General features: G+C 63.1%; 51 protein-coding genes and 1 other RNA gene (1 of these 52 running past the window's edge). 19 read left to right on the top strand and 33 right to left on the bottom strand.

Annotation, left to right across the window (positions count from 1 at the left end):
• From carB to dapB, 3 genes are all read right to left on the bottom strand, one after another.
• Positions 1-1,951: the 5' portion of a carbamoyl-phosphate synthase large subunit gene (gene carB / locus DOM32_RS09870; RefSeq protein ID WP_071230946.1), read on the bottom strand. It extends 1,283 nt beyond the left edge of the window; only the first 1,951 of its 3,234 coding nucleotides appear in the window; the start codon lies at positions 1,949-1,951; its stop codon lies beyond the left edge, outside the window.
• Positions 1,952-2,031: 80 nt separating this feature from the next.
• Positions 2,032-3,186, bottom strand: a complete 1,155-nt coding sequence (gene carA, locus DOM32_RS09865) for a glutamine-hydrolyzing carbamoyl-phosphate synthase small subunit (RefSeq protein ID WP_110633924.1) — start codon at positions 3,184-3,186, stop codon at positions 2,032-2,034.
• A 324-nt stretch (positions 3,187-3,510) separates the two neighbouring features.
• Positions 3,511-4,320 carry a 4-hydroxy-tetrahydrodipicolinate reductase gene (gene dapB, locus DOM32_RS09860; protein WP_110633922.1) on the bottom strand — a complete coding sequence of 270 codons (810 nt, stop codon included), beginning with the start codon at positions 4,318-4,320 and terminating at the stop codon, positions 3,511-3,513.
• Positions 4,321-4,458: 138 nt separating this feature from the next.
• On the opposite strand from dapB, the gene DOM32_RS09855 reads away from it, so the two are divergent.
• On the top strand, positions 4,459-5,475 hold the full coding sequence (locus DOM32_RS09855) for an esterase-like activity of phytase family protein (RefSeq protein WP_110633919.1): 1,017 nt from the start codon (positions 4,459-4,461) through the stop codon (positions 5,473-5,475).
• A gap of 165 nt (positions 5,476-5,640) precedes the next feature.
• Here the strand turns inward: DOM32_RS09855 and dnaJ are convergent, their stop codons facing one another.
• The 3 genes from dnaJ to grpE form a co-directional block, all read right to left on the bottom strand.
• Positions 5,641-6,783: a molecular chaperone DnaJ gene (gene dnaJ, locus DOM32_RS09850; protein ID WP_071230955.1), complete on the bottom strand. Its 1,143-nt coding sequence runs from the start codon at positions 6,781-6,783 to the stop codon at positions 5,641-5,643.
• A gap of 95 nt (positions 6,784-6,878) precedes the next feature.
• Complete coding sequence (gene dnaK, locus DOM32_RS09845) at positions 6,879-8,819, bottom strand: molecular chaperone DnaK (protein ID WP_071230956.1); 1,941 nt, start codon at positions 8,817-8,819, stop codon at positions 6,879-6,881.
• A 168-nt stretch (positions 8,820-8,987) separates the two neighbouring features.
• Positions 8,988-9,620, bottom strand: coding sequence for a nucleotide exchange factor GrpE (grpE, locus tag DOM32_RS09840; RefSeq protein ID WP_071230957.1), 633 nt, complete (start codon positions 9,618-9,620; stop codon positions 8,988-8,990).
• A 231-nt stretch (positions 9,621-9,851) separates the two neighbouring features.
• Here grpE and recN point away from each other — a divergent pair, with 231 nt between their 5' ends.
• Complete coding sequence (gene recN / locus DOM32_RS09835) at positions 9,852-11,525, top strand: DNA repair protein RecN (RefSeq protein WP_110633915.1); 1,674 nt, start codon at positions 9,852-9,854, stop codon at positions 11,523-11,525.
• 154 nt (positions 11,526-11,679) lie between these two features.
• Here the strand turns inward: recN and fur are convergent, their stop codons facing one another.
• Positions 11,680-12,129, bottom strand: a complete 450-nt coding sequence (gene fur / locus DOM32_RS09830) for a ferric iron uptake transcriptional regulator (RefSeq protein ID WP_071230959.1) — start codon at positions 12,127-12,129, stop codon at positions 11,680-11,682.
• A 72-nt stretch (positions 12,130-12,201) separates the two neighbouring features.
• Between fur and DOM32_RS09825 the strand changes: the two genes are divergently transcribed.
• Positions 12,202-12,624, top strand: coding sequence for an outer membrane protein assembly factor BamE (locus tag DOM32_RS09825; protein WP_110633912.1), 423 nt, complete (start codon positions 12,202-12,204; stop codon positions 12,622-12,624).
• 32 nt (positions 12,625-12,656) lie between these two features.
• On the opposite strand, the gene DOM32_RS09820 is transcribed toward DOM32_RS09825, so the two are convergent.
• Positions 12,657-12,953: an RnfH family protein gene (locus DOM32_RS09820; RefSeq protein WP_110633909.1), complete on the bottom strand. Its 297-nt coding sequence runs from the start codon at positions 12,951-12,953 to the stop codon at positions 12,657-12,659.
• Between the two features lie 11 nt (positions 12,954-12,964).
• Positions 12,965-13,399, bottom strand: coding sequence for a type II toxin-antitoxin system RatA family toxin (locus DOM32_RS09815; RefSeq protein WP_110633906.1), 435 nt, complete (start codon positions 13,397-13,399; stop codon positions 12,965-12,967).
• 221 nt (positions 13,400-13,620) lie between these two features.
• Here DOM32_RS09815 and smpB point away from each other — a divergent pair, with 221 nt between their 5' ends.
• A complete protein-coding gene (gene smpB / locus DOM32_RS09810) occupies positions 13,621-14,100 on the top strand; it encodes an SsrA-binding protein SmpB (protein ID WP_071230963.1) in 480 nt (159 codons plus the stop codon).
• 83 nt (positions 14,101-14,183) lie between these two features.
• Positions 14,184-14,563, top strand: a transfer-messenger RNA (tmRNA) gene (gene ssrA, locus DOM32_RS09805).
• 395 nt (positions 14,564-14,958) lie between these two features.
• On the opposite strand, the gene DOM32_RS09795 is transcribed toward ssrA, so the two are convergent.
• Entirely contained in the window at positions 14,959-16,728 is a 1,770-nt protein-coding gene (locus DOM32_RS09795) for an alginate O-acetyltransferase AlgX-related protein (protein WP_157957064.1), read from the bottom strand.
• Between the two features lie 546 nt (positions 16,729-17,274).
• Here DOM32_RS09795 and DOM32_RS09790 point away from each other — a divergent pair.
• Entirely contained in the window at positions 17,275-19,794 is a 2,520-nt protein-coding gene (locus DOM32_RS09790) for a mechanosensitive ion channel domain-containing protein (protein ID WP_244179875.1), read from the top strand.
• A 66-nt stretch (positions 19,795-19,860) separates the two neighbouring features.
• Here DOM32_RS09790 and DOM32_RS09785 read toward each other — a convergent pair whose 3' ends face one another.
• The 5 genes from DOM32_RS09785 to hemC all read right to left on the bottom strand — a co-directional run bounded on the left by DOM32_RS09785 (position 19,861) and on the right by hemC (position 25,425).
• On the bottom strand, positions 19,861-20,778 hold the full coding sequence (locus tag DOM32_RS09785; RefSeq protein ID WP_157957063.1) for an ROK family protein: 918 nt from the start codon (positions 20,776-20,778) through the stop codon (positions 19,861-19,863).
• Between the two features lie 123 nt (positions 20,779-20,901).
• Positions 20,902-22,125 carry a heme biosynthesis HemY N-terminal domain-containing protein gene (locus DOM32_RS09780; protein ID WP_110633896.1) on the bottom strand — a complete coding sequence of 408 codons (1,224 nt, stop codon included), beginning with the start codon at positions 22,123-22,125 and terminating at the stop codon, positions 20,902-20,904.
• Positions 22,122-23,681 (bottom strand): uroporphyrinogen-III C-methyltransferase, encoded by a 1,560-nt coding sequence (locus DOM32_RS09775; protein ID WP_110633893.1) that lies wholly within the window; start codon positions 23,679-23,681, stop codon positions 22,122-22,124. Before DOM32_RS09775 ends, DOM32_RS09780 begins: the two co-directional genes overlap by 4 nt.
• Entirely contained in the window at positions 23,678-24,475 is a 798-nt protein-coding gene (locus tag DOM32_RS09770) for a uroporphyrinogen-III synthase (RefSeq protein ID WP_110633891.1), read from the bottom strand. The genes DOM32_RS09775 and DOM32_RS09770 overlap by 4 nt, the downstream gene beginning before the upstream one ends.
• Entirely contained in the window at positions 24,475-25,425 is a 951-nt protein-coding gene (gene hemC, locus DOM32_RS09765; RefSeq protein ID WP_110633888.1) for a hydroxymethylbilane synthase, read from the bottom strand. Before hemC ends, DOM32_RS09770 begins: the two co-directional genes overlap by 1 nt.
• Positions 25,426-25,801: 376 nt before the next feature.
• On the opposite strand from hemC, the gene argH reads away from it, so the two are divergent.
• The 7 genes from argH to DOM32_RS09730 all read left to right on the top strand — a co-directional run bounded on the left by argH (position 25,802) and on the right by DOM32_RS09730 (position 32,086).
• Positions 25,802-27,214 (top strand): argininosuccinate lyase, encoded by a 1,413-nt coding sequence (argH, locus tag DOM32_RS09760; protein ID WP_110633886.1) that lies wholly within the window; start codon positions 25,802-25,804, stop codon positions 27,212-27,214.
• Positions 27,204-27,509 (top strand): LPS translocon maturation chaperone LptM, encoded by a 306-nt coding sequence (gene lptM, locus DOM32_RS18380; RefSeq protein ID WP_208625357.1) that lies wholly within the window; start codon positions 27,204-27,206, stop codon positions 27,507-27,509. The genes argH and lptM overlap by 11 nt, the downstream gene beginning before the upstream one ends.
• Complete coding sequence (gene lysA, locus DOM32_RS09750; RefSeq protein ID WP_244179874.1) at positions 27,506-28,768, top strand: diaminopimelate decarboxylase; 1,263 nt, start codon at positions 27,506-27,508, stop codon at positions 28,766-28,768. The genes lptM and lysA overlap by 4 nt, the downstream gene beginning before the upstream one ends.
• A complete protein-coding gene (dapF, locus tag DOM32_RS09745; protein ID WP_110633884.1) occupies positions 28,768-29,604 on the top strand; it encodes a diaminopimelate epimerase in 837 nt (278 codons plus the stop codon). Before lysA ends, dapF begins: the two co-directional genes overlap by 1 nt.
• A gap of 96 nt (positions 29,605-29,700) precedes the next feature.
• Positions 29,701-30,441 carry a DUF484 family protein gene (locus DOM32_RS09740; protein ID WP_110633881.1) on the top strand — a complete coding sequence of 247 codons (741 nt, stop codon included), beginning with the start codon at positions 29,701-29,703 and terminating at the stop codon, positions 30,439-30,441.
• The gene (locus DOM32_RS09735; RefSeq protein ID WP_244179873.1) at positions 30,425-31,339 is read left to right on the top strand and encodes a tyrosine recombinase XerC; all 915 of its coding nucleotides are present in this window, start codon (positions 30,425-30,427) and stop codon (positions 31,337-31,339) included. The genes DOM32_RS09740 and DOM32_RS09735 overlap by 17 nt, the downstream gene beginning before the upstream one ends.
• Before the next feature lie 12 nt (positions 31,340-31,351).
• Positions 31,352-32,086, top strand: coding sequence for an HAD family hydrolase (locus tag DOM32_RS09730; RefSeq protein ID WP_110633875.1), 735 nt, complete (start codon positions 31,352-31,354; stop codon positions 32,084-32,086).
• Between the two features lie 357 nt (positions 32,087-32,443).
• Here the strand turns inward: DOM32_RS09730 and yihA are convergent, their stop codons facing one another.
• Positions 32,444-33,061, bottom strand: a complete 618-nt coding sequence (gene yihA / locus DOM32_RS09725; RefSeq protein ID WP_110633872.1) for a ribosome biogenesis GTP-binding protein YihA/YsxC — start codon at positions 33,059-33,061, stop codon at positions 32,444-32,446.
• 336 nt (positions 33,062-33,397) lie between these two features.
• On the opposite strand from yihA, the gene DOM32_RS09720 reads away from it, so the two are divergent.
• A complete protein-coding gene (locus tag DOM32_RS09720; protein WP_110633869.1) occupies positions 33,398-34,036 on the top strand; it encodes a thiol:disulfide interchange protein DsbA/DsbL in 639 nt (212 codons plus the stop codon).
• A gap of 4 nt (positions 34,037-34,040) precedes the next feature.
• Positions 34,041-34,862, top strand: coding sequence for an endonuclease/exonuclease/phosphatase family protein (locus tag DOM32_RS09715; RefSeq protein WP_110633866.1), 822 nt, complete (start codon positions 34,041-34,043; stop codon positions 34,860-34,862).
• An 83-nt stretch (positions 34,863-34,945) separates the two neighbouring features.
• Here the strand turns inward: DOM32_RS09715 and nuoN are convergent, their stop codons facing one another.
• From nuoN to DOM32_RS09650, 13 genes are all read right to left on the bottom strand, one after another.
• Entirely contained in the window at positions 34,946-36,403 is a 1,458-nt protein-coding gene (gene nuoN, locus DOM32_RS09710; protein ID WP_244179872.1) for an NADH-quinone oxidoreductase subunit NuoN, read from the bottom strand.
• Positions 36,400-37,926, bottom strand: a complete 1,527-nt coding sequence (gene nuoM, locus DOM32_RS09705) for an NADH-quinone oxidoreductase subunit M (RefSeq protein WP_110633860.1) — start codon at positions 37,924-37,926, stop codon at positions 36,400-36,402. Before nuoM ends, nuoN begins: the two co-directional genes overlap by 4 nt.
• Positions 37,927-38,018: 92 nt before the next feature.
• The gene (gene nuoL, locus DOM32_RS09700) at positions 38,019-39,869 is read right to left on the bottom strand and encodes an NADH-quinone oxidoreductase subunit L (protein ID WP_110633857.1); all 1,851 of its coding nucleotides are present in this window, start codon (positions 39,867-39,869) and stop codon (positions 38,019-38,021) included.
• Positions 39,866-40,174, bottom strand: a complete 309-nt coding sequence (gene nuoK / locus DOM32_RS09695; RefSeq protein ID WP_110633855.1) for an NADH-quinone oxidoreductase subunit NuoK — start codon at positions 40,172-40,174, stop codon at positions 39,866-39,868. The genes nuoL and nuoK overlap by 4 nt, the downstream gene beginning before the upstream one ends.
• On the bottom strand, positions 40,171-40,794 hold the full coding sequence (gene nuoJ, locus DOM32_RS09690) for an NADH-quinone oxidoreductase subunit J (protein ID WP_110633852.1): 624 nt from the start codon (positions 40,792-40,794) through the stop codon (positions 40,171-40,173). Before nuoJ ends, nuoK begins: the two co-directional genes overlap by 4 nt.
• 76 nt (positions 40,795-40,870) lie before the next feature.
• On the bottom strand, positions 40,871-41,419 hold the full coding sequence (gene nuoI, locus DOM32_RS09685; protein WP_071230996.1) for an NADH-quinone oxidoreductase subunit NuoI: 549 nt from the start codon (positions 41,417-41,419) through the stop codon (positions 40,871-40,873).
• Between the two features lie 12 nt (positions 41,420-41,431).
• Positions 41,432-42,415 carry an NADH-quinone oxidoreductase subunit NuoH gene (gene nuoH / locus DOM32_RS09680; RefSeq protein ID WP_071230997.1) on the bottom strand — a complete coding sequence of 328 codons (984 nt, stop codon included), beginning with the start codon at positions 42,413-42,415 and terminating at the stop codon, positions 41,432-41,434.
• Positions 42,412-45,186 carry an NADH-quinone oxidoreductase subunit NuoG gene (gene nuoG, locus DOM32_RS09675; RefSeq protein WP_110633849.1) on the bottom strand — a complete coding sequence of 925 codons (2,775 nt, stop codon included), beginning with the start codon at positions 45,184-45,186 and terminating at the stop codon, positions 42,412-42,414. Before nuoG ends, nuoH begins: the two co-directional genes overlap by 4 nt.
• Before the next feature lie 15 nt (positions 45,187-45,201).
• The gene (nuoF, locus tag DOM32_RS09670; protein ID WP_110633846.1) at positions 45,202-46,542 is read right to left on the bottom strand and encodes an NADH-quinone oxidoreductase subunit NuoF; all 1,341 of its coding nucleotides are present in this window, start codon (positions 46,540-46,542) and stop codon (positions 45,202-45,204) included.
• 31 nt (positions 46,543-46,573) lie between these two features.
• A complete protein-coding gene (nuoE, locus tag DOM32_RS09665) occupies positions 46,574-47,092 on the bottom strand; it encodes an NADH-quinone oxidoreductase subunit NuoE (RefSeq protein ID WP_071231000.1) in 519 nt (172 codons plus the stop codon).
• A 21-nt stretch (positions 47,093-47,113) separates the two neighbouring features.
• Positions 47,114-48,880: an NADH-quinone oxidoreductase subunit C/D gene (nuoC, locus tag DOM32_RS09660; RefSeq protein WP_110633843.1), complete on the bottom strand. Its 1,767-nt coding sequence runs from the start codon at positions 48,878-48,880 to the stop codon at positions 47,114-47,116.
• Between the two features lie 135 nt (positions 48,881-49,015).
• Positions 49,016-49,693, bottom strand: coding sequence for a NuoB/complex I 20 kDa subunit family protein (locus DOM32_RS09655; protein ID WP_071231002.1), 678 nt, complete (start codon positions 49,691-49,693; stop codon positions 49,016-49,018).
• A gap of 134 nt (positions 49,694-49,827) precedes the next feature.
• Positions 49,828-50,283: an NADH-quinone oxidoreductase subunit A gene (locus tag DOM32_RS09650; protein WP_071231003.1), complete on the bottom strand. Its 456-nt coding sequence runs from the start codon at positions 50,281-50,283 to the stop codon at positions 49,828-49,830.
• 274 nt (positions 50,284-50,557) lie between these two features.
• Here DOM32_RS09650 and thiD point away from each other — a divergent pair, with 274 nt between their 5' ends.
• Both thiD and DOM32_RS09640 read left to right on the top strand, forming a co-directional pair.
• The gene (gene thiD, locus DOM32_RS09645; protein ID WP_110633841.1) at positions 50,558-51,379 is read left to right on the top strand and encodes a bifunctional hydroxymethylpyrimidine kinase/phosphomethylpyrimidine kinase; all 822 of its coding nucleotides are present in this window, start codon (positions 50,558-50,560) and stop codon (positions 51,377-51,379) included.
• Positions 51,380-51,526: 147 nt separating this feature from the next.
• On the top strand, positions 51,527-52,768 hold the full coding sequence (locus tag DOM32_RS09640) for a cation:proton antiporter (protein ID WP_071231005.1): 1,242 nt from the start codon (positions 51,527-51,529) through the stop codon (positions 52,766-52,768).
• Positions 52,769-52,781: 13 nt separating this feature from the next.
• On the opposite strand, the gene ehuA is transcribed toward DOM32_RS09640, so the two are convergent.
• The 4 genes from ehuA to ehuB form a co-directional block, all read right to left on the bottom strand.
• Positions 52,782-53,579: an ectoine/hydroxyectoine ABC transporter ATP-binding protein EhuA gene (gene ehuA / locus DOM32_RS09635; protein ID WP_110633838.1), complete on the bottom strand. Its 798-nt coding sequence runs from the start codon at positions 53,577-53,579 to the stop codon at positions 52,782-52,784.
• Entirely contained in the window at positions 53,576-54,268 is a 693-nt protein-coding gene (ehuD, locus tag DOM32_RS09630) for an ectoine/hydroxyectoine ABC transporter permease subunit EhuD (protein WP_110633835.1), read from the bottom strand. The genes ehuA and ehuD overlap by 4 nt, the downstream gene beginning before the upstream one ends.
• Positions 54,269-54,271: 3 nt before the next feature.
• Positions 54,272-54,943: an ectoine/hydroxyectoine ABC transporter permease subunit EhuC gene (gene ehuC, locus DOM32_RS09625; RefSeq protein WP_110633833.1), complete on the bottom strand. Its 672-nt coding sequence runs from the start codon at positions 54,941-54,943 to the stop codon at positions 54,272-54,274.
• Between the two features lie 139 nt (positions 54,944-55,082).
• Positions 55,083-55,967, bottom strand: coding sequence for an ectoine/hydroxyectoine ABC transporter substrate-binding protein EhuB (ehuB, locus tag DOM32_RS09620; protein ID WP_110633830.1), 885 nt, complete (start codon positions 55,965-55,967; stop codon positions 55,083-55,085).
• 479 nt (positions 55,968-56,446) lie between these two features.
• Between ehuB and dtd the strand changes: the two genes are divergently transcribed.
• Together dtd and DOM32_RS09610 are read left to right on the top strand one after the other, a co-directional pair.
• Entirely contained in the window at positions 56,447-56,884 is a 438-nt protein-coding gene (gene dtd, locus DOM32_RS09615) for a D-aminoacyl-tRNA deacylase (RefSeq protein WP_110633827.1), read from the top strand.
• A gap of 99 nt (positions 56,885-56,983) precedes the next feature.
• A partial coding sequence (locus DOM32_RS09610; protein ID WP_167400662.1) for an SDR family NAD(P)-dependent oxidoreductase occupies positions 56,984-57,671 on the top strand: 688 nt, incomplete at its 3' end.

The following is a 57,671-nucleotide window of genomic DNA, read 5'->3' as shown; positions in this document are numbered from 1 at the left end:
GTGCCAGCTTCAGCGGGGTCTGGCCGCCGAACTGCACGATCACCCCGACCGGCTTCTCCTTGTCGGCGATTTCCAGCACGTCTTCCAGCGTGACCGGCTCGAAGTAGAGGCGATCCGAGGTGTCGTAGTCGGTGGAGACGGTCTCCGGGTTGCAGTTGACCATGATGGTCTCGTAGCCGTCTTCGCGCATGGCCAGCGCCGCATGCACGCAGCAGTAGTCGAACTCGATCCCCTGGCCGATACGGTTGGGACCGCCGCCGAGCACCATGATCTTCTGACGATCGCTGACTTCCGCCTCGCACTCCTCCTCGTAGGTGGAGTACATGTAGGCGGTATCGGAGGCGAACTCCGCCGCGCAGGTGTCGACCCGCTTGTAGACCGGGCGAATGTCGAGCTGCTGACGCCGCTGGCGGAACTCGCTCTCGGAGACGCCCAGCAGCGATGCCAAACGCGCGTCGGAAAAGCCCTTGCGCTTGAGACGGTAGAGATCGTCGGCGCTCAAGTCGTGCAGCGAGCGCTTGGCGACGGCCGCCTCGGCCAGCACCAGATCCTCGAGCTGGACCAGGAACCAGCGATCGATATTGGTGAGCGCGAAGACCTCGTCGACGCTCATGCCGCTGCGCATGGCGTCGGCGATATAGAAGATCCGGTCGGCACCGGCAGCCTGCAGCTCGCCCTTGATCAGCGCCATGTTCTCGGCGTTGAAGTCGGTAACCTTCGGATCGAGCCCGTCGACACCGATTTCCAGGCCACGCAGCGCCTTGTGCATCGACTCCTGGAAGGTCCGCCCGATCGCCATCACCTCGCCGACCGACTTCATCTGCGTGGTCAGGCGGTCGTTGGCCTGAGGGAACTTCTCGAAGGTGAAGCGCGGGATCTTGGTGACGACGTAGTCGATCGACGGCTCGAAGGAGGCCGGCGTGGCGCCGCCGGTGATGTCGTTCTGAAGTTCGTCCAGGGTATAGCCCACCGCCAGCTTGGCGGCGATCTTGGCGATCGGAAAGCCGGTCGCCTTGGAAGCCAGTGCCGAGGAGCGCGACACGCGCGGGTTCATCTCGATCACGACCATGCGCCCGGTGTCCGGATCGACGCCAAACTGGACATTGGAGCCACCGGTCTCGACGCCGATCTCGCGCAGCACCGCAAGGGATGCGTTGCGCATGATCTGGTACTCCTTGTCGGTCAGCGTCTGCGCTGGCGCGACAGTGATGGAGTCTCCGGTATGCACGCCCATCGGGTCGAAGTTCTCGATCGCACAGACGATGATGCAGTTGTCGTTCCTGTCGCGAACGACCTCCATCTCGTACTCTTTCCAACCCAGCAGCGACTCGTCGATCAGCAGCTCATGGTTGTTGGAAAGCTCGAAGCCGCGACCGCAGATTTCCTCGAACTCTTCCTTGTTGTAGGCCACGCCACCACCGGAACCGCCCATGGTATACGAGGGGCGAATGATCACCGGGAAGCCGAGCGAAGCCTGGATTTCCCACGCCTCGTCCATGGTATGGGCGACCTTGGCCTTGGGACACTCGAGGCCGATGTTCTTCATCGCCTTGTCGAACAGATCGCGATCTTCGGCCTTGTTGATGGCATCGGCATTGGCGCCGATCATCTCCACGCCGTACTTCTCGAGCACGCCATGCTTGTCGAGCTCCAGCGCACAGTTGAGCGCGGTCTGCCCGCCCATGGTCGGCAGAATCGCCGACGGGCGTTCCTTCTCGATGATCTGCTCCACCGCCTGCCAGGTGATCGGCTCGATGTAGGTGGCATCGGCCATCACCGGATCGGTCATGATGGTCGCCGGATTGGAGTTGACCAGGATGACGCGGTAGCCCTCTTCACGCAGTGCCTTGCAGGCCTGGGCCCCGGAGTAGTCGAATTCGCACGCCTGCCCGATAACGATGGGGCCGGCGCCGATGATCAGAATGCTGTCGAGATCCGTACGTTTTGGCATGCGCTAACACTCGTCGAAAATGAGGGTGTCGGCGGCTGGCGCCGACCCGATAAACTGAATTCCAAACCGCTGCTGGTGACTCAAGCGGCTTGCTGACGACGCTGCATCATCGTCACGAAACGATCGAACAGCGGCGAGACATCCTGAGGCCCCGGGCTTGCTTCCGGATGGCCCTGGAAGCTGAACGCCGGACGATCGGTCAGTTCGATGCCCTGCAGCGTGCCGTCGAACAGCGAACGATGAATGGCGCGCACGTTGTCGGGCAGACTGGTCTCGTCCACCGCGAAACCATGGTTCTGACTGGTGATCATCACGTGCCCGCTATCGAGATCCTGGACCGGATGGTTGGCGCCATGGTGACCGTGGTTCATCTTCACCGTCCTGGCGCCGGCAGCCAGCGCCAGCAGCTGATGGCCCAGGCAGATACCGAAGACCGGGATATCCGTCTCGAGCACTTCCCGGATCGCGCTGATCGCGTAGTCGCAGGGCTCGGGGTCGCCCGGGCCGTTGGCCAGGAAGACGCCATCCGGGTTCATCGCCAGCACCTCGCTGGCCGGCGTCTGGGCCGGCACCACCGTCAGGCGGCAGCCGCGAGAGGCGAGCATGCGCAGGATGTTGTGCTTGATCCCGTAGTCATAGGCGACCACGTGATAAGGCCGCTCACCGTTGGCGGTGTCGGCGTAACCCTGGCCCAGCGTCCATTCGCCTTCGGTCCATTCATAGGTGGACTCGCACGAGACTTCCTTGGCCAGGTCCATCCCCTTGAGACCCGGGAAGTCGTGGGCCGCCGCCAGCGCCCGCTCGACGGCATCATCGCCCCGGGCGGCATCACCGGCCAGAATCGCACCATTCAGCGACCCCTTGTTGCGCAGAATGCGCGTCAGGCGGCGGGTATCGATGTCGGCGATGCCGATGACGTTCTGCGCGGTCAGATACTCGGAAAGCGACGTCGTGCTGCGGAAATTGCTGGCGATCAGCGGCAGGTCCCGGATCACCAAACCGGCCGCACAGATGCGATCCGATTCGACGTCCTCGAGATTGACGCCAGTATTACCGATATGCGGGTAGGTCAACGTAACGATCTGGCGGGTGTAGGAGGGATCGGTGAGGATTTCCTGATAACCGGTCATGGCGGTATTGAAGACCACCTCCCCGCTGGTTTGCCCATCAGCTCCGATCGCAGTACCGTAAAACACACTGCCGTCTTCGAGAGCCAGTATCGCGGGTCTGTTCAAGGCAACATCCTCCTTAACTGGTCATCAACACATTACGTCGAGGTCTAGCATCACGCCCCTGCTTCGTGCATTGGCCGAGCGAGCCGCCGCAAGGTCGTAAAAAAGCGGGACGAAATCCGGAAAAACCGGTTTCATCCCGCTTATTGTCCGACTGCTGCATCATCTGCGGCGAATCTCTATTGCCTACGGCTCTGGCCCGGCCAAATTGATGAAATGATACCGGAAACCAACGCCCGGCTCCAGTACCGAGCGCAATTCGACCCAATGATGCCTTGAACGGCGCTTCCCGGCGCCCGCATGTCCGCGTTCAGCATTTAGACAACGCTACGCTTTCAACCCCAGCACGTCCTGCATGTCGTAACGACCAGCGCTTCGCTCGGCCAACCAGACCGCCGCCCGCACGGCGCCCTTGCCAAAGGTCAGACGGCTCGAGGCCTTGTGGGTAATTTCGATGCGCTCACCTTCTGCGGCAAACAGCACCGTGTGCTCGCCGACAATATCGCCACCGCGCACCGTGGCAAAGCCGATCTCCTTGGGATCTCGCGCCCCTACCTGTCCGACGCGCTGGAACACGCCGTGGGTCTTCAGGTCCCGGCCCAGCGGCTCGGCCACCGCCTCGCCCAGCATCAGCGCCGTGCCCGAAGGCGCATCCACCTTGTGACGATGGTGCGCCTCGATGACTTCGATATCGTAGCCGGCATCCCCAAGCGCCCTGGCAGCGGTCTTGAGCAGGTTCACCGTCAGGTTGATGCCCGTACTCATGTTGGCCGCGAACACCACCGGGAGACGGTCGGCATAGCTGTCCAGCGTCTTCAGTTGCGCTTCGTCGAGCCCCGTCGTACCGATCACGATCGCCTTGCCGTTGTCGGCGCACCAGGCTAGGTTGGCTAGGGTCAACTGGGGAGTCGAGAAATCGATCAGCACATCGAAATCGTCGCGCACCTCGTCGAGCGAGCCATGCAGCGTCACGTCGAGCTTGCCCAGCCCGGCCATTTCACCGGCATCGCACCCGAGGAGCGAACTATCGGGGCGTACGATCGCCGCTCCCAGCTCGGCGGTTTCGTCCTTGTGCGTCGCCTCGAGCAAAATCCGGCCCATGCGACCGGCCGCTCCCATGATGGCTATCCGCGTCATGCTTCCTCCCGTTACCTTCATTTGGCGCAGCCTGGCTACGCTGGTGATCGTCAGTGGCAACAGTATATCAGCCGACGTCTTACCGCCGGCACGGGCTACACTGGGTGACGTCGACGACCTCGGGGGAGCCACCAGCCCATGCCGCCTCGCTTCTTTTCTGTTCTGCTACCCATCACCGTGGCGTGGCTCACCGGCTGCAGTGCCACGCCCCATCGCACGGCCATCGCCCCGGCGGACCTGCTGGCGAGTACGCCGAACATCGAGTGGTGCGGCACGCTATCCTTGCCCGGCGAATGGCAGGATGGCACACCGGTGGGCGGGCTTTCCGGTCTCGGCTGGGACGAAGACGAGGCGATGCTGTTCCTGATCTCGGACCGTGGCTGGCTGCATCGCGCCCGGCTGACGTTCGATGGCAGTGGCGAGCTCCGTGATTACGAACCGCTGGATACCTACCCGCTGCGCGGCGAGGACGGCGCCATTCTGGCAAGCGCCGAGAGCGACGCCGAGGCACTGACGCTGGAAAACGCGAACGACGGCGTCCGCGGCAACACCCAACTGGTGATCGGTTTCGAGGGCGTCATGACGGACAATGGCGAAGGCGGCGCCCGCTGGCAACGCTTCCTGCCTTCGGGTATCGCCAGCGCACCGGCGAATCGTCCCGAGGGGTTGTCGGGAATCCAAGCCAATGGCGGACTGGAGGCAATTGCGTTGCTGCCCGGGCATGGGTTAGTGGGCGGCATCGAAAATCCACCCGACGACTGGCCCGAGAAGGTAACCCGGCTCTTTACCCTCGACGACCGGCAGGCGTGGCGCTATCCGTTGGCAGATAACGCCAACAGCGCCTTGACCGCAATGGAAAGCCTGGGTGGTGACTTGCTGACTCTGGAGCGCGCCTATACGCCGCCGGCATCGATCGTGATCCGGCTGCGGCGCGCCCATCTCGATGACGATGGCGGCGTCGAGGTCAGCGAACTGGCCAGACTCTCCAGCAGCAACGGCTGGTCGGTGGACAACTTCGAAGGCCTGACCCATATCGGCGAACATCGCTATCTGATGGTCAGCGATGATAACTTCAGCCTGAGGCAGCGCACCCTGCTGACCTGCTTTGCCGTGAAAGACATCGACCCCAAGCTCAATGATTCTCGAGCCGGATAGACAGCCTTCGCCGCAGACCTGGCGTTACCGCGCCAGAACGCACTAGTAGAGCAACCTCGTAAAATCGTGACTTACGCCGGCAGGCAGCGAAAGCTTCCGATAAGCAAAAAGCCTCACCCGATTGGTCGGATGAGGCCTTTCAGGCTAGCTAGCGCGCACGCTTTTTTACGGTTTCATATCCTCGAAGAAGCGCTTCACGCCGTCGAACCAGCCCTCTTTCTTGGGCGAGTGGCGGCTGGCGCTACCCAGGCTGTCCTGGAACTTGCGCAGCAGATCTTTCTGCTCTTCGTTGAGATTGACCGGAGTCTCGGTCACCACCTTGCAGAGCAGATCGCCGGCCGGGCCGCCGCGCACGGGCTTGACGCCCTTGCCGCGTAGCCGGAACAGCTTGCCGGTCTGGGTTTCGGGCGGGATCTTGAGTTTGACCCGGCCTTCCAGCGTCGGCACTTCCAGTTCGCCACCCAGCGCCGCGTCGACGAAGTTGATCGGCACTTCGCAGTGCAGGTGTCGGCCGTCGCGCTCGAAGATCGGGTGCGCCTTGATCTCGACCTGGACGTAGAGATCGCCCGCAGGTCCACCGTTGAGCCCGGATTCGCCCTCGGCGTTGAGCCGAATGCGGTCGCCGGTATCGACCCCCGCCGGAATCTTCACCGACAGCGTGCGCGTCTCGCGGACGCGGCCTTCGCCATGACACTTGCGGCACGGCACCTTGATGCTCTGGCCGCTGCCATGACAGGTCGGACAGGTCTGCTGCACGGCAAAGAAACCCTGCTGCATCCGTACCTGGCCCTGGCCGTGGCAGGTCGGGCAGGTCTCCTTGCTGGAACCCGGTTCGGCGCCGCTGCCGTCGCAGTGCCCGCACTCGACGTGGCGCGGCACACGGATATCGACAGTCGTGCCGAACACCGCGTTCTCGAGATCGAGTTCGAGGTTGTAGCGAAGGTCGCTGCCGCGCTGCGGCGCGTTCGGATTGCGACGCCCACCGCCGCCACCGAAGATATCGCCGAACACGTCGCCGAAGATATCGCTGAAGCCACCAGCGCCGGCACCGCCGAAGCCTCCGCCGAACCCGCCGCCTTGGCCGTCGACGCCGGCATGACCGAACTGATCATAGGCCGCGCGCTTCTGGTCATCGGAGAGCACTTCGTAGGCATCGGAGACCTCGCGAAACTTCTCCGCTGCCTGCTGGTCGTCCGGATTGCGGTCCGGGTGGTACTTCTGCGCCAGCCGACGATAGGCCTTCTTGATGTCCTTGCCGTCGGCGCTCTTGTCGACGCCCAATACTTCGTAATAGTCACGTTGGGACATTACTGAGTCCGCCTCCGTGTCGGCGCCGTGCAAACAGCAACGCGGGAGTTCTGGCTCCCGCGCTACTGCCGATCACACGGCGTCAGACGTCGTGGTTATTGCTTTTTCTGATCGTCGTTGACTTCTTCGAACTCGGCGTCAACCACGTCATCCTCTTTCTTGCCGCTGGACTGGGCATCGTCGCCAGGCTGTCCGGCCTGCGCGCCAGCACCTTCGCCCTGCTCGGCGTACATCTTCTGAGCCAGATTGCCGGAGGCTTCGGTCAAGGCATCCAGCTTGGCCTGGATGGCATCCTTGTCGTCGCCCTTGAGCGCTTCCTCGAGCTCGCTGATTGCGGTCTCGATCTTGCTCTTCTCCTCGGCATCGACCTTGTCACCGGCTTCTTCGAGCGTCTTGCGCGACGCATGGATCATGCCGTCGGCCTGGTTGCGCAGTTGGACCAGCTCTTCGAACTTCTTGTCCTCGGCTTCGTGCGCTTCGGCATCCTTGACCATCTGGTCGATCTCTTCGTCCGAGAGACCGCCGGAGGACTTGATCACGATCGACTGTTCCTTGCCGGTCGCCTTGTCCTTGGCCGTGATGTGGAGGATACCGTTGGCGTCCAGGTCGAACGCGACCTCGATCTGCGGCACGCCGCGCGGCGCCGGCGGAATGTCGGCCAGATCGAAACGACCCAGCGACTTGTTCTGCGCCGCCTGCTTGCGCTCGCCCTGCAGCGCGTGAATGGTCACGGCCGTCTGGTTGTCCTCGGCGGTCGAGAACGTTTGCGTCTTCTTGGTCGGGATCGTGGTGTTCTTCTCGATCAGCGGGGTCATCACGCCGCCCAGCGTCTCGATACCCAGCGTCAACGGCGTGACGTCGAGCAGCAGCACGTCCTTCACGTCACCGCCGAGCACGCCACCCTGAATCGCGGCGCCCATGGCCACGGCTTCGTCCGGGTTGACGTCCTTGCGCGCTTCCTTGCCGAAGAATTCCGCGACTTTCTGCTGAACCAGCGGCATGCGGGTCTGACCACCGACCAGGATCACGTCGTGGATCTCGCTGTTGGAGAGACCAGCGTCTTCCATGGCGGTCTTACAGGGCCCGAGCGAACGCTGAACCAGATCTTCGACCAGCGATTCCAGCTTGGCACGCGTCACCTTGATCGCCAGGTGCTTGGGACCGGTGTTGTCAGCCGTGATGTACGGCAGGTTGACTTCGGTCTGCTGTGCAGAGGAGAGCTCGATCTTGGCCTTCTCGGCAGCTTCCTTCAGGCGCTGCATGGCCAGGCTGTCGCCGGACAGATCGATACCGGAGTCGCTCTTGAACTGCTGCACCAGATAGTCGATCAGCTTGAGGTCGAAGTCTTCGCCGCCGAGGAAGGTGTCGCCGTTGGTCGCCAGTACTTCGAACTGCTTCTCGCCGTCGACATCGGCCACCTCGATGATCGAGATATCGAAAGTACCGCCACCCAGGTCGTAGACCGCGATGGTACGATCACCGGTGGAGCGATCCATGCCGTAGGCCAGCGCGGCAGCCGTCGGCTCGTTGATGATGCGCTTGACCTCGAGACCGGCGATACGGCCCGCGTCCTTGGTCGCCTGGCGCTGAGAATCGTTGAAGTAGGCCGGAACGGTGATGACCGCCTCGGTCACTTCCTCGCCGAGATAGTCTTCGGCGGTCTTCTTCATCTTCTTCAGCACTTCGGCGCTGACCTGCGGCGGCGCCAGCTTGTTGTCGTTGACCTTGACCCAGGCATCGCCGTTATCGGCTTCGACGATCTCGTAAGGCACCATCTTGATGTCTTTCTGGACGACGTCGTCCTTGAACTTGCGGCCAACCAGACGCTTGATGGCGTAGAGCGTATTTTTGGGGTTAGTGACCGCCTGACGCTTGGCCGCCTGACCGACCAGCGTTTCGCCGTCTTCGGTGTAAGCGATGATGGAAGGCGTCGTGCGGCCGCCTTCGGCGTTTTCGATCACGCGGGTCTTGTCACCATCGAGTACGGCGACACAGGAGTTGGTCGTACCCAGGTCAATGCCAATGATGCGTCCCATAATTCCTCACCTCATAACTATTCGTTGACGACTGAATTCGTTTTGATGACGGCGCTTTGCTGCGCGATTGACTGCTATGTGGGGGCTGCTAAGCGCCTTTCAAGTCCTTGCTCGGCGATTCCGATATGGCATCGCCTCGCACCGATGGCAGCTCTCCGACCTGTTGTCTCAGCCTGCTGCTTTGCTGACCACCACCATCGCCGGCCGGATCAATCGACCGTTCAGGGTGTATCCCTTCTGCATGACGTCCATCACGGTATTGGGTTCCAGTTCCGGATTGGGAACCATGGTCATGGCTTCGTGGAACTGCGGATCGAACGGCTCGCCCTGGGGATCGAGCTGCTCGACACCGAACTTGCTCAGCGCATCGAGCTGCATCCTGAGCGTCATGGAGACGCCTTCGCGGTGCGTTTCGTCGACCTCCTGCATGCTTTCCAGCCCTTTCTCCAGGCTGTCGACGACCGGGAGCAGTTCCTTGACGAACTTCTCAAGCGCGAACTTCTTTGCCTTGTCGGCGTCCTGCTCTGCTCGACGGCGAGCGTTCTGGGCCTCGGCAGCGGCGCGCATCGACTGATCCTTGGCCTCCGCCAGCGCCTGCTCGAGCTCCTCGACTCTGGCCGCCAGCACTTCGGCTTCGGGATTGGCCTGGCCTTCGATGTCATCCGCCTCGTGCTCGAGCGATTCCGCGAACTGCTCCAGGTCACCGTCCAATGCCTCATTGGTGGTCTGCTGTTGCGGTTCACCGTCGCGTTCGGCGCGCTCGAGTTCTTCGTCTACGGGATTCTGCGGATCTCTAGCCATGAGTCTCTCCTGGCAAGGTGTTGTGACAATTGTTCGACAAGCGTGATTCGGCAAGCGTCGGAGTTGTCTGCCTATATGGGGCTATCGATTCAGATCTCAAGCGCCGACCGCATAGCGGATCACAGGAGCCATTGAAGGGGTTTTTGGACTACTGTATAAACAACCAGACCGTCAGTGATCACACCTCAACAACCAGACACCGTATGGCCGCCATCGACCTTGGGAGGCAGCATGCTGATCCAACTCGCCATTCGTGACTTCGCTATCGTCGACGCTCTGGACCTGGAGTTTCAGGCCGGCATGACCGCCATCACCGGCGAGACTGGCGCCGGCAAATCGATCCTGCTCGGGGCGCTGGGGCTTTGCCTGGGAGAGCGCGCCGACGCCGGCGGCGTTCGCCATGGTGCCGACCGTGCCGATCTGAGCGCCCGCTTCGATATCACCGCGCGGGAAGACGCCAAGGCCTGGCTGGCGGCGCGGGAGCTCGCCACGGACGACTGCCTGCTGCGACGCGTCGTCACCGCCAGCGGACGCTCCAAGGCGTGGATCAACGGCCAGCCCTGTACCATCGCGGATCTGCGCGAACTCGGCGAATGCCTGATCGACGTGCATAGCCAGCATGCGCACCAAGCGCTGCTCAATGAGGACACTCACCGCCGCCTGCTCGACGATGCGGCAGGTCACAACAAGGCGGTGGCCGAGCTCGGCGAGCTGCACCGTCAATGGCACGCATTGCGCCGACAGTATCGCGAGCGTAGCGAGAACGACGAGGAACGTCAGGCCAAGCGCCAGTTGCTGCGCTATCAGGTCGAGGAGCTCGATCAGCTCGATCTGCAGGCCGACGAGCTGGGGAGCCTGGAACAGGAGCAGGAGACGCTGGCGCATCTCGAGGAGAGCCTGCGCGAGGCGCAGTTCGCCGCCGACAGCTGCGATCACGACGAGAGCGGCGCGTTGACTCTCTTGTCCCAGGCGACCCAGCGGCTATCCCGGGTGCCTGGCAGCGACCGTGGCAGCCTGTCCGAGGCCCTGGTGATGCTGAACGATGCACAGATCCAGCTCGAGGAGGCCGCTCGCGAGCTCCATCATTATGTCGAGTCGACCGAGCTCGACCCGCAGCGCCTGGCCTGGGTCGACGAACGGCTCAGCGAGATTCATCGTATCGCCCGCAAGCATCACGTCATGCCGGAAGAGCTGCACGACCTGCACCGCCGGCTGAGCGGCGAGCTGGAAGCGCTCGATAGCGGCGGCGACGATCTCGAAAAGCTGAGAGCCAGGCTCGACGACCTGCGCCAGCAGTACCGCGACGCCGCCAAGCAGATCAGCGAAACACGCCAGCGCACCGCCACGGCTTTCGCCCGGCAGGTTCAGGAGCAACTGGCGTTCCTGGGCATGGACAAGGCTCGCTTCGCCGTCGATGTCACGCCGCTGGAAACACCCCAGCCCCACGGCCTGGATCGGGTCAGTCTGCAGATCAGCGCCAACCCGGGGCAGCCCCCGCGCCCGCTGGCCAAGGTGGCGTCCGGCGGCGAGCTCTCGCGCGTCAGCCTGGCGATCCAGGTCGTGGCCGCGAGTCACAGCACGCTGGCAACGCTGGTCTTCGATGAGGTCGATGTCGGCATCTCCGGCGCGACCGCCGAAATCGTCGGCCAGTTGCTGCGCCGGCTGGGGAGCGATGCCCAGGTCATGACCGTGACTCACCTGCCGCAGGTCGCCGCGCAGGCGCATCAGCACCTGCATATCGAAAAGCGCTCCAGCGACAACGAGACCCGGACTCAAATGTTCCAGCTCGACGATGCCGGGCGGGTCCGCGAACTGGCGCGAATGCTGGGCGGAGTGAAGCTTTCCAACCAGACCTTGGCTCACGCGCGCGAAATGCTGGCGGCCAGCCAAGGCTCGACGCATTGACTCGCACGTTGCGAGTCACACACCGCTCCGTCAGGCACTGATTCGACCCGGTATCGGCGGCAGCCGGACACCAACCCGAACATGGGCTTGTACAGACACCCAAATGAAAAACGCCGACCCTCGGGTCGGCGTCTTGCAATACGGTCTGCCAGTCTTACTTCTTGATGCCATCCTGGCGCGTGGCCTTGGAGCCGCGGGGGCGAACATAAAGCACCAGCGCGTGCTCGACCAGTTCGTACCCGTGTTCCTCGACGATCTCGCGCTGACGACGCTCGATCTCTTCGTCATAGAACTCGACGATCTCTCCCGACTCCAGATCCACCATATGATCATGGTGCTCTTCCTGGGACATCTCGAAAACCGCATGACCGCCGTCGAAGTTATGTCGCACGACCAGCCCAGCCGCCTCGAATTGCGTCAAGACACGGTATACCGTGGCCAGTCCGACATCTTCACCCGACTCCAGCAGCGCCTTGTAGACGTCCTCTGCACTCATATGGAGTTCTTCTTCCATGCGAGTCGCTTCGAGGATTTGCAGAATCTTGACGCGCGGCAGCGTGACCTTCAGGCCTGCCTTACGCAATTCTTGGTTTTCGTCGGCCATGGTCGCTCTTCGCAGTAGCGTCTCGTGTCGGGTATGATCAATCCACGCAACGATAGTGAAAGACGGACTCAAATGCAAAAACTGATCAGCACGGTCGTACTCCTCCTCGCAGTCTCTCTCGTCGCAGGCTGCAGCTACTTGGGCGTCTACAAGAGGGACATCCCGCAAGGCAATCTCATCACCCAGGATATGGTGTCGCAACTGCACACCGGCATGAGCCGTGAACAGGTCGCCTACATCATGGGTACGCCTCTGATGGAAGCCCCGTTCTCGTCGGATCAGTGGGACTACGTCTTCTACCTCGACGAAGCCTACGGCGGCACCGTGCAGAAACGCCTGACGCTGACGTTCCAGAACGACCAACTGACCGATATCGCCAAGTCCGGCGATATGGATTCGGACGTCGAACTGAACCAGGACGGCGGCCCCGGGCCGGCAGTCGAGGGAGCCGGCGAAGGCGCACCGGTACCGCAGATCGGCCCTAGCGGCATCTGAAGCGCTGACGATTCCCGGCAATGAATGGGCGGCTAGCGTGAAGTCACGCTGGCTGCCCGTTCGCGTCTTGCCTGCTTGGGATCGATCTCGAGCGGCCGGTAGACTTCGATCCGTTCTCCCTCGAGCGGCGAATAGTCTTCCGGTGCTCGCAGGCGCTCGCCAAATATGCCCAGCGGTGCCGTCGCGAAGTCGAAGCCTGCCCATGCCGGGTGTCTGGTCGGCAAGTCGGCGAGCATGACTGCTTGCCTGGCGGACATATCGGGCTCGAGCGAGAGCCGCACGATGACCTGATGTTCCGGCGTCGCGAACGCGACTTCGACATTCGTCATCAGATTGCCTCCTAACGCCCGTAGATCTGATCGGCACGCCGCGTGAAGGCGTCGACGAGCTGGCCCGCCACCTGCTGGAACAACCGGCCAAACGCCATGCCCAGCAGACGATTGCTGAACTCGAAACTCATTTCGAGCTCTATCTTGCAGGCATCCTCTCCCATCGCACGGAAGTACCAGCAGCCGCTCAGCCGCTTGAAGGGGCCATCGACGAGCGACAGATCGATGCGTTCGGGACGCTCGAGATCGTTGCGGGTCGTCACGCTCTGCTCCACACCGCCTTTGGCCAGGGTCATTCGACCGACCAGGTAGTCCTCTCCCTGGTCGACGACGCTGGCTCGCCGGCATCCGGGCAGAAACTCGGGATAGCGTTCGAAGTCATTGACCAGTTCAAACATCTGTTCCGGTGTATGCCGAACGAATGCAGACCGATTCACATTGGGCATAGAGGTCTCCACTGATTTATCGCCCCGACATGCGTATCATGGGGCACCGTTTTCGATGCTTGAATGGTATCACGGCTGCCCTCATAACCAGGCTTCACACGATACTCGCCAATGCCGCTCTCTGGCGTCTGGCGTCATGAAGCGCAGAACGCGGCGTGCCAGAGTGCAGCCATTCATCATACCGCCCGAGGGCATACCGGATATCGCCGTAAAGAGGTGTCATGGGTAAGAAAAAAGGCAACGCGCCAAGCAGCAACACGATCGCCCAGAACAAGAAGGCTCGGTTCGAGTATCACATCGACGAAACCTTCGAAGCCGGCCTGGCACTGGCAGGCTGGGAGGTCAAGAGTCTGCGCGCCGGCAAGGCTCAACTGACCGACACCTACATTCTGGTCAAGAATGGGGAGGCCTGGTTGCTGGGTAGCCATATCATGCCGCTTAATACGGCGAGCACGCACGTTCTGGCAGACCCGACCAGGACACGCAAGCTGCTCCTGCATCGCAAGGAGATTGCCAAGATCTTCTCGAAGACGCAGGAAAAGGGCCACACCTGCGTGCCGCTCAAGCTCTACTGGAAGCAGAACCTGGTCAAATGCGAACTGGCCCTCGTACGCGGCAAGCAACTTCACGACAAGCGTGCCACCGAGAAAGAGCGCGACTGGAATCGCGAAAAGGCACGGGTCATGCGAGATCACGCTTGAGCATGATATTTACCCTGAATGTTCGAGATTGCACTTGATATGGCGTGGGCTCGCCACCATCTGGTAGAATGAAAGAGTTGTACGGGGGCGACATGGCTTCGACGCCGGTGACAATCCCTGAGGTGCATGCCGAGAGCGTAACGTATCTCGTAAATCCAACGTTGCAATTGAATAGTCGCAAACGACGAAAACTACGCTCAGGGCGCACTGGCAGCGTAAAAACTGCTAGTTGTTAGCCTGGCCCCAAAGCGATGTGCCCATTCATCGCGGCGGGGATACGAGCTAAAGCTGATGGGACCGCGGATGTCAGCGCTCTCCTGACATTCGTTAAACCTTAGAGAGATCGCAAGGTGCCATCCTGCCCGTCGGAGTGCACTGCGTTAAATCAAAAGACGGAACTAAGCATGTAGAGCTGATGGGCGAGTGCCGGCGGACGGGGGTTCAATTCCCCCCGCCTCCACCAAACATGAAAAAGCACCCGATCGGGTGCTTTTTTTGTGCTTGTGTTTCCAGATGCCAGCTGACGACGTTTCTCAGGCAACCGACGCCATGGCGGCCTTCTGCCGTTGCACGGCAGACATGGCGCGCTCCAGATCATCGTTCTTGCACTTGAACGCGGAACAGTCAGCGCAACGGACATCTTCGGACGCCTCATGTAGCGTCGGCAGCAAAAACCGTTCCCCACCACAAACGTTGCAACGTAGACCCAACGTGACTTTTAGCATTGTCGTTCCTTGGTATGGGCCCCTTGATGGATGGCCTTGTTGTCATGTCACGAGCTGATGCTTGAGACTCCAGGTGAACTTCAAAGAAATGGGTACGTCCAATGCGCCGCTCGACAGCGATGCCCAGCGCGGCTCATCCTGCCAGTAGCGTAGTCATGAAATCGTGGTACGGCTCACAGCTCGCGTAGCGACTCATCCTCTGCAGCAGCTTGACTCTCTCGGCCGCCGGCACGGCTTGCACGGCATGGTCGAGATTGGCCTCGGCCAATGTCTTGATGACCCGTCCGGGCGTGGCCAGGTAGCGTTCGTTGGTCTGCAGGATCACATGATCCGCAGCTTCATGCTCGACGACTTCATGAACATAGCTGCCAGGCAGATTGACCACGACGACCCGTTGGAAGACGTTGGCGAACAGCAGCGCAAATCCCCCGGCGCCGGCCGAAGAGCCACCGAAGATGACCAATGTCCGGGCATGGATGGGCTTGGAATTCTCGAAGATCGTGATGTTGCCGGTGCCCGGGAGATAATTGGAAAAACGGCAGTACACGCCGCTCTCCTCCCGAAAAACGGCGACGGTCGACAAGGATTTGGCGGGAGGATCCATCTTGGATCCCAGGTCACCCACGACTTCCCGCTGTTCGAAGGCGTACAGCGAAGCGAAGTCGTCATCGAAGCCGAAATGCCGCATGCAGGCAAGAAACGCAAGATAGGCACCGCGGCCACTCCAGTGCGTGTCCGTAGGGTAATAGCTATCCGGCTCCGCCTGCATCGCCGCCACGGGATTGCAGTAGTCGATCTTTTCTGCCTGGAGGAACTTTTCGACCTGCTCGGTAGGCGTGATGCTGGCTTTCTCGTAAGGATAATATTCCGGCCTGACCTTTTCCTTGGAATTGGCGATCAACAGCAATAGAGAGCGCTGCCGCTGAAGCGGTCCGATCCCGTCAACGAAATGCTGCCATTGCTGCTTCTGCTCTGCATCCAGACGCTTCTTGCCGGTGAACTGATCGATACTGGCGTTGGTATCGTTGGCGAGGAAGAGCCACCCTTCGCGCCCTTCGAGGACTTCCATGACTGGCGCCAACGAAAAGCGCAAGCATTCGTAGACTCTGCCGTTCTTCAACCGGACGCCAAGTGTCAGGTCCCGAGAGAAATCGAAACCGTACTCGAAAGTCCAGCCAGCCTCCTGGGAGGGCGTACTCGGTTCGAGCGTGGTGAGCGCAAGGCTGACCGCTCCATCGGGAGCCGAGACGAGCAATTCCGGCCGTTGATCCTGACGGGCATCGATCCAGCCGCGAATTCGATAATGGCGAAAGGATTCGAGCGTCGCGATCCGCTTCTCGCCTTCATCGACCTCCCAGCGAATCGTGATGGGTGCCGCCAGTTGCTGCGCCGTCAACTGGAATTTCTTTGCTTTCCGGCTGGCAATGACGTCCTTGAGATCACTAAGGACAGGGTTTCCCGGCTGTTTTTCCAGCCCCAGGTTGACTGTATGGAGCGCAGCACTGAATTGTTGCGCCGCGAGCCAGGCACGCGCTTGACGAACATAGACCTGATGCGGGAAACCCTCGCAATGATCGATGATGAACTGCCATCTCTCGGCAGCCACCGGCCATTCTTTCCGCGTCATTGCCAATTCGGCATAGGAAATTGCCAGTTTGAGAGAAGGCTGGGAGGATGCCTGCAGGGCAACGGCCATCATCTCTTCGCGCTTGGCAGTCTCGCCGGCACCGTCATAGGCACGCATCAACGCCTCGACGATATCGGAGCTATCGTCTCCTGCCTTGAAAGCGGGCTCCAGCAAGGCAATGGCACCCGAAAAATCGCCTTTTTCCAACCGAGCAGAAGCCTCGGCCAGCGGCTCGGACGTCCCCTCGATGCGTTCGGCAACGGACAATGAATTCATAACGGCTCCCTGATGGCTGCAACGGTAGACCCCGGGCGCGAGGCTGACGATACGGCGTCGTGGTTCGGCCATCGGTGAGCTGGTATTCGCCATCGCATGCCCGCGTAATCCACGAGAGCGTCGGCTAGGGAGACCCTCCTTCCCATGCCTCGGCGCTTACGTCGTCAATGTATCGCTCCGCACCGTCCCAATGCCGGCCATGTGTTCTTGGTTATCGATTCATCCTCACTATATCCCAGCGCTGACCTGACTCGACATCGCCCGCCAGGCATGAACTTTTTCAGCATCTGGGGCCTGTAATCTCATCGTTTGTCGCTACAGGCCTAGTGGCGTTTTCACTGGAACCGGGTGAAAAAGGCACACAGCCAGACGTCCAGTGCCGGACTCCTGCTCTGGAAAACCCGCCCATATCGGCTAGCCTCACGAGATAGCGCCGCCTTGGTAGGCACGCGAATTTGCCATTAACGATAAAGTGTTATCCTGAAAATGATTAGGCTGGCAGAGTGTCGCCAAATCGGACCGCCCACAAGACAAGGAGATTGGAGCTTGACAGCCCTTCGCCCCGATCGCTGGCTCAGTCGCTGGCTACTGCTACTACTTTTGATATTCGCTATTCCTGCACTGGCTCAGGAAAGTGGCACCGAAGGGCAGTCTGCTCAGGATGGCCCTGCCTATTCCACAATGGCGGATCTGCTGGAAAATCCGGAATCGCGGCAAGCCTTGATCGACCAGCTACGACAGCTGGCTTCTCGACAGGATTCCTCCGGCGATTCGCAAGCCGACGCGGCTCAGAGAGGGGGTGCGGCCGACAACGCGGCCGCGAACAATGACGGTAGCGACACCGCCTCCGGGCAAGCTACCCAAGCAACTGGCAGCGCCGCCAACGAAAGCGGCGAGAGTGCCGAGACAGTCACCTCCTTCCCTCGGCGGATGGCACAGATCACCAGCGATTTCGCAGGCGATATCGGCGGTCAGCTCACCAGCCTGGCGGCTTTGATCGGCGGCTTTTTCACCAGTGACAGCGCCGCCGCGAGCACCGGCCCGGCGTTCAGCATGAGCGATTTCCTGAATGCGGCGATCGAACTTGCCCTGGTGATCATCGCCACGGTCGCCGCCTTCCTGATTCTGCGGGCCATCGCCAGACCGCTGTTTTCCCGCCTCAGCCACTGGGCTCTACAAGGCGAAGGGCGTAGCCATCTGTTACACCTCATCGTGGCCGTGGTGCTGGCGGCCATCGTCGATGTCGTCGTCGTCGTTCTCGCCTATGTGGCAGGCAATCTGGTGGCGACCTTTCTGGTCGGCGAAAGCGGCAGTCTCGACACGCGGCTCTCGCTGTTCCTCAATGCGTTCCTGATGATCGAGCTGTTCAAGTGCGCCTTGCGGGTAATCTTTTCATCGCGCCATGAAGGGCTGCGCCTGGTATCCATCGAGGCCGATCAGGCAAGGTACTGCAACCGATTCCTGGCGACACTGGCCAGCTTCATCGGCTACGGCATGCTGGTGGTCGTGCCGATCCTCAACGCCAACCTCTCGTCCGCCTTCGGCAAGGCGGTGGGCGTGCTGATCATGCTCGTTGCGCTGATCTGGTCGCTAGGCGTCGTGTTCAAGAATCGTATCGGCGTGCGCGACCTGATCATCGCCAAGGCGGATTCGGCACAGATGTCCGCATCGCGCGTGGCGCTTCGCCTGTTCGCGCGGATCTGGCACGTCATCGCGGTGATCTACGCCGTCATGGTGTTCGCCGTTACGCTGCTGCATCCCGAAACCGCGCTGCCGTTCGTCCTGATCGCGACATTGAAGACGATCATCTACGTCGGTATCGGCACGCTCGTCTCCGGCCTGCTGACCCAGCTCATCGGCCGACGCATCGACCTCGGCGACAACATGCGCAAGCGACTGCCGTTGCTCGAGCCGCGCTTGAACTCCTACATCCCGACGCTGCTGAAGATCGTCCGCGCCATCATTCTGATCGCGGTAGTGATGTACACCCTGGATGCCTGGGGCGCGTTCGACCTCGCCGCCTGGTACACCAGCGACGCAGGATCGCACACCGTGGCGACCGTGATTCAGGTCATCCTGATCCTGATCATCGCTGCCATCGTGTGGATCGGCCTGGCCAGCCTGATCGAGAACTACCTCAATCCCGAAACGGGAGGCGGCGCGCCCACCGCCCGCGCGCAGACGTTGATGAGCCTGTTCCGCAACGCCCTGGCCATCACCCTGATCATCATGACCGTGATGATCGTGCTGTCGCAGATCGGCATCAATATCGGGCCGCTCATCGCTGGCGCCGGGGTGCTGGGTCTGGCCATCGGCTTCGGTGCCCAGAAACTGGTCCAGGATGTCATCACCGGGGTGTTCATCCAGCTGGAAAACGCCATGAACACCGGAGACGTCGTCACCGCCGGCGGCATCACCGGCACCGCCGAGCGCATCAGCATCCGTTCCGTGGCGATCCGCGATCTGTCCGGCACCTATCACATCGTGCCGTTCTCTTCCGTGGATACCGTCTCCAACTTCATGCGCGAGTTCGGCAACCATGTCGGCGAATACGGTATCGCCTATCGCGAGAACATCGATTACGCCATCGAACAGCTGGAAGCCGCCTTCGAGGAGCTCAAGGCGAGCGAGGAGCATGGTCACAAACTGCTGGCACCAATGACAGTGGCAGGGGTCATCGCGCTGGCCGACAGCTCGGTCAACATCCGCGTGGTGATCAAGACCACGCCGGGGGATCAGTGGGGTGTCGGGCGCGCCTACAACCGCCTCGTCAAGCTCTACTTCGACAAGGCCGGTATCGAGATTCCGTTCCCGCATACCACGCTCTACTTCGGACAGGATCGTACCGGTTCGGCGCCGCCCGCCAACCTGCGCATCATGCAGGAGGACTTCACCATCGACGGCAGTCCCGCCGGTCAGCCGAAGGCTCACCAGACCGACGCGCCCACGGCGATCGAGGGCGAGAGCCGGTCCGAATCGACGCTGAATCAGCGAGCGCAGGACGAGACGCATCGAAAACCCACCGACGACGATGTCGATGGCGACGAGACGGACGAACCGCGCTAATCGTCGGGAGAATTCTCCCGTCTCTTGGGGCCGCCTTCGGGCGGCCCTTTTCGTTGCGTCCTGGCGTCAGGCGGTCGTCGTTATCCCGGCGCCCAGCATGGCGGCGCCGCGTACGCCGCTGGCATCGCCCAGGCGAGAGCGCACCACGTCGGGTACTTCGACACCCGGGAACAGGTGCTCGGCCATGGCCGCCGGCAGTGCCGCCACGAGGTCATCCATGGCCGACAGACCACCACCGATGATGATTACTCGAGGCGATAGCAGCTTGACCACATTGGCCAGGGCGTCGCCCAGCAGCGCCAGATGGCACTCGCGTGCGCGCCGCGCCGCGCCTTCCCCCGCCAGCCAGGCCTGATGCCACTGCTCGGCGGATGTCGACCGGCCGCCAAAATGGCGGTGCAGTCTCACCAGCCCGGGCCCGGCAATATAGCCTTCCAGGCACGCCTCGAGACCGCAGCCGCAGGGCAACAGCGGCAGGTCATAGCGCCGGGCGGCCGTTGCAGGCAACGGCAGATGCCCCCACTCTCCGGCGAATCGTCCGGCGCCCTTGAGCAGCCGGCCGTCCACCAGCGCGCCGCCGCCCGCGCCGGTTCCCAGGATCGCGCCGAAGGCGTGCATCACGCCTTCGGCCGCGCCGCCGGGCCCGGTTTCCGACACCACGAAGCAGCGGCTGTCGTTCTCGATGATGAAATCGCGATCGAGATGCGCCGCCAGCGCCGTCTCCAGGACGAAGGAGCGAAGCCCCGGCAGGTTCGCTGCCACCAGGCGGCCATGCTCATCGATGACACCGGGAAAACCCAGCCCCAGCGAACCGCGTCCGCCATGACGGCGATCCGCCTTTCGTACCATCCCGGCCAGCAGCGCCAGCAAGGCCTCGCCATCGTCCGCCGGCGTCGGCTCGCGCCAGCGATCGAGACACTGCCAAGTCGGATCGTAGATCGCGATCTCGGTCTTGGTCCCGCCGACATCGATACCGTAATGCATGCAAGGCCTCCTCGAGCCGGCCATGGTGCTGTTCTATTGCACGAGAAGTCGCCCGAAAAGCGCCCGCGCACGAAAAAAAGGCGCCCGCAGGCGCCCAGGAGAGCAATCGATCGTCAGCCGGGATTAGCGCGTCATGTCGCTGGGTTGCGGCAATGCCGGCAGCGACTTGTCGAGCAGCGTCACGCTCTGACGGTAGTAGAGCTGGCTCTTGCTGTGATCGCCGAGGTTGGCATACAACCGTGCCAGCTCGGCGCAGACGACCCCGCTCGGACGCTGACGCTGGCTCGCCTCGAAGTACTCCTGTGCCTTGCCCCAGTAGGCGTTACGCAGCGACAGGCGGCCCAGGGTGAGCAGCAGATCCGGATCGTTAGGGCGCTCCTGCAGCCACTTCTCGGCATAGACCAGCTGGCGAGCGGCATCGACATTGAGCAGACCGTAGCGCAGCACCAGCCGCGTATCCCAGTGCTCCTTCAGCGCATTGCGCAGCAGACGCTCGGCATCGCCCTCTTCTCCGCCCTTGATCAGCGCTTCGGCATAAAGCCCGACCAGTTCCACGTCGCCACGCAGATTGTCCGGCATGTCCGCCCACAGCGAACGGACGCGCGGCAGATTGCCTTCCTGCTGCGCGGCCTGCACCAGCAGCTCGCGATAGACCCGCTGGTCGAGCTCGCGACGCTCGTCTTCGGTGATCAGGCGATGCTTGTCGAGACGCGGCAGCAGTCGACGCATGCCATCCCAGTCATTGACGCTGAGATAGGCCTGCTTGAGCAGCTTGAGCACCTGCGGGTGCTCCGGCAGTTGCTGCTCCAGACGCGTCAGCGTGGCCAGGGCTTCCTCGAACTGCTGGCGATCCAGCATCAGCTGGGCCTGCACCAGCCCCACCGCCGTATCGGCGCCCTCGGTGCTGTGATGCGCCCGCTTGAGCAGCACGTCGGCCTGCTCGTAACGGCCCTGGTAATGGGCCGCCAGCGCTGCGGAAAGATAGTTGACCAGCGGCGTGCCGGAATCGTCGGCCGCCTTGGTAAGAGACTTCTCGGCACGCTTCCAGCGGCCTTCCGCCAGCGCCACCAGCCCGCGAACGGTGCGCTTCATCGCGGTGCGGTGACGCGTACGGCTGTTCCAGACCTTGAGCCGGCTCACCGGGCGACGCAGACGGGTCAACGCACGCAGCAGGAAGTGCAGTATCAGGAAAGCGGCCAGCAGCAGGACACAGCCGAACCAGAAAGAGGTCTGGATGGAGGTGTCGCCAACGCGAATGAACCAGTAGCCCGGCAGCGACTGCATCAACTGCCCAAACAGCGCGCCGACCGCCAGACCGAAGACGATCAGCAGGATCAGCTTTCTCATGCGCCCTCTCCCTGTGCCGATCCGCTGGTACCACCCTGTGCGCCGCCGTTCTGTGAACCGCCGTTCTGCGAGCCGTTTCCGCCCTGGTTACCGCTGCCGTTGCCGAAGCGCTGTTCGATGAAGCGCTTGAGCAACTGCGAGGATTCGCTGATATCGGGCAGCTCCGGTCGGACCTCGTTGTCACGCAGGCTCTTGAGCTTGTCGATCGAGTTGGTCACACCGTCGTTGTCGGTCGCGTAGTAGCCTTCGACCAGCTCGATCGCCTTGTCGAGACTCGCCTGGTAAAGCTTGGGCTCCGATTTCAGCAACGCCAGTTGCGCCTGTTCGAGAAGCAGCCGGACGTTCTGGCGCAGGTAGGATTCCTGCTGCGGCGTGATCAGCGCTTCCAGCGGCTGGTCATGACGCCGCACGGTCACCAGATCCTTGAGTTCGCTGCCCAGCGTCGCCAGCTGTTGCCGCCAGCCGCCGGTCGGCTTGACGTCACCCTCGCCGGCGGCGATCTCCTCAATGTCCTGCTTCAGCGGCAGACGCGCCAGCTGCTCCTGCTGCGCCATCAGCGCCAGATAGAGGCCTGTGCGATCGATGACCGGCACGGAATCGAGCGAAGCCAGCTCGGACTGGATGGCTCGACGGATCGGCACCAGCGCCGGATTGTCCGCCTCGCGCAGACGCGCGTCGGCGGCGTTCAACAGCGCCTTGGCGCCCTCGACGTCACGCTCGAGCTGCAGCCGCTGGTTGGCCAGGCGCAGCAGATATTCGGCCTCGGCGTGCAGCCACTCCCGCGGGTCGGCCTGCTGCTGCTGGGCCAGCTCCTTGAGTACCTTGTCCAGGGTGTTGTCGAGATTCTGACGGTACTGATCGAACTCGCCACGCATCATTCTCAGATTCTGCTGACGATTCTGGTCGAGCTCGCCGACTTTCGACTCGAGCTGGTCGAGCGTGGTGCTATTGGAACCGACCTGACTCAACTGCGTCTGCTGTTGCTGGATTTTCTGCCAGCCGAGATATCCGACGATTGCCACGGCAATCGCCAGCAGGATGACCAGAACCAAGGCCAGCAGCCCCAGTTTGGCACCATTGCCTCGTTTGCCAGCCGTTGGCGGCGTACCGCCCGGCGGAGTGGCCGCGCCTCCCGAGGATGGCGTTGCCGGACCCGACTTGCCGCTTTTCTTGCCGGCTGTGGCGCCGTTTTTGCCACCCGCGGAGCCGGATTGAGCAGAGGCGCCGGATGCAGCGGCCGCCTGAGCCGTGTTCGATGCGGAAGCGCCGGATTTACCCGACTTGCTGGTGGCATCCGGTTTGCTGGTGACGTTCGTGTCGCCAGTCGTATCACCCGTAGTGGCCGGCTGCGCGACATCCGGCTTGATCGGGTCGGCCTTGGCCGAGCCGCTTTTGGCAGAGGGATCGGCAGGTGATGACGGCTGGCTATTGTCCGCATTCGACGCCGCGGCCGCCTTCGGGTCATGTCCGGTCGGTTTGGCCGTGCCGTCCGATGTCTGCTCGCTACCGGATGTCGGTGCCGACGGCGGTTGCTGATCTTTGCTTTGCTTGCTCATCTACGCTTGCCTTTTTCGTGATCACCCTGATCGAAGGTGGCGCCCCGCGGATCGAGCACCGCGCGGACCTCGGCGCTCAATGCCACCGGGGAAGCGCCCGACGCCACATGAGGCGAGCCGAACCCCAACGTTTCCGCCAGTGTAGCCAACCGCGGACTCGACACGATTAGCGGTTGGTTCAACGCAACCGGGCCACACCATGTGACCAAATGTTGCAATATTTCCCCGCTGGTCACCACCAACGCGGCAAAATCTCCGCTTTCCAGACACGTGTCCAGGGGGGGAGAAGGCGGATGATAACAACGCCGGTAAAGCGAAACCGCTTCGACCTCGGCGCCGCGTTCACGCAGCCGTTCCGCCAGCAGTTCCCGACCCGATTCGCCGCGAGCCAGCAGCAGGCGCTTGCCGGCTATCGCCTTGAGCGATGCCACTTCCAGCAGCCCTTCGCTGTCCTCGCCGTTCGCTCCGGAGGGAATGACCGCCGGCACGCCCAGCTCCGCGTGGAGCGTCTGCGCGGTGGCTCTGCCAATGGCATAGAAACGCAGGCCCAGAGGCAACTGGGGCCAGTATGACGCAATGGCCTCGGCAAGACACGTCGCGGCCTGCGGGCTGACTACGATGATGCCCTGAAACAGATCGAGATCCAGCAGCGCAGTGCGAGCCGAGTCCGACAGCGCTACAGGCTCGAAACGCAGCACGTCGAGCGCGGCCGTGGCGTAGCCGGATTCGCCCAGTGCCCGCGCCAGCACCTCGCCGCGAGCCCCGGGGCGCGTCAACAGCACGCGGTCAGGCATCACTCGTTACCGGCGCTTCCGTAAACCTCGGCAAGAATCTCGCCGGCCCCCTGATCCAGCAGGTCTTCCGCCACGCGAATCCCCAGCGATTCGGGCTCCATGGCCGATCCCCGGCTCTCGGCACGCAGCACGACCGAACCGTCGGGATGCCCCACGAGGCCGCGCAGCCACAGCGTATCGCCACCGTTCTCGAGCACGGCATAGCCGCCGATCGGCACTTGGCATCCGCCATCGAGGCGCGTGTTCAGGGCGCGTTCGGCGCGCACCCGCGTCGCCGTCGCGGCGTGATCCAGCGGCGCCAACAGCGAAATCAGTTCAGCGTCGTCGTAGCGACATTCGATCCCCAGCGCCCCCTGGCCACAGGCCGGCAGGCTCTCTTCCGGCGTCAGTTCCGCGGTGATGCGATCCGCCAGCTGGAGCCGCTGGAGCCCGGCCGTGGCCAGGATGATCGCCTCGAAGTCGCCCGCATCGAGTTTGCCCAGACGGGTCTGGACGTTACCGCGCAGCGGCAGCACTTCGAGATCCGGACGCCGCGCGCTGACCTGCAGACCGCGCCGCAGGCTGGAGGTGCCGACGCGCGCCCCCTCGGGCAATGCATCGACACTCGCGTAATGATTGGACACGAACGCATCCGTGGGCGCGCCGCTTTCCAGAATCACCGACAGTCCCAGGCCTTCCGGGAACTGCATCGGCACATCCTTCATCGAATGCACCGCCAGATCCGCGCGGCCGTCGAGCATCGCTTCCTCGAGCTCCTTGACGAACAGTGCCTTGCCGCCGATCTTCGCCAGCGGCGTGTCGAGGATCTGATCGCCGCGGGTAGACAGCGGCACCAGTTCGACATTCAGGTGCGGGTGAAACCTTTCCAGCAACCCCTTGACGTGTTCAGCCTGCCATAGCGCCAACGCGCTCTTGCGGGTTGCGATTCTCAATCTGTTTGCGTCGAGCACGCCGTTCTCCGAGTCTGATGGAGAGTACCGTCGGCACCGTTGATGGGTGCATTCGGTTCGTCACCAAGTGGGCGTTCGCGTTCACGAACCTTGTCTTACATGATAGAGCAGTCGCTGGATGAGGAAAAATCGACCGCATCGTCGAATGACCGGCCAAATTCGTCAGTTTCCCGGGGCACCGTTTCGGTAGTGCTTTTTTACCGCTTTCCCTGCACCTCCCTTTGCGGTTTTCCTTGCATTTTTTTACGGCTTTCTTCGTACCTTGGCGGCACGCTTCACACCGCCTTACACCGTCCTATGCCGACGTCGTCTCTGATACACTCCGATCAGCGCTTCATAAACCCGTTATTCGCAGACCACGCAGAGCTCGATTTCGATGACGCAGGCAACCAACCAATCCTGGGGCGGACGTTTCAGCGAACCTACCGACGCATTCGTCGCCGCCTTTACCGCTTCGATCCCGTTCGACAAGCGTCTCTATCACCACGACATCCGCGGTTCGATCGCCCATGCCACCATGCTGGCCCGGGTCGGCGTACTGACCGACGACGAACGGGATAGCATCATCGACGGCCTGAAAGCCATCGAGACCGAGATCGAACGCGGCGAGGTCGAATGGTCGATCGCGCTCGAAGACATCCACATGAACATCGAAGCGCGGCTGACCGACAAGATCGGCATTACCGGCAAGAAACTGCATACCGGGCGCTCGCGCAACGACCAGATCGCCACCGATATCCGGCTCTATCTGCGCGACGAGATCGATGCCGTCGCCGCCGAGCTCTCACGCCTGCGCAGCGGTCTGATCGAGCTGGCCGACCGCGAAGCGGATACCATCATGCCCGGCTTCACCCACCTGCAGACGGCGCAACCGGTGACCTTCGGCCACCACCTGCTGGCCTGGCAGGAGATGCTGACCCGGGATCACGAGCGTCTGCTCGATTGTCGCAAGCGGGTCAACGTGCTGCCGCTGGGCGCAGCGGCGCTGGCCGGCACGACCTACCCCATCGATCGCCACGTCACTGCCGAGCTGCTGGGCTTCGATCGTCCGGCGGAAAATTCGCTGGATGCGGTCAGTGACCGCGACTTCGCCATCGAATTCACCGCCTTCGCCAGCATTCTGCTGATGCACCTCTCCCGCATGAGCGAGGAAATGGTGCTGTGGGCCAGCGCCCAGTTCGACTTCGTCGACCTGCCCGACCGCTTCTGCACCGGCTCCTCGATCATGCCGCAGAAGAAGAATCCGGACGTACCGGAGCTGGTGCGCGGCAAGACCGGGCGTGTCTACGGCCATCTGATGAGCCTGCTGACGCTGATGAAATCCCAGCCGCTGGCCTACAATAAGGACAACCAGGAAGACAAGGAACCGCTGTTCGATACCCTCGACACGGTCAAGGGCTGCCTGCGCGCCTTCGCCGACATGGCGCCGGCGCTGGTGGCCAAGCCGGAAAACATGCTCGAAGCGGCACGCAGGGGCTTCTCCACCGCCACCGATCTGGCCGACTATCTGGTCCGTGCCGGTGTCGCCTTCCGTGACGCCCACGAGATCGTCGGCAAGGCGGTCGCCTACGGCATCGAGCAGCGCAAGGATCTCTCCGAAATGTCGCTTGCAGAGCTCCAGCGCTTCTCCGATGCCATTGGTGAAGACGTCTTCGAGGTGCTGACGCTGGAAGGGTCGGTCGCCGCGCGCAATCACATCGGCGGCACCGCGCCGGATCAGGTTCGCGCCGCCGCCCAGCGCGCGCGCGACGCCCTCGGCACGCTGCAGGAGAGCCATCATGTCGCGTAACGTTTCGGCCATCTTTCCGCAGCTATCGAAGCCGCTGGTGCTGACGCTGCTGACCCTGTCGCTGGTGGCACTGTCTGGCTGCGGCCAGAAAGGGCCGCTCTACATGCCCGGCGACGAGGAAGCGGCAAAGACCTACGACCCGCAAGGCGTCTACGAAGAGGGCGCTCGGCCGTCAGGCTCGGCGGCACAGTCTCCCGGCGAGGAAGACGCCGATACCGCAGACCAGGCACCGGCCGCGCCACAGGCAAGCCCGGCGCCGGCCGCCACGCAACCGAACGCCGAGGAGTTACCGTGACGTTCGAGGCTTTTCCCATTCGTGATGGCGTGCTGCACGCCGAAGACATCGCCCTGGACCGGCTCGCCGAACAGTACGGCACGCCCTGCTACGTCTATTCGCGCGCAGCGCTGACCCGCCACTTCAAGGCCTACAGCGAGGCGCTCGGCGACATGCCGCACCTCGTCTGCTACGCGCTCAAGGCCAACTCCAACCTCGCCGTTCTCGACGTGCTGGCGCGTCTCGGCGCCGGTTTCGATATCGTGTCGGTCGGCGAACTCGAGCGGGTCATTGCCGCGGGCGGCGACCCGGCCAAGGTCGTATTCTCCGGCGTCGGCAAGCAGGCCGACGAGATGGCCCGCGCGCTGGAAGTCGGCATCAAGTGTTTCAACATCGAATCGCGGCCGGAGCTGGAACGTCTCGATCGCGTGGCCACCGAGCGCGGCCAGGTGGCGAACATTTCCATTCGCGTCAATCCGGACGTCGACGCCAGGACCCATCCGTACATCTCCACCGGGCTCAAGGCCAACAAGTTCGGCGTGGCCGCGGAAGAGGTGTTCGATCTCTACGCCTGGGCGGCCGAACGGCCCAACCTCAAGGTCGTGGGACTGGATTGCCATATCGGCTCTCAGCTTACCGAGCTCTCGCCCTATCTCGATGCGCTGGATCGCCTGCTCGCCCTGGTCGACCGCCTCGCCGATCACGGTATCGTCATCGAACATCTGGACATCGGCGGCGGCCTGGGCGTGACCTATCAGGACGAACGCCCGCCGGCAGCCGAGGATTTCGTCGCCGCCGTGCGCGAGCGCCTGCGCGGTCGGGAACTGACGCTGCTGCTCGAGCCCGGGCGCTCCATCGCGGCCAACGCCGGGGTCATGCTGACCCGGATCGAGTACCTCAAGCCTGGCGAAACCAAGAACTTCGCCATCGTCGACGCCGGCATGAACGATCTGATCCGCCCGTCGCTGTATCAGGCGTGGCAGGGCATCGAACGCGTCGACACTCGCCAGCCCCGCGACAGCGCCCTCTACGACGTGGTCGGCCCGATCTGCGAGAGCGGCGACTTCCTCGGTCAGGCCCGCGAGCTGGCCGTCGCCGAAGGCGACCTGCTAGCCGTACGCTCGGCAGGCGCCTACGGCTTCGCCATGGCCTCCAACTACAACAGCCGCGGCCGCCCCGCCGAAGTCCTCGTCGACGGCGACAAGAGCTATCTGGTACGCCGTCGCGAAAGCCTCGACTCCCTGTGGGCGCTCGAGTCACGGCTGCCGGAGGAGCGCTGATGCTGCTGAACTTCACCAAGATGCACGGCCTGGGCAACGACTTCATGGTAGTCGACCTGATCACCCAGCGCGCCTACCTGCGGGACGAGCAGATCCGCCAGCTGGCCGACCGCCATTTCGGGGTCGGCTTCGATCAACTGTTGCTGGTGGAACCACCGCGCAAGCCGGACATGGACTTTCGCTACCGGATCTTCAACGCCGACGGCAGCGAGGTGGAGAACTGCGGCAACGGCGCGCGCTGCTTTGCCCGCTTCGTCATCGATCAGCGCCTGACCCACAAGCGTGAATTCAAGGTCGAGACGCTGGGCGGCCCCTTGACGCTGAAGGTGGATGACGATGGCCGCGTGCGGGTCGACATGGGCACGCCACGCTTCGCACCGGCGGACGTGCCGTTCGTGGCCGACAGCGACGAGCCGCTGCACCATCTCGAGATCGATGGCCGCCCCGTCGCGTTCAGCGTCGCCTCGATGGGTAACCCGCACGCCGTGTTGCAGGTCGACGATATCGACGACGCGCCGGTCGAAGCGCTGGGACCGAAGCTGCAGCAGCACCCCAGCTTTCCGCGCCAGGCCAACATCGGCTTCATGCAGGTCGACTCCCCGCACGCCGTTCGACTGCGCGTCTTCGAACGCGGCGTCGGGGAAACCCTGGCCTGCGGCACCGGCGCCTGCGCGGCGGTGGCCTGCGGCATTCGCCGGGGCCTGCTGCAAAGCCCTGTCGATGTCGAGCTGCGCGGCGGCAGGCTGACTCTGGAATGGGAAGGCGGCGAAGCTCCGATCATCATGACCGGCCCGGCCGAGCGCGTCTTCGAGGGACGCATTGCCCTGAACTCATAAATTGCCCTGAACCAACAAACAACCTGAATCAATAAATAAGAAGACGCGGCGGCGAGACTCCGCCAAGTCGCGAGGGATTCACAGGAGAACCAACGCATGTCACGCGCTCAGGCCCCCGAGCCCCGCCAGACCCTGGACCCCGATCGGGTCGCCGAGTGGCTGGCGCAGCATACCGACTTCTTCGTTGGCCGGGAGGGGCTGCTGCAACAGCTCAAGGTGCCGCATCCCCATATTCCCGGTGCTGTCTCGCTGCTCGAGCGGCTGGTTCACGACCTTCGCCGCCGGGCCGAGGATGCGGAATGGCGGCTCGAGAACCTGCTCGAATCGGCCCGCTACAACGAAGCTCAGTATCGCGGGACCCGCGAGCTGGTCCTCGGCCTGATCGAGGCCGAAAGCGCCGACGCGCTGGCCGAAGCGCTATCGACGCAACTGGCGGAGCGCTTCCGTACCCACGGCATCGGCCTGTGGCTGAACGCACCGCCGGCCTGCCACGCCACGCCTCGCGACACCAATGCCTGGCAACCGCCCCGCTTCGCCTTGACCGACGAGGCGCGCCAGCGCCTGGAACTACTGCTCAACGAGCAGACCAGCCGCTGTACCACGCTGAACCGGGAAGACTGGGAAATCCTGCTGCCACACTGCAATCCGCCGCAGGGATCCGGCTCCTGCGCCATCACGCGACTGACCCAGGGCGAGCCCATGGGATTTCTGCTGTTGGCCAGCCATGACAGCGAGCACTTCCGAGCTACCCTGGATACGCTGTTCACCGAGTACCTGGGCGAGGTGGTCAGCCGGCTGTTGCGGCGTACCGAGGTCGCCAGTGCAAGCCGCGCTTGATGCCTTCCTGAAGCGACTGGCGCAGCGCGCCAGCCCGGCGACGGTGGATGCCTATCGTCGCGATATCACCGCCCTGATCGGCTATCTCGAGTCGCAGGATGTGAACAGCTGGCGCCAGCTCGACGTCACGCTGCTGCGGCGCTATCTGGCTCATGAACGGACTCGCGGCATGGCGCCGAGAACGCTGGCGAGACGCCGCGCCGCGCTATCGCGTTTCGCCGATGAACTGGTCCATCGGGGCGAGCTGGATCATAACCCGGTGCAATTGACGCAGGCGCCACGGCAGCCGCGCCACCTGCCCAGCCCGGTGGATGTCGACCTGCTCGGCCAGTTTCTGGACACCCCTCACGATGGCGAGCCGCTGGACTGTCGCGATCAGGCCATGCTGGAGCTCTTCTACTCCTGCGGCCTGCGCCTGGCCGAGCTGGCGGCGCTCGACCTTGCCAGCCTCGACGACCGCCACGTGCGGGTCGTAGGCAAGGGCGGCAAGCCACGCCAGGTGCCGCTGGGCAAGCGTGCCGGCCAAGCCATCCAGGACTGGCTCGGATTCCGCAGCGCGTTGGCGAGAGAAGGTGAAACGGCCCTGTTCGTCGCCCAGCACGGCGGCCGGCTCGGTCATCGGTCGATCCAGAGCCGGCTGGCCGATACCGCCCGCAAGCGTGGCCTGCCGGAGCATCTGCATCCGCACCGGCTGCGTCACTCCTTCGCCAGTCACCTGCTGGAGTCCAGCCAGGATCTGCGCGCGGTGCAGGAACTGCTGGGCCATGCCAATCTCTCGACGACGCAGATCTACACGCGCCTGGACTGGCAGCAGCTCGCCGAGGTCTACGATAAGGCCCACCCTCGGGCGCGGCGCAAGTCGGCCTCAGTCAACGACGAGAGTTCAGACAAACCCTAGGAATTCCCCGATATGCCGCTGGACGCCATCACCTTCGATCTCGACGACACGCTGTGGCACAACGGCCCGGTCATGGCCCACGCCGAGCCGGCGCACTATCAGTGGCTCGCCGAACGGATCGACGCCCACCGAGGGCCCACGGCGACACCGCTGGTCGAAGCCTTCCCGCTGGAAGCCTATCAGTCCATCCGCGCCTCGCTGATGCAGCGCTTCCCGTTGAGCCGAGGCGATCACAGCTGGATTCGCGAGCGCGCCATGCGCGAACTGCTGATCGAGCATGGCCTGTCTCCCGACGAGGCGGCGCAGTGGGCGGCAGCCGGCTTCGAGCACTTCATGACGTTGCGCCACGAGGTCGCGCTCTATCCCGAGGTGGTACCGATGTTCGACGCCTGGGCACGGCGCTACCGGCTCGGCATCATCACCAACGGCAACGTCGATGTACGCCGGCTGTCGCTGGATCACCATTTCGACGTGATCATTCTCGCCGGTGAAATGCACGCCTCGAAGCCGGACCCCCGCCCGTTCCTGTCGGCCGTGGCCCAGCTCGGCACGCAGCCCTATCGCACGCTGCACGTCGGCGACAACTGGGAAGAAGACGTGCTCGCCGCGCAGCGCCTCGGCATGCACGCGGTCTGGATCGACGCCAAGAACGAAGGCGAGCGGGAGCTGCCGCCCCGGGTGCATCGCGTGACGCACGTAAGGGAGTTGCCGGGTATCGTGGCGCAGTTGGACCAGCCGTCGTCGTAGCGACACGACATATCATCTGGAGAAAGCGGAGGTTTGGAGCATAATCGCTTGGAGATCGTTTCAAGCCCGAGCAGGTCACTACTGAACGGGCATCAACCTCCGTTCCGCTCGTTATTGTGAGGGGCAAGCCCCTCACGCTCCCCTTTTTGACGCCACAGGGCAGCTATGCCTGCACGCCGTATCGCTTCACTCGGGTCGGCGCGAAAGGACATCCTGTCCAACGCGCCTCTTGCGACATCCCTGTCGCAAGACCCGGTTCAGCGATGCGTCGTGCAGCGCTGCCCTGAATAGGCGTCATTGGGGTGGCGAATTCAACGTAAGCTGGGACAACTCGAATGAGTCGATAGTCCAAGTGGATCAATCTGCCAACCATCGATCCATCACGCCATACGCCTGATCCAGCCCTTGGCGCTTCAGCGAGGAGAAGAGCTGCACGCTGACCAGGTCCTCCCACTCGGCCAGCCGTTTCCTGACCTGCTGCAGCGAGGCCTTGGCCGGCCCCTGTTTCAGCTTGTCCGCCTTGGTCAGCAGGATATGCACCGGCAGTTCGCGATCGTCCGCCATCTCGAGCAGCTGGATATCGAAATCGCTGAGCGGATGACGAACGTCCATCAACAGAATCAACCCGCCCAGCGAGCGGCGGCGTTGCAGGTAATCGGCGAGATGCGCCTGCCACTCCTTCTTCATCGCCTCCGGCACCTTGGCGTAGCCGTAACCCGGCAGGTCGACGAGCCTGAGCTGGTCGTCGTTCTGCAGCGTGAAGAAGTTGATCAACTGCGTGCGTCCCGGTGTCTTCGAGGTGCGCGCCAGCGCCCGCTGCTGAGTCAGCGCGTTGATGGCACTGGACTTGCCGGCGTTGGAGCGCCCCGCGAACGCGACCTCGACGCCTCGATCCGGCGGGCATTTGGCCAGCGTCGGGGCACTGATCAGAAAGGTCGCCGTCTGATAGTTGCGGCGCTCGGGAGTGGCAGTCATGGCAGGCTCGATTATCTTGAGACGGTAACGTCGCGCAGTGTACCACGCGTATTCCGCCCAGGATGAGGCGTGACGTTCGGCGCTCCCGACGTCGGGGCTGCTGTTCAACGCTCCCGCAGACGAGATTTCGGTTCGACGCTCCCCGGACGAACGTTTGGTGCCCTACGCTTTTGCGCCCATTTCTGTCAGGCTAAGAGAAACCGGTCGGTAGCAGGCTAGCAAGGGAACCTCGCGGTCCTTCGGGGCTCCAATACCCGTGGCGTGCCACCGCCGACAACGGTTTCATGGAACACGACCTCATCGACAATGATTTTCGATATTCAGGAGCAGTAACGCATGATCAAGTCTTTTATGGCGCTATTGGCCGGACTGACATTCTCGGGCGCAGTGATGGCGGCGGATATCGTCGAAGGTCAGGACTATCAGGTCGTCGACGAGCCGATGAAAACGGACGTGCCGGCGGACCAGATCGCGGTCACCGAAGTGTTCTGGTATGGCTGCCCCCACTGTTACGCGCTGGAAGAGCCGCTCAACGAGTGGGTCGCCCAGCTTCCCGACGACGTCACTTTCGATCGCATGGCAGCGCCGCTGGGCAAGGTATGGGAACAGCACGCCACGGCCTTCTACGCGGCCGAACAGCTCGGCATCGAAGAGAAACTGCGCCAGGACTTTTTCGACGCCATCCACAAGGACGGCCAGCGCCTGACCGACAAGGACGACATTGCCGAGTTCTTCACCAACTACGGTGTCAGCAAGGATGAAGCGCTCAAGGCGCTCGACTCCTTCGGCGTGAAAAGCGAGATCCAGCAGGCTTCCGCCAAGATGCGCGGTTACAAGCTGATGGGCGTTCCCGACCTGATCGTCGACGGCCGCTATGTCGTCACGCCAGACTCCGCCGGCTCGCTGGAAAACATGCCCAAGATCGCCAGCGCGCTGATCGAGAAGGTTCGCGAGGAACGCACCGAGAGCGAGTGACGCCATGTCCCTAGCCGCCTCGACACCCGCCAGCGAGGTCGCGCCGACACTGAAACTGCTGACCTGCAATCTGCAGGTCGGCATTCATACCTCGGCCTACCACCACTATTTCACGCGAAGCTGGCAACATCTGCTGCCTCATCCCAAGCGCAGTTCGCGCCTCGATGTCGTGGCCAGCACGTTATCGGCCTACGATATCGTCGGGCTACAGGAGGTCGACGGCGGCAGCTTCCGCTCCAGCCACGTCAATCAGGTGGAATACCTCGCCAAACGCTCGGCGTTCGATTTCCACTTCCAGCAGCTCAACCGCAACCTGGGGCATGTCGCCCAGCACAGCAACGGGTTGCTGTCGCGTCTGACACCCAACCGGGTCGATGAGCACCGTCTGCCCGGCATGCGCGGGCGCGGGGCGATCCATGCCCGCTACGGTGAAGGACCGGATGCCCTGCATGTCTTCGTCGCTCACCTGGCGCTCAGCCAGCGCGGCCGCCTGCGGCAGCTCGACTACCTCGGCGAGATCATCGAGCCGCTGCATCACGTGGTGGTCATGGGCGATCTCAACTGCACGCCGGAGCAGCTGCTGGCGCATCCGCGCTTCTGTCGCGCTCTGGACCTCAACCCGCTCAAGCCGCAGCTCAGTTATCCGGCCTGGCAACCCCGCCGGGCGCTGGACCATATCCTGCTGTCGTCATCGCTGAAGGCCGAACAGCCTCGGGTGCTGGAGGCGATGTTCTCGGACCACCTCCCCATTGCCGTGGACATCCACCTGCCGGTCGCCTGCCGGCGAAGCATCGGCCTCGGCGCCGATCGCAGCACGGACACCTGAGATACGATTGAGATACGAAAAAGCGCCTCCGAGGAGACGCTTTTCATGCCGGATCGAGATGGCCAGCGATCATCCGCCGGTCATCATCCCGCCACCCAGTTTACCCAGTTGATCATCGGCGTCGGATAGAGCCCCAGCAGGATCACCAGCGTGGCCACGCCCAGCACCACCATGCCACCGGCGCGTTCGGCCCAGTCGTGGGTCGCATCGCGACGCTGCATGCCGGGCTCGTGCAGGAACAGCGTGACCATCACCCGCAGGTAGTAATAGAGCCCGATGGCGCTTCCCAGCACTACGCTGCCGACCAGCCACCAGCGATGCGCTTCGACACCCACGGCGATGATGTAGAACTTGCCGATGAAGCCCGCCGTGAACGGAATCCCCGCCAGCGACAGCATCGATACCGTCATCACCGCGGTGAGATAGGGCCGGCGCCAGAACAGGCCGCGATAGTGGTGCAGCGGGCTGGCGTCCGCTGTACCGCCGGTGGCCACGTAGGGGCTCGACACCAGCGTGACGACGCCGAAGGCGCCGAGCGTGGTGAGCACGTAGGTGACGAGGTAGATCCCCACGGTCTCCACGGCCAGCCCCTGGTTGACCACCAGCGCCACCAGCAGATAGCCGAAATGGGCGATCGACGAGTAGCCCAGCAGGCGTTTGAGGTCGTTCTGGGTCAGCGCCAGCAGGTTGCCGACCAGCATGGTGACGACGGCGATGAAGCCGAGCAGGTCGTGCCACCAGTTCTCGTGAAACGCCAGCGTCGACTGGAAGAGCCGCAACAGCACCAGGAACACCGCCACCTTGCTGGCCGTGGCCAGGAACGTCGTTGCCGGCCCGGGCCCGCCCTGATAGACGTCCGGCGTCCACAGATGAAACGGCACGATGGAGAGCTTGAACGCCAGTCCTACCAGCAGCATGCCGGCACCGGCGAGCAGCCAGGGGTCGCTACCATAGGCCGACAGCGCCTCGCCCAGTTCGGCGAAATCCAGCGTACCGGTCACCGCGTAGAGCAGCGCCATGCCGAAGAGCAGAAAGGCGGTGGCTGCCGCCGACAGCACCATGTACTTGATACCGCTTTCCAGCGCGCCACGATCGCGGAAGGTATAGGCAAGCATCCCGAACAGCGGCATCGACAAAAGCTCGATGCCGAAGAATAGCGTCGTCATGTGGCGTGCCGACACTAGTACCATTCCGCCGGCCGCGGCACTCAGCAACAGCAGGTAGAACTCGTCCCGCGGACCTTCGTAACCTTCCAGATAGTGGTGAGCCAGCGTGACGCAGGCCAGCGTCGACATCAACACCAGCACGCCGCCGAAGCGTGACAGATCGTCGACCACCAGTACCGACGTGACGTCGACCGTGCCCAAGCTCCAGCCGAACAGCAACGCCAGCAGCGCCACGTTGAGCCCGACGGCGGTCAGGATCGCGCTCAGCGTGTGATTACGCTGCCAGGCGATCGATAGCATCACCACGATCACGGTCAGGCAGACCAGAATCAGCGGAGAAATGGCCAGCAATGCCATCATGGTAGCGTGGCTCATTGGGCACCTCCCATCATCGCCCCGGCTTGCTGAACGCTCTGTTGCACGATCTGCATGGCGCCGGCAGAGGTATCCAGCAGCGGCTGGGGATAGATGCCGAAGAACACCACCAGGGCGACGATACCGAACAGCAGTACCGTCTCGCGTCGATCCAGCCCCGCCAGCGGCGTCTCCTCCCTCGGCGGCCCGTAGTAGACCCGCTGCATGATGAACAGCGAATAGACGGCAGCCAGGATCAAGCCGGCACTGGCAATGACCACGATCCAGGGCGCGACGCCGAATGAACCGAACATCACCATGAATTCACCAACGAAATTGGCGGTACCGGGCAGACCCAGCGATGCCGCCACGAACACCAGCGCGAACCCCGGCAGACCGCGGATACGCCCCCACAGACCACCCATCTGGCGCATGTCGCGGGTATGCAGACGCTCGTAGAGCTGGCCGGAAAGAATGAACAGCCCGGCGGCAGAAAACGCATGCGCCACCATCAGCGCCACCACGCCCTGCAGCGCCAGTTCGGTACCGGCGTAGATGCCGATCAGCACGAAGCCCATGTGGGAAATACTGGTGTAGGCGATCAGGCGTTTCAGGTCCTGCTGGCCGCAGGCGAGAATCGCGCCGTAGAAGATGCCGATCAGTCCCAGCGTCATCGCCACCGGCGCGAAAGCCTGGGAGGCTTCCGGGAACAGCGGCAGCGCAAAGCGCAGCATGCCGTAGGCCGCCGTCTTGAGCAGAATGCCGGCGAGATCCACGCTGCCCGCAGTCGGTGCCTGGGCGTGAGCATCCGGTAGCCAGCCGTGCAGCGGCACCACCGGTAGCTTGACCGCGAAGGCGACGAAGAAGCCGAGCATCAGCCACCAGGCGGTGGTTTCGGACAGCGGCGTATCGAGCAGATCCGCATAGGCGAAGGTGTATTCACCGGTGGCGCCATGGTGAGCGAACACCAGCCCAAGAATGGCAATCAGCATCAGCAGGCCGCTGGCCTGGGTATAGATGAAGAACTTGGTGGCCGCGCCGATCCGCGAACTGCCCCGGGAGCCGCTGTGGCCCCACAGCGCGATCAGGAAATACATCGGCACCAGCATCATTTCCCAGAACAGGAAGAACAGGAACAGGTCGATAGCGAGAAAGACCCCGACCACGCCACCGAGAATCCACAGCAGGTTGAGGTGGAAGAATCCGACCCGCTGCACGATCTCCTTCCACGAGCAGATCACGGCCATGGCGCCGAGCAGCCCGGTCAGCGCGATCATCAACAGCGACAATCCGTCGATCGCCAGATGTACCTGAATGCCGAAACGTGGAATCCAGTCGGCCTGCCACTCCAGTGTCCAGGCGTTGGCGGCACCTTCCGCCGGCAGGCTGAAGTCGCTACCGACCCACAGCCCCAGCACCATCGCCAGCTCGAGCAGCATGGTGCCAAGCGCGATCCAGCGTGGCGCCTGGTCGCCGAAGCGTTCGGCCTGCCAGCACAGCAGGCCGCCAATGAAGGGGATCAGTATCAGCCAGACCAGAGTCATGAATCAGCCATCCGAGATAGAGTGAATTCCGTGTGCTCCCGACACGATGTCGCCGAGCCGCCAGCACTGTGCATCGTTCCTGCGCTCATGTGTCAGCCCACCAGCAGGAAGGCAAGCAGCAGCGTCGCCCCCAGCACCATCGACACGGCGTAATGGCGCATCAGCCCCGTCTGGGTCATGCGCAGCCCGTGGTGCGAGGCTCGCGCCAGCCACGGCAGGATATTGCACAGCGAGTTGATCCAGTCGTCTCGATTGACCCTGACCAACCCTTGATAAGGGCGCACGAACAGCCAGTCGTAGAGCGCATCGAAACCCCAGGCGTTGTGCCAGAACGTCCACAGCCGAGCGCCGCGTGGATCCGCCATCCCGCGGCGAATCAGGTCGCGACGACGCTTGAACAGCCAGCCGGCGAACAGCACGCCGCCGACGGCCACGATCATCGCGACGACTTCGAGGACATGAGTTCCCAGCCCCTCTCCCGCCGGCCCGGGAGGCAACACCTCGTCCAGCGGCGGCGTCAGTTGTGCCCCGATCGCGGTCGACATCACGATCAGCACGACCAGCGGTATGCCATGCACCAGACCCTTGCCGGCATGGGCGTCGCGGGCGTGATCGCTCTTCGGCGCACCATGGAAGGTGCCGAGAATCAGGCGCACGGTGTAGATCGAGGTCAGCAGCGCGCCAAGCAGGCCGGCGAGCATCAGCACACCGTGGCCGGAAGCGAGCGCCGACACCAGGATGGCGTCCTTGCTGTAGAAACCCGCCGTGACCAGCGGCAGGGCCGCCAGTGCCGCGCCCCCGACGATGAACCCGGCGTAGGTCAGCGGCAGCTTGCGCCACAGGCCACCGAGACGGCGCATGTCCTGCTCGTGATGGGTACAGACGATCACCGAGCCGGCGGAGAGGAACAGCAACGCCTTGAAGAAGGCATGGATCATCAGGTGGAAGATCGCCGCATCGAACGCGCCGACGCCCAGCGCCAGGAACATGTAGCCGATCTGGCTCATGGTCGAATACGCCAGCACGCGCTTGATGTCGGTCTGCGCCAGTGCCGCGAACCCCGCTACCAGCAGCGTCAGCGCGCCGATTACCCCGACCAGCAGCAGCACGTCCGGTGCCAGCAGGAAGATCCCGTTCATGCGTGCAATCAGATAGACGCCCGCCGTGACCATGGTCGCCGCATGGATCAGCGCCGACACTGGCGTGGGGCCGGCCATGGCGTCCGCCAGCCAGGTGTGAAGCGGCAGCTGTGCCGATTTGCCGATCGCCCCGCCGAGCAGCATCAGCGCCGCGAGCTGCGGCATCAGGCTGCCCTCGCTCCAGATCTCCGGCGCGCGCGCCAGCAGCGTCTGGATATTGAGCGAGCCGAGCTCAACATAGAGCAGGAACATGCCGATTGCCAGGAACACGTCGCCGGTACGCGTGATGACGAACGCCTTAAAGGCCGCCCAACCGTTGGCTGACGTACGGTAGTAGTAGCCAATCAGCAGATAACTGCAGAGCCCCACCCCTTCCCAGCCGAAGTAGAGCAGCAGCAGGTTATCACCCAGCACCAGCAGGATCATGCTGAACACGAACAGGTTCATGTGGCAGAAGAAGCGGGTCACGCCCTCTTCGCCGCGCATGTACCAGGCCGCGAACAGGTGGATGAAGAAACCGACGCCGGTGATGACGCCAAGCAGCGTCAGCGACAGGCCATCGAGCATCAGCCCCATGGTGGGCTGGAAATCCCCCACCGTGATCCAGTGCCAGAGCGTCAGCGTCTGCGCCGACTGGCCGTGGTCGTAGAAATCGATCCCGACCCACAGCGTGCATAGCGCCGCCAGGCCGATCGAAGCGACACCGATGGTGGCGCTGGCCCGCTCGGAGAGCCGGCCGAACGAGAGCGCCAGGATCAACGATCCCAGCAGCGGGAAGACGAAGGTGAGGGTAAGTAGATTCATCCGCGCAACCTGCTAGCCGCATCGATGTCGAGAGTCTTGAAGCGCCGATAGAGCTGCATCAACAGCGCCAGCCCCACGCTCGCCTCCGCCGCTGCCAGCGTGATGATCATCAAGAACATCACCTGGCCGTCGGGCTGGTGCCAATGGGTACCGCCGACGATGAAGGCCAGACCGGCGGCGTTCATCATGATCTCCAGGCTCATCAGCACGAACAGCATGTTGCGTCGCGTCATCAGCCCGGCCAGCCCCAGCACGAACAGGATTGCCGCCAGCCACAGGCCGTGTTCTACCGGAATGCCCGTCATGCCTTGCCCTCCTGCGTGCGGTTCTGTTCGCGTGTATTGACCGGGGTTTCACGAACCGGCGCCACATCTGCCCGGGCCTGCTCGTTGAGCTCGCGCTGGCGCTCGCGGGCCAGGTCGGCTTCATCGTGCGCTTCGCTGCGACCCAGATGCGACGCCGCCACCAGCGCCGCCAGCAGCAGCATGGCCGCCAGCTCGACGATGACCAGATAAGGGCCGAACAACGAGATCCCCACCATCTTGGCCGTCAGCGTTTCGCCGCTGATGCTGCCTTCGTAGTCGCCGCTGACCAGCGTGACGATCATCACGATCAGCAAGACCGCCGTCAGTACCGCAGGCCCCACCCACGCCTTGGGCTGGAGCCAGGCACGCTCCTGCTCCACCGCCGACTCGCCGAGATTGAGCATCATCACCACGAACACGAACAGCACCATGATCGCCCCGGCGTAGACGATGATCTCGAGCGCCCCGGCAAACGGCGCACCGAGGGCGAAGAACACCATCGCCACGGCGATCAGCGACACGATCAGATAGAGCAATGCGTGTACCGGATGGGTGCCGGTCACGACGCGAAGGGTGGCGAGAATCGCGACCAGCCCACTCAAGTAAAACGCGATTTGCATGCTTCTCTCCCAGCAAACGGCTTCGAACCGCAACCTGCACGTTGGCGCCACAGTTCCGGCGCAGCGATGCCATGACTCATGGCATCAACGACTTGACGTCGATCGGCTCGGCCTCGTTCTGCGCCTCGCCCTTGTCCTTGCCCGCGATCGACAGGCCCGCCACGCGATAGAAATTGGTGCTGTGATCCTTGCCCGGACCATCGATCAGCAGGTCCTGCTTTTCGTAGACCAGCTCCTGACGCCGAAACTCGCTCATCTCGAAATCCGGGGTCAACTGAATCGCCGAGGTCGGGCAGGCCTCCTCGCACATGCCGCAGAAGATGCAGCGCGAGAAGTTGATGCGAAAGAACTCTGGGTACCAGCGCCCGTCCTCTTTCTCGCCCTTCTGCAGCGAGATGCAGGCCACCGGACACGCCACCGCACACAGGTTGCAGGCGACACAACGCTCCTCGCCGTCCGGGTCGCGGGTCAGTACGATGCGTCCGCGATAGCGCGGCGGCAGATAGACCTGCTCTTCCGGATACTGCAGCGTCTCGCGCTTGCGCCAGGCATGCGAAAACACCATCCACAGCGTGCGCAGCTGCGTGCCGGTGCCGGATACGATCTTCCGGATCTGACTCAGCATGGTCGCTCTCCCTTATACACCCGGGTCGATGAGCAGAATCATCGCCCCGGTGATCAATAGATTGACGAGTGTCAGCGGCAGGCAAACCTTCCAGCCGAAGCTCATCACCTTGTCGTAGCGCGGTCTCGGCAATGCCGCCCGCAACAGCACGAACAGGATGACGAAGAACACCGTCTTGAGCAGGAACCAGACGATCGGCGGCAGCAATGGCCCGTGCCAGCCGCCGAAGAACAGCGTCACCAGCAGCGCCGAGATCAGCACGATGCCGATGTACTCGCCGACGAAGAACATGCCCCACTTCATGCCGGAATATTCGATGTGATAGCCGTCGGCGAGCTCCTGTTCGGCTTCGGGCTGATCGAACGGGTGACGGTGCGTCACCGCGATGCCGGCGATGACGAAGGTACAGAAGCCGAAGAACTGCGGAATGATGAACCAGACGTTCTCCTGCGCGTTGACGATGTCGCGCATGTTGAACGAGCCGGTCATGGCGACGATGCCCATCACCGCCAGGCCCATGAACACTTCGTAGGAAAGGGTCTGGGCAGAGGCGCGCAGCGCACCGAGCAGCGCGTACTTGTTGCCGCTGGCCCAGCCGGCGAACAGCACGGCGTAGACGTTGATGCCCGCCATCGCGAAGAAGAACAGGATACCGATGTTGAGATCCGCCACGCCCCAGCCGGGGGTGATCGGAATGACCATGAACGACAGCAGCAGCGAAGCCATGGCGATCGCCGGCGCCAGCACGAAGAAGGTGCGGTCGGCGAACGGCGGGATCCAGTCTTCCTTGAAGAAGATCTTGAGCATGTCCGCCGCGATCTGCAAAAGGCCGAACGGCCCCACGCGATTGGGGCCGTAGCGGTCCTGCCACAGGGCCAGCAGGCGGCGCTCGATCATGCTCAGCAGCGCACCGGAAACGACCACGACCAGCAGAATCACCACGGCCTGCAGCATCGCGATCAATGTCGCTTCGACTTGCGGTGTCCACCAGCTCATGGACGCACCTCCTCGGCCGAAGCCTGACGCTCCCCACCGGCCCGGGTGATGCGCCCCCACCGCGTGACACCCGGCGTCAGCGCGCCGGTGACCTCCTGAATCGTGCCGCCTGGCAACCCGATCATGCCTTTCGGCATTCCCGCACTGAGCCGCGCCGGCAGCTCGAAGGCGGCACCGTCCAGCGAAATCGAGATCACGTCGCCCGCGGCAACGCCGAGTCGCGCCGCATCGGCTTTGCTCAACGCCACCTGCGGAGCCGCCATCCGCTCGCGGATCGGTTCGGCACGACGCGACATCTCGTCGCCGCCGAACAGCTGCGGCAGATCGATCACCTGCCATTCATCCGCGCGCGGCGTGAAGGCGGCGGGAATCTCGGTGCAGTAGTCGCCATCGGCCACTGGCGCCGTGAACAGCCGCTTGCCCGGATCGCCGGCGCGCAGGTGGCCACCGACCTCGTCCTGGAACTTGTTCCAGGCCTGAGGCGAGTTCCAGCCAGGCGCCCAGGCAAAGGCGACATCGCGGCGCGGTTCCTGATAGCCGGCATAGCCCTCCATCGAGAAGGCGAAGGGTGTGTCGAGATCCACCGGCGCGCGCGGTTCGTTGACGTTGAGGTTGGCACGCATCGCGGTACGGCCGCTGTAGCGGTGCGGCTCACGGGCGAGCTTCAGGCCGTGGATACGGAACATCGCTTCCGGCGTGTTCTGGTGCAACGGCGCCAACGCCGGCGCGTCCTCGGCGACGGCCTGGGTCAGGTCGTCGAGCAGAACCGTCTCCACCGGCTGACGATCCAGCGTCGCATGCAGGGCATGCAACCAGCGCCAGCTTTCGCGGATGCGGGTATCGGGGCGCATGTAGCTGGGATCGAAGACCTGATAGAAGCGCTGCGCGCGTCCTTCCAGGCTGACCAGCGTACCGTCGCTTTCGGCGAAGGTCCCGGCCGGCAGACCGATATCGGCGCGCTCCCAGGTCGGCGTACGCTGATGATCGATCGTAATGACCGCTGCCGCCCGCGCGAGTGCGCTGTCCACGCGCGTCGCCGGCAGCCGGGTATAGAGATCGTTCTCGAGGATCACCACACCGTCGGCGCTGCCCGTGTCGAGCTGCTCCAGCGCCCAATCGAGAGACTCGCCGCCGAGCAGCCCGAGCCCGACGCTATTGGCTTCGCGACGAACGAGGGTCAGGCCGGCGTCCGCCTTCTGACGCCGTGCCAGGGCGCGGGCGACATTGCCGGCCGCTTCGAGAATCGCCATCGAGCCCAGCGATTCGCCGGCGATGACCAACGGCTTCTTCGCCGCCATCAGCGCATCGGCGATACCTTCGGCCAGTTTCGATGTCGCGTCGTCGAGCCCGTCGACGACCGGCGCGGTGGGGTCGAGCGCATGCGCCACGGCGAACCCGAGACGGGCGATGTCGTCGGGTCCGGCGCGCTCGGCGCGGGTCGCGATGCCGTCGAGCTTGGTGACATCGGGCGTCGCCAGAAACAGCGGGTGACCGGCGTCCTGAGCAATGGTCTTCACCGCTTCGGCGTTCCATTCGGGAATGCCCCGGGCCGCACCCAGCTCGGCGCCCTTGCCGCGTACCGCCTGGCGGACCGAGAGCGCGACGCGGGCGGCGCTCTGGATCAGATCCTCGCCGAGTACCAGAATCGCATCGCACTGTTCGATCTCGCGCAGGCTGGGCGTCGCCAGCCCCGTCTCGCGATTGAGCGCTTCCATCCGGCGGATTCGAGCCAGCTCGCCGGCTTCGATACCGGTGGAGAAGTTGTCCGCGCCAACCAGTTGGCGCAGGCGATGATTGCTCTCGAGGCTGGCCCGGGGCGAACCGATGCCGATGATCCGCTTGGCGCCGCGCAGCGCGTCGGCGGCACGGTCCAGCGCCTCGTCGACTTCCATGGAGCGCGCTTCACCATCGGTCTCCCGGTATTCGGGGCGTGTCGGTCGATCCTTGCGGTTGACGTAGCCATAGCCGAAGCGGCCGCGATCACAGAGGAAGTAGCCGTTGACGTCGCCGTTGTAGCGATTCTCGATCCGGCGAATGTCGCCGTAGCGCTCGCCGGGGCTGATGTTGCAGCCGCTGGCGCACTGGTGGCAGACGCTCGGCGCGAACTGCAGGTCCCATTTGCGGGTGTAGTGGTCGGAGTGCGTCTGATCGGTGAACACGCCGGTAGGGCAGACCTCGGTCAGGTTGCCGGAGAACTCGCTCTCCAGCGTGCCGTCGGTGACGCGGCCGAAGTAGACGTTGTCGTGCGCGCCGAAAGCGCCCAGATCCTCGCCACCGGCATAATCCTGGTAGAAGCGCGTGCAGCGATAGCAGGTGATGCAGCGATTCATCTCGTGGGCGATGAACGGCCCCAGATTCTGGTTGCGATGGGTCCGCTTGCGGAAGCGATAACGACGGCGATCGTGGCCCGTCATCACCGTCATGTCCTGCAGATGGCAGTGGCCGCCCTCTTCACACACCGGGCAGTCGTGCGGATGATTGACCATCAGCCACTCGATCACTGTCTGGCGGAAGGCCTTGGCCTCCTCGTCGGCAATGGAGATGTAGGCATCGTCCTTGACCGGTGCCATGCAGGACATCACCAGCATGCCGCGGTCGTCGTCGGCGTCCTTGTACTGCTTCACCGCGCACTGGCGGCAGGCGCCGACGCTGCCCATCGCCGGATGCCAGCAGAAATAGGGGATGTCCAGCCCCAGCGAAAGGCAGGCGTGGAGCAGGTTGTCGCTGTCTTCGACTTCGTAGTCGTTGCCGTCGACGTGAATGGTGGCCATGGCGTCGAACTCCTCCTACACGCTGCCGACCGGGATCGGGTCCGCGTGCGCTTCACCCTTGGGTCGGGTGATGCCACGCTCGAACTCGTCACGGAAATAATGAATCGCGGATGCCAGCGGCATCGCCGCCCCCGGCGCGTGGGCGCAGAAGGTCTTGCCGGGCCCAAGATCGCGGGCCATCTGCTCCAGCAGCTCGATGTCGCCGGCCTCGCCCTCGCCGGCCTCCAGCGCCCGCAGCAGCTTGACGCTCCACGGCAGGCCGTCGCGGCATGGCGTACACCAGCCGCAGGACTCGCGGGCGAAGAACTCTTCGAGATTGCGGGTCAACGACACCATGCTCTGGTTGTCGGCGACGACGGTCAAAAGCCCGGTGCCCATGCGGCTGCCGGTCTTGCCGATGGTATCGAAATCGAGCGCCAGCTCGAGGTGTTCCGGCAGCAGGAAGCCGGTACTGCCCCCGCCGGGCAGCCAGCTCTTGAGCGTCAGCCCATCGCGCATGCCCCCGGCGAGCTCGAGGATCCGGTTGCCGGTGGTGCCCATCGGCAACTCCCACAGGCCAGGAGTCTTGACCTTGCCGGAGACCCCGTAGAGCTTGGTGCCGCCATCGCTGCTGAGATCGCCGGAAAGCGCCTGGAACCAGTCGGCGCCGTGATTGACGATGCCCGGCACGTTGCACAGCGTTTCGACGTTATTGACCACCGTCGGCAGCCCCCAAGCGCCGGACTGACCGGGAAACGGTGGCTTGGCCCGCGGATTGGCGCGCTTGCCTTCGAGCGAGTTGATCAGGGCGGTCTCTTCACCGCAGATATAGCGGCCGGCCCCGGTATGGAGGGCGATGTCGAAATCCCAGCCACTGCCGCGCACGTCCGCACCCAGCCAGCCGTCGGCGCGGGCCTCACGCAGGGCGCGCTGAATCGAGGCGGCGGCGCGGTGGTATTCGCCGCGCAGGAAGATGTAGCCCTGCTTCGAACGGTTGGCGAAGCCGGCCAGGATCATGCCCTCGATCAGCAGGTGGGGCTGCTGCTCCATCAGCAGGCGATCCTTGAACGTGCCCGGCTCCATCTCGTCGGCGTTGCAGACGATGTAGCCGCGCGGAACGTCCTCGCCTTTCATCGTCAGGCTCCACTTGAAGCCCGCCGAGAAGCCGGCGCCGCCGCGACCGCGCAGATTGGCAGTCTTGACCTCTTCGGTCAGCGTCTCGTAGGTGTGCTGCTCTAGCGCCTTGGTGACCGCCTCGTAGCCCTGTGTGCTGCGGTACTCGTCGAGCAGCACGGGTGACTGGTCGTCGTGCAGGCGCCAGGTCAGCGGGTGGGTCTCGGCGCGACGCTCGCTGGCGGATTGCAGAATGCGGCTCATGTCTCTGTCTCCTGCGTCGTGCGCATCAAGGTCATGAGTAGGCCTCCAGCAGTCGGGGGATCTGGTCCGGCGTCACCGGGCCATGCAGATCCTCGCCGATCAGAATCGTGGGGCCACGATCGCAGGCGCCGAGACAGCACACCGGCAGCAGCGTGAAGCGTCCGTCCGCCGTGGTCTGGCCCATCTGGATGCCCAGATGCGCGACAAAGGCGTCACGCAGCTCCTCGTAATCGGTCAGGAAGCAGGAGCTGCTGTCGCAGATCAGGATGACGTGACGGCCGACCGGCTGGCGGAAGATCAGGCTGTAGAAGGTCGCCACGCCCTCGACGTCGGCGATACGGATTCCCAGCGTCTCGGCAATGGCCGGAATTGCGCCGTCCGGCACGTAGCCATGACGCTTCTGCACGATCTTGAGTGCTTCGATACTCGCCGCCTGCGGATAGGGATAATGTGCCCGCTCCTCCAGAATGGCCTCGCGATCGGCGGGATCGAGCGCAAACGCATCGCTGGCGATCGTCGCGGCGGTGGAACTGGCGGTTGTCTGGTTCATGTTCGTCTCCAACGGCCTCATTCAACGATCCACGTCAGCCATGACGAAATCGATACTGCCCAGATGAGCGATCAGGTCCGGCACGAAGCCGCCGCGCATCACGGCAGGAATCTGCTGCAGATGCGGGAAGCTGGGCGTACGAATACGCGTGCGATAGCTCATGGTGCTGCCGTCGCTGGTCAGGTAATAACTGTTGATGCCCTTGGTCGCCTCGATCATCTGCAGCGACTCGGCGGCCGGCAGCACCGGCCCCCAGGAGACCTGCAGGAAGTGCGTGATCAGCGTCTCGATGTGCTGGAGCATCTTTTCCCGCGGCGGCGGCGTGGTCAGCGGATGATCGGCCTTGTAGTCGCCCGCCGGCATATGGTCGATGCACTGCTGAAGAATGCGCACGCTCTGACGCATCTCCTCGATACGCAGCATGCCGCGATCGAAGGCGTCGCCATTGACGGCCGTCGGCACCTCGAAGTCGAAGTTCTCGTAGCCGGAGTAAGGGCGCTTCTTGCGCAGGTCGAAATCGAGCCCGGTGGCGCGCAGGTTGGGGCCGGTAACGCCCCAGTCGAGCGCCTGCTGAGTATCGAAGGCGGCGACGTGCTTGGTGCGGTCCCGCACGATGGCGTTTTCCATCATCGCCTTCTCGTATTCGGCCAGACGCTTGGGCATCCAGTTGACGAAACCCTGGACCAGCTTGTCCCAGCCATTGGGCAGGTCATGGGCGGTGCCGCCGATGCGATACCACGCCGGGTGCATGCGGAAACCGGTAATCGCCTCGATCACCTCGTAGGCTTTCTGGCGGTCGGTGAAAGTGAAGAAAACCGGCGTCATCGCCCCCAGATCCTGCAGGTAGGTACCCAGGAACAGCAGGTGGCTGTTGATACGGAACATCTCGGCCATCATGACCCGGATCGTCCTGGCCCGGTCCGTCACGGTGATGCCGGCCAGCTTCTCCACCGCCAGCACGTAGGGCAGGTTGTTCATCACCCCGCCGGTGTAGTCGATGCGATCCGTGTAAGGAATGAAGCTGTGCCAGGACTGGCGCTCGGCCATCTTCTCGGCGCCACGGTGGTGATAGCCGATGTCCGGCACGCAATCGACGACCTCTTCGCCGTCGAGCTGCAGCACGATGCGGAAAGCGCCATGCGCCGAGGGGTGGTTGGGACCGAGGTTGAGGAACATGAACTCGGTCTCTTCGCCTTCGCGCTTCATGCCCCACTGAGCCGGGTCGAAGCGCAGCGCCTCCTGCTCGACCTCCTGCCCTTTCACCGTCAGCGTATAGGGGTCGAACTCGGTGGCGCGGGCGGAATAGTCCTTGCGCAGCGGGTGGCCGGTCCAGGTCGGCGGCATCATGATCCGGGTCAGGTGCGGGTGGCCGGCAAAGTCGATCCCGAACAGGTCGAACACCTCGCGCTCGTACCAGTTGGCATTGATGAAGATGTCACTGATCGAGGGCAGCGTCAGATCTCGCTCGTGCAGCGCGACCTTGATCATCAGGTCAGCGTTCCGCTCGACCGAGAGCAACTGGTAGAAGACGGTGAAGTCCGAAGGCGGCAGACCGCGGCGATGGGTCCGCAGGCGCTCGTCGACCGCGCTCAGGTCAAACAGCATCGAGAAGGGCCCGGTCACGCGACGCAGATACGCGAGAACATCGCGCAGCTGCTCTCGCGCCACCCAGATTACCGGCATTCCGGTCAGGGTATCCTGCGGGGTAAAGGCGGCTTGCCCGAAATGTTGCGTCAGTTCGGCCACGACATCGGCCGAGCCGGCGTCGCGGGAAGCGCTGGTAGTCATCGTGCTCTCGTTTTGAAAAGCGCCGTTTTGAGAATCATCGGCTGCAGTCATGGCTGGCGGCCCCCGGTGCGAAAATCGATGGTCGAGAACGACCACAAGAACCTATGGCAAGGACGATCGATACGGTCGACCGCCCTAGATGCCATCCGGGGTGCGCAGCTCCTTGACCGCAATACGACGATCGCGGTGCTTTTCACGCTGAGACGGCATTTCGGCGCGATAGACACCCTGATCCCCGACCACCCATGAAAGCGGACGCCGCTCTTCCTGGATGGAATCCTGCAGTAGCTGAAGGCCTTGCAGGAACGCTTCCGGACGCGGTGGACAACCGGGCACATAGACGTCCACCGGCAGGAACTTGTCGACGCCCTGAACGACGGAATAGATATCGTACATGCCGCCGGAATTGGCACACGAACCCATCGAGATCACCCATTTGGGCTCGAGCATCTGGTCGTAGAGCTGCTGGATGACGGGCGCCATCTTGATGAAGCAGGTACCGGCGATGACCATGAAGTCGGCCTGGCGCGGGGAGGCACGAATCACTTCCGCCCCGAAACGGGCAACGTCATGAGGCGCGGTAAACGCCGTGGTCATTTCCACGTAGCAGCAGGAAAGGCCGAAGTTGTAGGGCCACAATGAATTCTTGCGCCCCCAGTTCACTGCCGAATGAAGCACGTCCTCGAGCTTGCCCATGAACACGTTGCGATGAACCTGCTGCTTCATCGGATCGTCGACAAGCTCGCGTTGGCCGAGAGGATAACGATCAGCCGCGGAATCGCCTCCCTCCGCACGGGTCAGGGTGTACTGCATAGTGAGCCTCAACAAACCAGATAGAAAAACGGTCGAGGAAGCACTGGTCAGTCACGGAGGCCAGACTTCCATCATTATCTTTTTGGCGATCGCCATCGCGATCCCATATGCCGGAGGCGAAGCGCCCTTGTTCTTCAGCGTGCATGGCGGTCGACGCCCGGCACGGCGGCCAGCTCACGCGCTCTCGACGCGTCTTCGCGTCCTCGCTTGCGTGGCGCCCAGTCGAGAGCGCCGACGCGGGCGTCATATACCAGACCGGCCAGTAGAATGAGGATGAATACTGCTGCTGCCAGAAACCCTGTCCAGCCCACTTCACGCACGGAGACGGCCCAACCGAACAGGTAGACGGCTTCGATGTCGAAGATGACGAACAGCATCGCAACGAGGTAGAACTTGACCGAGAACCGTTGGCGCGCCGAGCCGGTGCCAACGATGCCGGATTCGAAAGGGAGGGATTTACTGCGTCCTTGGCTGCGGCCACCCAGCAGGCTGGCAGCGCCGATCATCAATCCACAGAGCCCAACGACGGCCACCACGAACAACCCGGTAGCCCAGTAGTTGGCAATCCATGCTGACACCGGATCGGACATGCCTTCCCTCGCAGACGTTATGAAACCTGAGGTAGTAAAACTGCGAACCGAAACTGACAGGTTCGTAAGTTTACGAGTCTACACGACTAATAGCTGATAGCAAGCCTGCTAATTAGTCCTATTGCAGCTTGTAGCCAAATCTGGCGGGCTTGTCGAAGATCACCCTACCCCGCGAAAATTACTGCCCCGTGAAAGGGCTTTGCCATTAGCCATTAGGCAATGGCGGTAACTTGTCTTAGGCTAGACGCTTTCCCGTCGCTTGCAATATCCGCCCATGGTTTCTCGCTCGATTCCCAACGCCCTGACGATCGCCGGCTCCGACCCTTCTGGCGGCGCTGGCCTGCAGGCCGACATCAAGACGTTTTCGGCGCTCGGCGTGTACGCCACCAACGTGATCACGGCAGTGATCGCGCAGAACACGCGTGGCGTGGCAGCCGTCGAGCCGGTATCGGTGACGCTGATTCGCACCCAGTTGGACAATCTGCTCGACGACGTCGAGATCGACGCGGTCAAGATCGGCATGGTCGCCAGCCGCGAGGTAGCGGGAACGATTGCCGAAGCGCTGACGCGACGCCGGCCGCGCTGGATCGTGCTCGATCCGGTAATGATCGCCAAGAGCGGCGACCGCCTGGTAGACGACGAAGGGCTACGCGCCGTGCGGGATATTCTGGTCCCCCTGGCCGACGTGATCACCCCCAACCTGCCGGAAGCCGCCGCGCTGCTCGGCACCGAGACCCCCCGCACCCTGGCCGGCATGGAGTCGATGGTCGGCGATCTCGCCGCGCTGGGAGCACCCTATGGCCTGCTGAAAGGCGGTCATCTGCCGCTGGAAAGCTGCCCTGACCTGTTGTGGATGCCGAATGACAAACGCTGGCTGGATGCGCCACGCCTGCCGACACGCAACCTCCATGGGGCCGGTTGTGCCCTCTCCTCGGCGATTGCCGCCAGCCTTGCCCACCTGCCACCCGAGAAGGCCGATGTCGCCGGCGCCATCGAAGCGGCCAAGCAATGGCTGCATCAGGCCTTGATAGCCAGCGAGCGCCTCGATGTCGGACAGGGCAAAGGGCCACCGCACCATTTCCATGCCTGGTGGTGATCTGCATTAAACGCGAGCTTTCGTCATCTCCTGCGGCAGTCGTGAACTTGTCGTTTGTGGTCCATAGTATGTGACTGCTTCACCATCTGCCGGGAAGGATCCCGGCTCTCGCATAGTGAGATGGAGAGATAGGGAGATCGAGTCTGGATGGACCCCCATATCATTGTTCTGGGTGGCCTGGGTACATTGATACTGCTGGTCGCCTGGGTGCCGACGTTGACACCGAAACTGCCGCTGTCGCTGCCGATCATCTGCATCGGTATCGGGTTCGCCCTGTTTTCGCAGCTCGGCGCGGAGGAATTGCAGCCCACGGCACACGTCAGGACGCTCGAGATACTCACGGAACTGACAGTGATCATTTCGCTGGCCGGCGCCGGGCTGAAGATCGACGACCCGCTGAAATGGCGCCATTGGACGGACACGCAGCGTCTTCTGGGCATCACCATGCCGCTGACCATTGGCGGCATTGCCGCGCTGGGCGCCTACTACCTGGGCCTGCCGTGGGAGACCGCGCTGCTGATCGGCGCCGTGATCGCACCGACCGACCCGGTGCTGGCCGCCGATGTTCAGGTCGGCCCGCCGAGCTCCGGGCCCGGCGACAAGGTGCGCGCCAGCCTGACCTCGGAAGCCGGCCTCAACGACGGCCTGGCGTTTCCGTTCACCTATCTGGCGATTGCCGTGGCCATCAACGGCACCTCGCCCGGCGCGTGGACGTGGGACTGGTTCACCATGGATGTATTGTGGCGGATCACGGCAGGCGTCGCGGCAGGCTGGTTCTTTGGCTGGCTGCTGGGGCTGCTGATGTTTCGATCGGGTCGAATGTCTCTCGCCAGCACCGGACAGGGCTTCGTCGCCCTGGGCGGCACTTTCGTCACCTATGCCGGCGCCGAAGCGATCCACGGCTACGGCTTCATCGCCGTGTTCGTCGGCGCGCTGGCCCTGCGCAGTACCCAGGAGGAAGCCCACGACTATCACGTGCGCCTGCACGATTTCACCGAAGAGATCGAACGGCTGCTGATGATGTTCCTGCTGGTGCTGTTCGGCGGCAGCCTGGCCGGGCCGCTGCTCGATGGCCTGACCTGGCCAATGGCGGTGGCAGGGCTGGTGATCCTGTTCGTCATCCGGCCATTGGCCGGCATGATCGGGCTGATCGGTTCCAAGATGAAACCGAGGGAAAAGGCGGTGGTCAGCCTGTTCGGGATCCGTGGCGTCGGCTCGTTCTACTATCTCGCCTACGCCAGCAGCAAGGCGGAATTCGGCGAGCTCGACAGCGCATGGACGCTGGTCAGCTTCCTGGTACTGGCCTCCATCCTCTTCCACGGCATGACCGCCGGACCGATCATGCTCTGGCTGGACCGGCGGCGAGAGGCGGCACGACAGCGCTCGTAGCCCGTCGCTCACATCAATCGTCCGGATCGAGAACCGCCTTCAGGAACGCCTTGGTCCGCTCTTCCTTCGGCGCGGTGAAGATATCCTCCGGCTTGCCCTGCTCCTTGATCCGCCCCTGGTCGAAGAAGCAGATACGGTCGGAGACCTGGCGCGCGAAGTGCATCTCGTGGGTCACCAGCAGCATGGTCAGATCATGCTCGTCCGCCAGGGTACGAATGACGTTCAGCACTTCTCCCACCAGTTCAGGATCCAGCGCCGAGGTCGGCTCGTCGAAGAGCATGACCTTGGGCCGCATCGCCAGCGCACGAGCAATGCCCACCCGCTGCTGCTGGCCGCCGGAGAGTTGATGTGGGTACTTGTCGGCCTGATCGGCGAGCCCCACCATCTCCAGCAGTTCCAGACCTCGCTGTCGGGCTTCGGCCTTCTTGACACCCAGCACCTGCACCGGTGCTTCGGTGAGATTGCGCAGCACCGTCATGTGCGGGAACAGGTTGAACTGCTGGAAGACCATGCCCAGTTGGCTGCGCATCTGGCGTAGATGCTGCTCGCTGGCCGGAATCAACCGATCTCCCCGCCATTGGTGCCACAGCGGCTGACCGCCGACGTAGACGACACCGTCGTTGATCTCTTCCAGCGTCATCAGAATGCGCAGCACCGTCGACTTGCCGGAGCCGGAAGGACCGATGATGGTGACCTTCTCGCCGCGCTGGACTTCGAAGTCGAGCTCGTCGAGTACCACGTGGTCGCCGAAGCGTTTGACGACCTTGTCGAACTTGATGATCGGATCGCGAGTTTTCGTGGCGTCGTTCATTTGAGAGAAAGGCCTCGCTTGGGCAGATGGGTATCCAGGTAGCGCACACCAAAGGACGCGATGATCGTCATGACCAGATAGAGGCCACCCACCATGGAAAGCGGAATCAGATAGCCACCGGTGCGGTCGCCGATGATCTTTGCCACGCCGAGCATTTCCAGCACGGTCACGACCGACAGCACGGGCACGTCCTTCATGATCGAGACCAGGTAGTTACCCAGCGCGGGGATGATGCGCGGAATCGCCTGCGGCAGGATGATGTGGGTAAAGGTTCGCGAAGACGCCAGATTGAGCGCTCGTGCCGCTTCGCGCTGCCCCTTGGCCACGGCTTCCAGGCCCGCGCGATAGACTTCCGAGGTATAGGCGCTGTACTGCACACCCAGCGCCAGCGCACCGGTCAGGAACGCCGGCAGCGTCAGTCCGAACTCGGGCAGGACGTAGAACAGAAAGAACAGCTGGATCAGCAGCGGCGTATCGCGGATGAATTCCGTGATCAGCTTGGCCGGCCAGCGGATGAAGCGGGTCGGCGCGCTCTTCAGCGCTGCCAGCACCAGCCCCAGGATCAGGGCGATGAAGAAGCCGACCACGGTGGCTTGCAGCGTCACCACCAGGCCATGCAGCAGAATCGGAAAGATCGAGACCGCAAAGGCCCACTGGCTACTGGTATCCCATTCGATGCCGAAAAACATGCGTTATCTCCCCACCGCGCGCCAGCGGCCAACGTAGCGTTCCAGCAGTTTCATGCACGCGGTCAATACCAGCGCCATGCCGAAATACATGAACAGCACCAGGGTGTAGACGGTCACGCTGTCCTGGGTGAAGTTGCGGATCTGTTCGGCGCGGAAAGCCATGTCGCCCAGCGAGATCAGCGATACCAGCGCGGTGTCCTTGAGATTCTGAACCGCGAGATTGCCGAAGGTCGGCATCATCTCCGGGATCGCCTGGGGCAGCGTGATTCGCCAAAGCCGCTTGCGCGAGGTGAAATTGAGCGCCGTCGCCGCCTCGTACTGCTCCTTGGGCACGGCCTGCACGGCGCCACGCACGACCTCGGCCCCGTAGGCACCGATATTCAGCGCCAGCGCAACGACCCCTGCCACCACCGGTGGAAAGCGCAGGTCGAGACCGATCGCCTGTCCCATGATGGGCAGCGCGAAGTAGATCCAGAACAGCTGCACCAGCAGCGACGTACCGCGAAAGATTTCGATATAGGCAACGCTGATTCCCTTGAGCAGGGGATTGTGAGACAGCTTGCCGAGACCGAAGAGGAAGGCAAAGATGCCGCCCAGAATCGTCGAGTAGACCGTGAGTTGCACGGTCACCCACGCACCCTGGGACAAGGGGGCGAGATAGCTCGTCCATTCCATCGGGGAGACTCCGCATTCGCTAACGAACGGTCCCGGCAGTACCGGCACCGTTCAAGGACGAACCGAACGCTCGTCCGAGAACCGTCGTCTCGAGCGAGCGCTCACCGTCACATCGGGTTCAGAAGTTCGATTGCAAAACTCAGGAATCCGCGGTGCAGAGTTCTTCCGTGGTGTGATGGCTGGAGCCGTCGACATCGGCCTGACTGAAGCCATAGCCCATCAGCGTCTCGCTCCAGTCGTCGGTCTGCTTGTACTTCGCCAGCGCCTCGTTGACCGCATCACGCAGCTCGGTGTTGTCGCTGTTGAAGGCAAAAGCGCCCCAGCTACGCACTTCTTCGCCATCGATGACCGGGTCCACGAATTCCGCTGCCGACTCGACGTCATCGCTCTTGCCCGCCAGCTCGCTGACCGTCAGGCTGGTCGCGGCATAGGCATCGGCGCGGCCGGTCGAAACTGTGGAGATCGCATCGGCATTGCTGGAGATGGTGACCATGTTCTCCTGCGGTACGCCGAGCGCCTGCAGCATGTCCAACTGATCCGCGCCCGCCATGATGGCGATCTTGGCGTCGCCCTCGACGAAGTCGCTGAACGCATGCAGATCCTTGGGATTGCCTTCCTTGACCAGCAGCCCTTCACCGTAGGAGGAGTTGGGCTCGGAGTAGATCACCTGCTGGCAGCGATCCGGCAACACGGCCATCTCGGCCGCGGCGATATCGAAACGGTTCGCCTGCAAGCCCGGAATCAGCGAGCTGAAGTTGGTAGTGACCCACTCGATGTCGTCGACGCCCATCTCGTTCATGATATGGCGGATGACATCGGGCCCAGCGCCCTTGGCCTCACCGCTCATGTCCATGTAGCCGTAGGGAATTTCGTTGGCGACGGCGATCTTGATCGAACCGGAATCCTTGATTTCCTGGAGTGACGCGGCCTGCGCGATGCCTACGGCCAGGCAGGAAAGTACGGAACCGGCAATCAGTGTCGTGACGCCTTTATTGATAACGTCTTTATTGATGTTGTATCGCATCGTTCAAATCTCCGTCTGCAAGGTTCGGATCCGCAGCGGCGGATCGCGATTAACTCAAGTTTTCGGTGACGGGCGCATTATCGTTTTCATCTCGCCCAGCTTGGCGTGGCCTCGTCAAAATTGTCATGATCCATTCTCGACAAACCAGGACAATTCGTTGCAGCTCGATCCGTCTGGATAGTAGCACCACCCAAGCAGCGGGCGTCAAAGCCTTTATTGACCCATGACAATTGCGCCCCGGCGCCGTCAAAACCCGCTATTCGAAGGCGATTCAATCATCGCGACGTGAGCAGGCAGCGTGTGGCGCCAGTCCAGCAGTCACCCAACCCTCGAGGCATGGGTAACATAAACATACGTTCTAGTACCGCCTGTTTTCAATAACGCTTTGCTTGCTACGAATCTCGATCATTTCCTCGGGGGCTCAGCGTGCTAACCTTTCGCTCATTGTCCATTCCAATCGAGAGAGAAGCCAAACCGCCATGCGAGCTCTGATCCAGCGAGTCAGCCGGGCCTCGGTCGACATCGACGGCGAGACCGTCGGGCGTATCGATCAAGGATTGCTGGCGCTCGTCGGCGTCGCCGCGGAAGACGACCGGACCAACGCCGACCGCTTGCTGCACAAGCTGCTGCACTACCGGGTGTTCGCGGATGGCGAGGGACGCATGAATTGCAACCTGCAACAGATCGAGGGCGGGTTGCTGCTGGTCTCCCAGTTCACGCTGGTGGCATCGACCGACAAGGGGCTGCGCCCCAGTTTTTCCAGCGCCGCGCCGCCAGCCCACGGCCAGGTCATGTTCGACTATCTGGTGGAACAGGCTCAGAAGGCATGGCCCAGCGTGGCAACCGGCCGGTTCGGCGCGGACATGCAGGTCGAGCTGATCAACGACGGGCCGGTGACTTTCATGTTGGAAACTTGAGCTGACCGACGGCTCGGATAATAACGATGCCCGCCGGATTCGGCGGCGCATAAATAGGGAACAGCGGCCATTCGAGCTGCGATGAAAGGAATCTCGATCATGACTCACCCCCTCGCCATCATTACCGGCGGCGCCCAGGGCATCGGGCGCGCCACGGTGGAACTCCTGCTGGACGAAGGCTGGCGTGTCGCCGCGCTGGATCGCGATCCGGAAGCAGTGGCCGAACTCGACGCCGACTACCCCGAGGCAACGCTGCTGGCCGTGGCCGTCGACGTCAGCGACGAACTACAGGTCAAGGAAGCCTTCCAGCATCTGACGGATTGGCAGCAGGAAAACGATCAGTCCACGGGCGTGGACCTGCTGGTCAACAACGCCGGCCTCGCCGACCCGGTGTGTGGCCCGATCGAGGATCTGGCGCTGGCGGACTGGAGACGATGGCAGGAGAGCCACCTGACCGGTGCCTTCCTGTGCACCCGCGCCGCCGTGCCCGGCCTGCGCCACCGTGGCGGCGCCATCGTCAACATCGCCTCCACGCGCGCCCTGCAATCGGAACCCCACTGCGAATCTTATGCGGCGGCCAAGGGCGGGCTGCTCTCCATGACCCATGCACTCGCCGTCAGCCTGGGACCGGAGATTCGGGTCAACGCCATCTGTCCGGGCTGGATCGAAACCGGCCCCTGGCAGAAGGCCAGCCGACGCAGCGAAGCCGATCATCGCGATATCGATCGCGACCAGCATCCAGTAGGCCGCGTCGGCCAGCCCGCCGATGTCGCCGCGACGATAGCCT

It is taken from the genome of Salinicola salarius (genome assembly GCF_003206135.1).
GTDB lineage: Bacteria > Pseudomonadota > Gammaproteobacteria > Pseudomonadales > Halomonadaceae > Salinicola > Salinicola salarius.
The sequence above is the reverse complement of the archived record's forward strand: the minus strand, read 5'-3'. Positions and strand labels throughout refer to the sequence as shown.

Coding starts and splice junctions, on each gene's coding strand:
- ehuB (WP_110633830.1), bottom strand. CDS start 55,967: ATGCGATACAACATCAATAAAGACGTTATCAATAAAGGCGTCACGACA.
- nuoE (WP_071231000.1), bottom strand. CDS start 47,092: ATGAACCAGACAACCGCCAGTTCCACCGCCGCGACGATCGCCAGCGAT.
- dnaK (WP_071230956.1), bottom strand. CDS start 8,819: ATGGGACGCATCATTGGCATTGACCTGGGTACGACCAACTCCTGTGTC.
- DOM32_RS09770 (WP_110633891.1), bottom strand. CDS start 24,475: ATGCCTGACCGCGTGCTGTTGACGCGCCCCGGGGCTCGCGGCGAGGTG.
- nuoJ (WP_110633852.1), bottom strand. CDS start 40,794: ATGCAAATCGCGTTTTACTTGAGTGGGCTGGTCGCGATTCTCGCCACC.
- DOM32_RS09780 (WP_110633896.1), bottom strand. CDS start 22,125: ATGAGAAAGCTGATCCTGCTGATCGTCTTCGGTCTGGCGGTCGGCGCG.
- nuoK (WP_110633855.1), bottom strand. CDS start 40,174: ATGACGGGCATTCCGGTAGAACACGGCCTGTGGCTGGCGGCAATCCTG.
- DOM32_RS09655 (WP_071231002.1), bottom strand. CDS start 49,693: ATGCAGTACACCCTGACCCGTGCGGAGGGAGGCGATTCCGCGGCTGAT.
- grpE (WP_071230957.1), bottom strand. CDS start 9,620: ATGGCTAGAGATCCGCAGAATCCCGTAGACGAAGAACTCGAGCGCGCC.
- dapF (WP_110633884.1), top strand. CDS start 28,768: ATGCTGCTGAACTTCACCAAGATGCACGGCCTGGGCAACGACTTCATG.
- nuoF (WP_110633846.1), bottom strand. CDS start 46,542: ATGAGCCGCATTCTGCAATCCGCCAGCGAGCGTCGCGCCGAGACCCAC.
- nuoL (WP_110633857.1), bottom strand. CDS start 39,869: ATGAATCTACTTACCCTCACCTTCGTCTTCCCGCTGCTGGGATCGTTG.
- dapB (WP_110633922.1), bottom strand. CDS start 4,320: ATGACGCGGATAGCCATCATGGGAGCGGCCGGTCGCATGGGCCGGATT.
- DOM32_RS09775 (WP_110633893.1), bottom strand. CDS start 23,681: ATGAGCAAGCAAAGCAAAGATCAGCAACCGCCGTCGGCACCGACATCC.
- DOM32_RS09795 (WP_157957064.1), bottom strand. CDS start 16,728: ATGAATTCATTGTCCGTTGCCGAACGCATCGAGGGGACGTCCGAGCCG.
- argH (WP_110633886.1), top strand. CDS start 25,802: ATGACGCAGGCAACCAACCAATCCTGGGGCGGACGTTTCAGCGAACCT.
- DOM32_RS09650 (WP_071231003.1), bottom strand. CDS start 50,283: ATGTCCGATCCGGTGTCAGCATGGATTGCCAACTACTGGGCTACCGGG.
- nuoH (WP_071230997.1), bottom strand. CDS start 42,415: ATGAGCTGGTGGACACCGCAAGTCGAAGCGACATTGATCGCGATGCTG.
- ehuC (WP_110633833.1), bottom strand. CDS start 54,943: ATGGAATGGACGAGCTATCTCGCCCCCTTGTCCCAGGGTGCGTGGGTG.
- thiD (WP_110633841.1), top strand. CDS start 50,558: ATGGTTTCTCGCTCGATTCCCAACGCCCTGACGATCGCCGGCTCCGAC.
- nuoC (WP_110633843.1), bottom strand. CDS start 48,880: ATGACTACCAGCGCTTCCCGCGACGCCGGCTCGGCCGATGTCGTGGCC.
- DOM32_RS09855 (WP_110633919.1), top strand. CDS start 4,459: ATGCCGCCTCGCTTCTTTTCTGTTCTGCTACCCATCACCGTGGCGTGG.
- nuoG (WP_110633849.1), bottom strand. CDS start 45,186: ATGGCCACCATTCACGTCGACGGCAACGACTACGAAGTCGAAGACAGC.
- dnaJ (WP_071230955.1), bottom strand. CDS start 6,783: ATGTCCCAACGTGACTATTACGAAGTATTGGGCGTCGACAAGAGCGCC.
- DOM32_RS09715 (WP_110633866.1), top strand. CDS start 34,041: ATGTCCCTAGCCGCCTCGACACCCGCCAGCGAGGTCGCGCCGACACTG.
- DOM32_RS09640 (WP_071231005.1), top strand. CDS start 51,527: ATGGACCCCCATATCATTGTTCTGGGTGGCCTGGGTACATTGATACTG.
- lptM (WP_208625357.1), top strand. CDS start 27,204: ATGTCGCGTAACGTTTCGGCCATCTTTCCGCAGCTATCGAAGCCGCTG.
- DOM32_RS09730 (WP_110633875.1), top strand. CDS start 31,352: ATGCCGCTGGACGCCATCACCTTCGATCTCGACGACACGCTGTGGCAC.
- DOM32_RS09825 (WP_110633912.1), top strand. CDS start 12,202: ATGCAAAAACTGATCAGCACGGTCGTACTCCTCCTCGCAGTCTCTCTC.
- smpB (WP_071230963.1), top strand. CDS start 13,621: ATGGGTAAGAAAAAAGGCAACGCGCCAAGCAGCAACACGATCGCCCAG.
- DOM32_RS09740 (WP_110633881.1), top strand. CDS start 29,701: ATGTCACGCGCTCAGGCCCCCGAGCCCCGCCAGACCCTGGACCCCGAT.
- dtd (WP_110633827.1), top strand. CDS start 56,447: ATGCGAGCTCTGATCCAGCGAGTCAGCCGGGCCTCGGTCGACATCGAC.
- recN (WP_110633915.1), top strand. CDS start 9,852: ATGCTGATCCAACTCGCCATTCGTGACTTCGCTATCGTCGACGCTCTG.
- DOM32_RS09815 (WP_110633906.1), bottom strand. CDS start 13,399: ATGCCCAATGTGAATCGGTCTGCATTCGTTCGGCATACACCGGAACAG.
- yihA (WP_110633872.1), bottom strand. CDS start 33,061: ATGACTGCCACTCCCGAGCGCCGCAACTATCAGACGGCGACCTTTCTG.
- ehuD (WP_110633835.1), bottom strand. CDS start 54,268: ATGTTTTTCGGCATCGAATGGGATACCAGTAGCCAGTGGGCCTTTGCG.
- nuoI (WP_071230996.1), bottom strand. CDS start 41,419: ATGCTGAGTCAGATCCGGAAGATCGTATCCGGCACCGGCACGCAGCTG.
- nuoM (WP_110633860.1), bottom strand. CDS start 37,926: ATGACTCTGGTCTGGCTGATACTGATCCCCTTCATTGGCGGCCTGCTG.
- DOM32_RS09720 (WP_110633869.1), top strand. CDS start 33,398: ATGATCAAGTCTTTTATGGCGCTATTGGCCGGACTGACATTCTCGGGC.
- DOM32_RS09820 (WP_110633909.1), bottom strand. CDS start 12,953: ATGACGAATGTCGAAGTCGCGTTCGCGACGCCGGAACATCAGGTCATC.
- nuoN (WP_244179872.1), bottom strand. CDS start 36,403: ATGAGCCACGCTACCATGATGGCATTGCTGGCCATTTCTCCGCTGATT.
- DOM32_RS09785 (WP_157957063.1), bottom strand. CDS start 20,778: ATGCATTACGGTATCGATGTCGGCGGGACCAAGACCGAGATCGCGATC.
- ehuA (WP_110633838.1), bottom strand. CDS start 53,579: ATGAACGACGCCACGAAAACTCGCGATCCGATCATCAAGTTCGACAAG.
- fur (WP_071230959.1), bottom strand. CDS start 12,129: ATGGCCGACGAAAACCAAGAATTGCGTAAGGCAGGCCTGAAGGTCACG.